Origin of the sequence: Pseudoalteromonas sp. CO348, from assembly GCF_004208845.1 — a bacterium.
Classification (GTDB): Bacteria; Pseudomonadota; Gammaproteobacteria; order Enterobacterales; family Alteromonadaceae; genus Pseudoalteromonas; species Pseudoalteromonas maricaloris.
The window spans coordinates 1-57,671 of record NZ_SGPI01000035.1; the positions used below are offsets into that span (position 1 = coordinate 1).

Here is a 57,671-nt window from a genome sequence, read left to right on the forward strand (position 1 = left end):
GGCTAGACAAGGAAAAAACTAAGTTGTGCTTTAGCAACAATGAGTTGGAACATTCCTTATCCAAACCTCAGGTTAAATAGCAAAATTTTCGTCTGGTTATCGACAAGATTTTCTCGCCTCAGAATAGATCACTTAATTAAGCGAATTGGTATTAGTCATTTTTAGTATTCATACGGTAGTGTTAAAAAGTGAGATCAAAAAAGCCCCATAGCAAGTGCTGTAGGGGCTTTAGAAAGGAAATAGGGCAGGTTATGCTGATGGAATGAGTGCATACCCTCCTTTTAAATGTCCGATATTATGAAAGCCGAGTCGTGCTAGTGCTTGTGCGGCAACTTGTGAACGGCTGCCGCTGCGGCACACCAACACCAACTCTTTCGACTTGTCTTGACTATGTTTGCAAATAAAGTCAGTAAGGCGGGTGAGGGGCACATTTTGATCAAATGCTCTGTCGTGGTTTAGGGCATATTCATGCGGTTCACGTATATCAATTAACAGCACACCTTCGTTGTTAGCGATGTGAGCATTGAGCTCTTTTGTAGTGTACTCGTGCAATTCAAATTGGTTTTTATTGCAAATCGCTGCGCCACACATGATCTCACTGCCAGCCTCATCAACAATGTTTTTGTCTATTTGTGCCTTTTTCTCGACAAATACATCAACTGCAACGTCATGTTGAAGCACACTGTTTAATAGCAAATTGCGATTACACTCTGCCGCTAGGGTAGTTGCAAACTCATTGTTGTAGTCGTGGCTTGGACATAACAAAGTATCGGTTTCGATAAGTTGAGCAAGTAGCTGAATACTGTGCAGCATCGCTTGTGATGAGCTGGTGGAGAAGTTGGTTCTACCTAGTGCTCCCATCAGGATTAGGTCACCACAAAAAACGTATCTAATGGTGTACTCACTTTGCTGTTGCTCCAATAGCATAAAGGTGACGCTATCTTCCGTATGTCCTGGGGTGGCTAGTTTTGCAAGACGGAAATGACCAATAGCTAGCGCTTCAAGTGACTGGCCTTTAAATTCAATTTGTGTAGCTTGAGTAGGCCAGCCTAAATGGTTACATGCTTGCTTTGGTAAATTCAGTGCGGTTCGACTCGATTCGTGATCAGCGTGCCCATGAGTATCAAGTGCGGCGAGCAGTGTCAGCTGCTGGCATTCCAGTATCGTATTAAGACGTTCTACCAGCTCAGGAAGTGGATCGATAATAATCGCCGTTTTTGACTGCTTATCTGCAAACAGCCAACAGCATGCACCACCCACTTTAAATTGTACTAGGCCGTCAAGTGCTTCTTTATTGTTAACGCCATTCGCCGCTTGCATGAGACAGCTGTGACCGAGTGCCTGAGCACAATGGAGAATGCGCTCACACGCCGCGTCTATTTCAGTTTGGGTTGTGGCAGGGCCAAAAGACAGTCGAATAGCCGATTCGCTTTGCCATACAGGGAGTCCCATGGCATCTAGCACAAAACTGCGCGTTACCTTTGAACTGCACGCTGAACCCGAGCTGACACGGATGTTTGCTGCGTCGAACAAATCCATGATTTCTTTTGAGCTAAATCCCGGAATTGCAAAGTTTAGTGTAGTTGGAACGCTATTACTGAATTGATTATTAAATACAATTGTCGGGAACGCATCTTTAAGTGTTTGCGCCAGCTGATTGCGAAAATCGTGTAGCTTATCTACGCTTGCAAATTGGCTGTCATTTTCTTTTAGCAGTTCGTCAAAAATCACATTCAGTGCGGCAAGGCCTGGTAAGTTTTCTGTTCCTGAGCGTAAACCGCTCTCTTGACCGCCTCCTGCAATAAATGGCGTAAACGGCGCGGTTTCTCGAATATAAACAAAACCGATGCCTTTTGGTGCATATAGCTTATGGCCGCTAAAAGGTGCATAGTCAATTGTTGTTCTTGCTAGGTTTAAGCTGCGTTTTCCTAGGGCTTGTACACAGTCAACCATCCAAAAAATATCTGAATTATGCTTTCTTATTACTTCTTCTAATTTGTTCAGGTCTTGATATACACCGGTTTCATTATTAACAGCCATAGTGCAAATCATTAGCGCATTAGGCACTTCACTGGCGATAAACGCTAAATCCAGATTACCTGCACCATCAACCGGGATGGCTTTGACATCGGCATTAATTTCTAAAATTTGATTCCAATGTTTGAGTGATTCAGGCACTGCTTTGTGTTCAGTAGCCCCGTAAAGTAGCGTATATTTTTTGTTTGGCTGTATCTTCTTTTTTGCTTCACAAAGGGCTGATAGTATGCCGGTCTGGATGCCCTCGGTTGCGCCGCTGGTGAAGATCACTCGACCATGACCAGAACCTAAAACAGCACGTGCTTTTTGGCGAGTGTGCTCCATCAGTTGCTTCGCTTGAAGGCCTGTAATATGGCTGCTGCTGGGGTTGCCAAACATGGTTTTCATGGTAACCAATGCTGCGTCTGCTGCTTGCTCTAATACAGGGGTTGTTGCATTAGCATCTAGATATATTTGAGGTAACACCGTTTCTACTGTCATGACTGAGCCTTTAGGTATAAGCAAATTACCGATATAACAAAAAGTAATAAGTAATTATTTATAGTTATAATAAGGGAGATAGGCGTACGTTTCAACTATTGAGGATGTGTTTCTTGCAGACTAGATAGAGTGATGTTTAATGTAAAATTAATTTGAAAAAAATGTGCTCATCATGTTTAATTGCGTTCGCTCAAAGGCAATGCGAGCAAGGTAACTGTAATGGTAAGGAAAGGCTCTTAGAGTAATGGATGAATGATGTTGCAACGAATAACAAAACCGACAATGTGGCCGTTATTTTTTACACTGGGTGTGTACGCTACGTTGATCTGGGTACAAGGCTTTTATCAGGCACTTGGCCAAATTATCAGTGAATCCCATATTGCGCTTACCATGGCGTTGGGATCGTTTGTGGCTGGTGGAACGGCATTAGGTGGTGGCGCCGTTGCGTTTCCTGTGATGACTAAATTATTAGACATAGACCCCGCTACTGCCAAGGTATTTTCTCTCGCGATACAAAGCTTTGGTATGACGGCCGCGACCATTACTATTTTCTGTCGCCGTATTCCAGTATATAAAAACGTTATTTTAATGGCGTTGCCAATGGCTGCGCTTGGTGTAACGCTCAGCCTATTGTATATCGCGCCTCTGGCACCAAGGCTTCTCGTTAAGTCTATTTTTAGTTTTTTGTTGCTCTGCTTTGCACTAACACTGATTTTGAGATGGTGGCGTAAGGCACATCACCAACCAAGCAGTGAGTTTATCCAGCCTAAAATGCTACGCTTTATGGCCGTAGCGTTAATCGGAGGTATCGCGAGTGGATTAGTAGGGTCGGGTGCAGATATTGCACTCTTTGCCTTGTTGGTGATCGCTTATAATGCAGATGTGAAAAAGGCGACTGCAACCTCTGTCGTGGTGATGACGTTTACCTCATTGATCGGAAGTAGCATCAATGCGTGGCACCTCAATACGATCACCAGTGAAATAAACGGCTATTTGCTAGCGGCAATACCGATTGTAGTCGTTGGTGCTCCGTTAGGGGCTTATGTTTGTTCAAAAGTAAAAGTAGGGCATCTGGTCAGTTTTCTTTTAGTCTTGATTGGGCTTGAAGTGAGCTTCACCTGTTATGAGTTATATCCGACGCTGCTAGGATTGTTTTAATCTAATGCGGTTTACAAAATTGGGTAAGCCGCGAAGCGAGGAAATAACGAAGTTAGATTACTCTCGCTAAATAAAAATATCCATCCGTTACACTTTATTATCATCTTTGCGTGTATTGCAAAAAACATTACAAATTTAAAATGTAAATGATAGTTGTTATCATTACTATTGTTTTGCTAAACTTCGCCCCCTCTCTGATAAATTATTTTCTGAAATAGGTATTCGTGGCTATTTCAGAAAGATCCAATTGCGTAGTTTGGAGTTAAAAAATGCAATACTCTCGCTCTTCTGTTCTTTCCGCCTCATGCGTTGCGGTTAAGTTGGCTTTACTTGGTGCAAGCACAACGGCTTTCGCTTCTGAAGACATAGAAAAAATCAGTGTCTATGGCAAACATAATAAAATTATTTTGCAATCTGGAACTGCAACTAAGTCTAATTTGGATCTTATGCAGACCCCCGCAGCGGTTGTTGTTGTTGACAAAGAGCTACTAGATTCGCAAAGCGCAGCGACTTTACAAGAAGCACTACGCAACGTAAGTGGTTTATCTCAGGCAGGTAATAACTACGGCATTGGTGATTCGCTAATGGTTCGTGGTCTAGGCGTAAACTATACCTATGATGGTATGTATGGTGGTGCTGACTTAGGGAACAGCTTTAACCCAACACGCTCCTTAACCAACATCGAAAGTATTGAAGTGTTAAAAGGTCCTGCTACTGGCCTTTATGGTATTGGTGCAGCAGGTGGTGTAGTCAACTTAGTCGAGAAAAAGCCGCAATTTGAACAGGCGCTCTCAATTAACGGTAAAGTGGGTGCATGGAATACTTATGGCTTGGGCGTTGATTTTACAGATGCAATTACTGACCAGCTTGCCTACCGTGTTGTTGCAAACCATGAGCGTAGCGACGGCTATCGAGATCTAGAATCAAATAGAGACGAAATTTATGCAAGCTTACGTTTCGACCCAAGCAGCGAGCACTCATTTTTACTTTCAACGGCTTATATTGATGACTCACAACAAGTAGATTCAATTGGCGATCCGGTACGGATTATTAACTGGGATAGCATTACTGGGCAACCAGGACTAGTTACAGCTGATCGCTTGCCAAATGACCCACAATATGATGCTGAGAAAGGTAAGTGGTTAGGTGTACAACTGAATGATGAACAGCGCGCGCAACTTGCTGAGTCAATCCGTATTGGCGATGGCTTAAAGCCTTTCAATCTTGGCGATGGGAATCTTATTTCTCCTTTATCTCGTCCTAATGAAGGTGAAGAGTTACGGATAAAGCTTCGTCACGATTGGTACTTAAATCGCAGCTCAAAGCTAACCCAGCAGATATTATGGCGTAGTTACGATTCGGATTTTGTTCGCCAAACAGGTGCTTATAATTATGTTTATTGGGAGCGCAATGGTGTGATCAATGCAAACCCAAGAGCCCCGCTTGTGATTGATGATGTGCTATATCCTTATGCAGCTCGCCGTCAAGAGTATCGCCGTCAAGTTGCCAGCGAAAAAACTTGGCAGTACTTTGCCGATTTACAGTTAACTTGGGATATGGGTTCTTTGAGCGGTGAGCACTTAGTTAGCGTTAACTATGAAAATCGTGATATGCGCTTAAAAAGTTGGTCTGCATATGATGCCGATGGCAAAGGCTCAATTCCATTTATCTTAGATATTCGCGAGCCAAACTGGCCGACAGGCGAATTCGAGGATTATAACCCATCGCTACGTAGTAACTACGATAAAACACTTACGGCGTATGGCATTAGTGCACAAGAAGTGGTGTATATCACTGATGCACTAACTGCTCGTGCTGGCCTTGCATATACTAGCGTTGAACAAAAATATCAGCATTTAGGCACTGACCGTTCACCTGAAGAGAGTGAAGAGCTGGACACTGATGATGCTGGTATGACGTATAATATTGGCTTGAATTATCAAGTGACTTCTCAGCTTTCTGTTTTTGTAAATATGGCAAAGGGTCGTACTGCATACAGTGTACTGGGTAGCCTAGAAAATGAAGCTGATGCGAACCGTAAAAACAGACCTGACTCGGAATCTGAAACGTTAGATATTGGTGTGCGTTTTACTGCGTTTGACGAAGATTTATTGGGGTCATTAGTGTGGTTTGAAACTAAACGCACAAACCTAATGTATAACAATCCTGAGTATAACGAGCAGCCTGGTGAAGACTACAATGTGAGTGTTCCACGCTATTTCTTCGATGATGAAGATGAGTCAAAAGGTGTAGAACTTGACTTAAATTTAGCATTGAACGACCAAATCAGTGTGAACATGAACGCAACCTATCAAGATGCGGTTGAGATCCGTTCGAATGAACGCTCAGGCCAAATGAAAGGAGTGCCGAAAAAGTTTGCCAGCACGTGGGTTAAATATACTCAACCCGTAGATTGGTTTGAGGGGGCGCTAGAGTACAGTCTTGGCATTAACTATGAGAGTGAACGAACAATTAACTCTGTTTCTTTCGGTCTGCCTACGGCAACCATTGATGGTTATACCCGCTGGGATGCTGCAATTAAGTTCGATGCTGAACAGTTCGATATTCAGCTAAACCTTGAAAACCTAACTGATGAGCGCTATTACAGCAAAGCATTGTTCCTAGGTGGCATGCCTGGCAACGAGCGTAATGCTAAGTTGAGCTTTAACTATAGGTTCTAATTGGTTCACAAAGAAAAAGGAGGGAAGTCCCTCCTTTTTCTTTCTAAGCAGTCGATGCTTTGTCACGTTTAGATTAGTTATTCCTGAACAGGATAAAAAATCAGTTATTTAATGTAACAAGTGATACGAGTAAGAAGCTCGTGTGGTGGTGTATCTCTGACATCATTTAAGTACTCTTCGATAACAGGCACATCGGCAGGTTCAAACTCACTGTTAGGTAACCATTGTCCAAACAGATACTCGTAAGGCGTTTCAAGAGAAGCATAGTCACCTTGGTAAAGTAGGCTAGCGGTTTTGCCCGATGGAATGGCGAATTCACAAAGCCCCTCTGGGAGAGATGTTGTTGTCTTTGGCACTAAAATTGTTGCCATTGATTTCAGTTTGCTTTCCTCGACGGTTTTTGGGTCGTCAAAATACACACCAAAGAAACGCGTATCTTCACCTAATAAGCCTTGTTGTTGCGCCAGTACGTTTAACTTCTCAAATGCTTGACCGATTTGCATGTAATCGCCATGGTGCTCAAGTCCGATTAACATCATTTGCTCATTACTGCCTATTTCTACATTAAACATATTCGAATCCTCATCTACCTTAATGATATAAAACTCGGCCGCACAGCCTTTTGCCTTGGCCTGTTCTTGTTGGCGAAATAGGCTAGGTGGTTGCTTATATCGTTGAGAAAATGCTCGGCTAAATGCTTCAATACTTGCGTAGCCGGTTTGCTCAGCCACCTTTGCAATGGAGTCTTGGGTGCGAATTAACATACCTGCGGCAACATGCAGTCGCATTCTTCTCACGGTTGCATTGATGGTTTCCCCTGCGATTGAGCGATAAACACGGTGAAAGTGATAAGTCGACATATGGCATTGATCAGCAAGCGTGATCACATCAAGTTCGCAATTAATATTGTTATAGATGTAATCAATAACAATATTTAAGCGAGTAGTGTAATGGCTCTGGGTCGTTGCTTTTCTAGTCATCGTTCACTTCGTTGTTGGTTTATGCGGCCAATTACAACTCCGAAACTTACGTCAGAGCTGATATGGCTTATCATGGCAGAACTCGATTTGATAATGTTTGCTGATTTGTACTTTACGCAACTTATTGGTTTTCCGTAAGTGCTTTTTCCACAGCTTTTAAAATAGATGATTTGGTAGACGGTTTGGTGATGTACCCTGTGAGCCCCAAAGACGCCCACTTTCTGATTATATCTTTGTTTTTATTGCTAGTTAGCGCAATGATAGGAAGTTTTTTACAATGTGGAATATTGCGAATATTTTTGGTTGTATTGTAGCCATCAAGCTCTGGCATAAATAAATCCATAAATACCATGGTGAATTTATGCTTTCTCAATGTTTTTATAGCGCCTAACCCACTGGTTTCACAGTCTACTTTATACCCCTCATCACGTAGGATCTTGGCTATCATTTCACGGTAGATTTCGTTGTCTTCTACCACCATTATTTTTACTTCTTCTTGCTTGGTTTCAAGTGCTTGTGGTTCGCTGACATCGACTTCACCCGTATCACCTACTGGCAATACATTTTGCGCTAATTGCGCGCACTTAGAGTTGTCTTTTTCGCTCAGCAATGCAGTAAGCTCAGCGATAGAGAATTGTTTGTCTTTTAATCGCTTCGTTAATTCATGAACACTCTCAGCAAGCTGATGTTCTAATTCATCCAACAGTGGTGATAAATGTTTTTGTTTTAATTCATTTAGCAAGTCATCTTGAACTTTATTAATCCCTTTCTCATTGTCGAGATTACGTCTTACTGTTTGTAGCGTCTCATCCGCTTTTTGGTGGTACAAGGCTGCATCATCAATCAATTGCTTTAGCTTGTCATCTATGCGACCAAAATGTTCCTCTCTGATTTTGGCAACTTCAGATGTACCTTCCGTGCGAACCAAGGCATTATGTAGGATCATACGAAATCGGTAGTTCTCATACATAGGTTTGTAGACAAAGTAATCGGTAAAAATACCTTTCATACAACACCGAAAGGCCACGCCTGATTCTTTATTTTCACACAGTAAAATATTCTCATGAGCATAGTTAAGTAAGCCGTGCTTAGCGAGCAAGCTATAGATTTCGACACTTTTTGCTACCGTTTTTCGAGCAATAACGATGACATCAGGTGGAGACTCAGTTAGCACTTCTGCTACTTCTTTATGACTAGTGAGAGTACGGTATTCATTGACTTGAGAAGCGACAATATCGACAACGCCAGTCATTTCTGCAGGATCGTCGCAAATAATAATCACTTTTGGATGTCGTTGTGCGTGTTCAACGTCTTTTTTATGCATAGATTCCCTCTGACTATGAGAGTACAACAAAGCCCATTAGTTTTAATTATTTACTAGAATGAGACTTTTGCAATGCGGATTCTGAGACAGTTTGCAAAAACTCCGATGGCGTACAAGGTGGGTAGTAATAGTAGCCTTGAACCGATTCTACTTCGTAGCTCTGTACAACGACGAGGTCCTCAACCTCTTCGACACCCTCAGCGACGACTTCTAGTCCAAGTTGGTGAGCCATCTCACAGGTGCTCGCGATAATGACGCGTTTGTTGGGTTGCGTTGAACAGCCATCAACGAAGCATCTATCGATTTTGAGTTCATCAAACGGCAGCTCGTTAAGTTGCTTAATAGAAGAATATCCAGTACCAAAGTCGTCAATAGACAGCTTAAAGCCTTTAAGTTTTAAACGCAGCAACACATCAAGCGCGCGCTTGATGTTATCTAACAAGTGACTTTCAGTTAACTCTAAAGTGATTTGAGAGGTAGGTGTGCAATACTCTTCGCAAATGGACTCGAGTTTTTCTGGGAGTTTTATATCTTCAAGCTCTTTAACGCTCAAATTAATACTGAATTGAAGCGATTTAAGAATATCTCGATTATAGCTAAGCAAGGACAAAGTCTGTTTTAATAAACTATATGAAAGCAAATGAATAAGATTATGCTCTTCCATTGTCGCGATAAACTGTGAAGGTGGCACAGTGCCATCGGTATTATGATGCCATCTCGCAAGTACTTCTGCGCCAATAATTGCACCGGATGGACTTGCGACTTTTGGTTGGAAATAAGCACAAAACTCTTCTCGCAATAACCCCTCATAGATCTCATCTTTACTATAGTTTTGTAGTGCGTGTTGGGACTTGGTGGATGTATTTTGAGACTGGAGCTGACTGTAAAGTTCTTTAAGTTTGGTTGCAGAGAGTGGCTTTTCTAAACTAGATATAATGGTGAGGCCATGAAGCTCAGCCAGCGCAGCGGTATTTTTGATAAATAGGCCTTTTTCGCCACTTAGTAATGCGATAGGTGCTTGGATGCTTAGTTCGGCAAATTTCCGCAATATCTCTACACCATCCATTTGCGGCATGTTGATATCAAGCAAAATAAGGGAAGCTTGATGGAGCTCTTGACTTTCTAATGCAGATAGGCCGCTATTAAACCCTTTAAAAGTGCATGGTGTCTGGTTAGAAATCAACAATTGCAATTGCGTAAGAATAAGCTCGCTATCATCAATCGCAATAATAAGGTGCTTTTCATTTATCATACATACTAGACCTGAATTTTTAGCACGTGTTAAGTTAGATCTTCCACATTAAGTATAGAAGCGATTTCAGCTTGTGCATTATCAAAAAGCATCAAACATTGATTCAATAAATTTTCAATTTTTATCTGCTTACCCTCACTTGCAGCATGCTCAAGTTCTGCCATTTTTTCAGAGAGTTGTGTTGCGCCGACTGCTTTTGCCGAGGTTTTTCCTTGATGTGCAATATTCTTGACACTTTCAGGATGTTCTAGGTCTACCCCTTGTAACAGTTTTTTTGTGTCGTCAACAAAGCTTCTTAAGAAAATACTCTGTAACTCTTTATCTGTACCTACATATTCACTGAGTATCACCAAGTCGATATGTCTGGTTGGCGCATCTAGCTCCTCCATCAGTGAGGGAGCATTCTCCGCTTCTTGGTTGCATGTTGGAATGTTGCTCGAAAACCATTTTTTTAGCTTTTTGTTTAATTTTTGCAAGACAATGGGCTTTGCAATGTAATCGTCCATCCCGGCGTTAAAGCAAATATCTTTCTCACCGTCTAACGCATTAGCCGTTGCTGCAATGATAGGAATGTGCTCTAGATTGCGTTCACGTTCATGCTCGCGACGCTGTTTCGTGAATTCATAGCCATCCATCACTGGCATATGGCAATCCGAAATAATAAGCGAAAAGTGATACTGTTCGAGCAGCTGTAAGGCAACTTTACCATTGTCGGCGATAATGCATTGATAGCCTAGCAGTGCCAGTTGTCTTTTGAATAAATCCTGATTATAAACATTGTCCTCAACGACTAAGATTAGTTTGTTAAGTGCTTGGGCATCACTAATTGTAGGCAATGTCTTAAATTTAGTATCGCTGTCGTCATTTGTTGATTCACTGTCGATTAGCCCTTCTAAGGTGGCGATGTGTGAAACGACTTTATAAGCGTAATAAGGATATAGCGCGAGGTTTGAGACGTTGATATTATTTGCATGCGGAAGCTTATCCTGATTATTGTCTAGCAAAATATACTTGCACTCGCTTTCCGCGATGAAAACTTCTTTTCCTTCTGTAGTGAGTTGTTGGAAGGCTTCTGCAGTGATAACGAGATAATCAAATTGTTGACTATCAATTAGTTGCGCATTAAACAGTTCTCGAGGGAATATTTCACATTGGGCTTCATAGATGCGAAGTTGATTTTGCAGGTCTTTTTCAAATTTGTCCTCGTCGCCCACTACGGCAATTTTTAGTCTGTCTAAGGTTAAGCTAATAGCGCTGGTTTGTTTTGGCACTTCACAGTATGGCAGAGTAACAATAAAGTTGCTGCCAAAACCCTCTAGGCTTCTACAGTCAATTTCCCCCTCCATCATGGAAACAAGTTTGTGGGTAATGGAAAGGCCCAGTCCGGTACCGCCATATTGGCGTTGAATACTGCTATCTGCTTGAACAAATGGCTTAAAAAGGTTTTCGACTTGTTCTTCGGACATACCTTTACCATTGTCTTTCACGCTAATTTCCATATAACCATCATCGGGAGAGCGCCCAATAGTCACTTCTACAAAGCCGGAGGCTGTGGCGGTAGTTTTGGTGAATTTCAACGCGTTACCGATTAGATTTAATAAAATTTGGCGTAGTCTGACCGGATCTCCTAATTGCCAATTCGGTAACTGTGGCGAAAGATAAAAGGCAAGCTTGAGCTTTTTAGAGTCCGCTTGATATGCAAGGAGCTCCGCGAGTTCTTTAATAATTTCTTGCCAGCTAAATGGTGTTGATTCAAGTTGCATTTTTCCAGCTTCGATTTTTGAAAAGTCTAATATGTCGTTAATTATTCGAAGTAGCACCAATGCTGAACTTTTTGCGACTTTGGTGAGGTGAGATTGCTCATGATCAAGGTTAGATTGGGCAAGAATATCCAGCATGCCTACCACGCCGTTCATCGGCGTTCTTATCTCGTGGCTCATTGTTGCTAGGAAACGAGACTTTGCTTCACTTGCTTGCTCTGCTTTTATGCGAGCTTGCTCAAGCTCTGCAGAAAAGTTGATACTTTTAGTGATATCATTCTGGTAGATGAGAGTGTATTTCCCTGAATCTGTGGTGATGTTTTTCACTAACACGTTGAACCAGTGCAGGATATCTTCACTGACATACTGGCACGTCGTTAGTGCTTGATATTGTTCTTTGTCTTTTGCCTCTTCTAACATGGACAATAATTCGCTATTGTCTGTCATTGGAAGCTGGGTAATAAATGCTATAACGTCAGAGCCTTTGTTGAGAGAGCTTCCCATGAATTGGTATTCGTTGTGATCAGTTCTTTTGATGTGTTCGTTAAACTGATTCAGCATAGCTATATGCTGGTCTTCATCAATTAGCAGGATAAATGCTGGAAATGAATCAATGGCTTCTTGAAGCAGCTTTTCTGTCGACTTTTGGACTTTAAGTAAATGCTGCGCTGACATTCTTTCCACATCAGCTTCATGCATTTTTTCTAGGGCCTCTTTTCTCGCGGCGACGAGTTCCTTTTGTATTCTCTTTTGGCGATTGCTTTCATTAACTTGATTCGTTACATCTTTTACAACCCCGACAACAAACTGCGAATTTTCACTTGAGTAGTATTTTAAATTGAGAATTACATTTAGATATCTAGTTGAAGACTCGTCGCTTATTGTCAATTGAAGTTCACTAGATTGATCGTGAGTTAAGGAACGTAAGTTTGATTGCAACTTCTTCCTATTGTCACTATCGAGCAATTTTATAATTGGTTTTAAATTATGGTACTCAAGTTCGGGAGTTAAGTTAAACAGCGTCCTAAAGCCTTCAGAGGTATGTGCTAGTTGTTGCCCAACAGCCACCTCAAAACTGCCGATGGCGGCAAGCTTTTCAGATGAATTCAATAAAGTTTGGCGCTTTTGGATAGCGTCTTTTGCAGCTTGCTTGTCTAATTTTGCTTTTTGTTGGGCGCGATAGCTAATTGCTAAACCAAATAAGCAAAATGCAACTAATGACAATACCTGCCAGATAAACTTAATTTCTATAGTGTAGAAGAGATCTTGATTAAATGCTTCACGTGAATAGGCATAGGTACCCACTTGAAGCTCCTGATCCCAGATTTTTGCACTTAGAAAGTCGGTTTGGTCAAGATTATTAGTAAGCAGTAATTGGCTTAATGGAGTATGTGTGCCGCTAATTTTAATCGCGTCGACTTCCTGCTTAGTGTAGTAACCTGATGCGTTTTCTAGGCGAGTATCAAGGCTGAGTTCTAGGCTGCTAAGTAACACATCTAGTTGAGCTTCGTACCAATACAGTGTTTGCGTCAGCCCCTTATCGGATAGCCCAAGACCCGTCATAATCAATATACGGTGACCATCATTACCCCTTATGATTTGTGTAACTACCCCTCCACGGTGCAAACTTTCTTGATATTGAGAATAAAACGACGCGATCTGGCTTTTGTCTACATACGGAGTGTTATTAAGATTATTAACGTCTAGCGTTTGCAACTGAGATGGTTTAGCGAGATCGGCATTGGTGCTAATACTGGCATATCTAAGGCTTTCTATATGTGGCTTATACCATAGCGTTTTAAGGTGGTTGATACGCTCTAATGAATGGTTGTTTAGCTGCCTAAGAGTTTGCACTTCAGAGAGATATAATAGCTGCTTTTGACTTGCAAAATGTTCCACAAATAGCACGGCAAGTACTGACGAAAATATCACAATGAGCTGTGCAGTTTGTGTTCTAAGCGGTGCCGTTTTATATATTTTTAATTCGGTAAACGCTTTAATCAATAGGCAAATTAAAATGATATAAAGCAGTGCAATAGTTAAAGAGATAATGAGTGAGGTTTGAGCTCGCTCTTGTGACTTTTGCATAGATGCAGCAGCTGAGTCCTTCATATATTTAAGTAAATTCAAGCTACCACTAGCGAGCAGGTTCAAATAGGCAGTACTGTTATCCCACCACACATAGTGTGGTAAGTTGGCTTCAGCTCCACGGCTAAAGCGGTTTAGGGCTGAGGTGACATAGTCATACTCTCTAGACGCCGTAGCAGCATTGTATAGCTGTACGGTATTTTGATTATCTTTGAGGCTGTCCATCAGTGTGACATGAGTGGCGTAGTATTGTAGCGCGCTTCTCATTGCACTTAATCTCGTGGCCTCTTCATCTGCCGTTAGGTATCGGCTGATCTTAGCTCTGAGTCTGCCCCCTAACTCTATCGCTCTGATAAGTGTGTGAATATTCTGATACTGTGTTTTGTCCTCGTTGCTACCAAAATTATGGATGAAGGACTGCTCAGTTTGTATGGTTCGGACTGTATCGATTAAGTGATTTATCAAAATTGTGTAGCGAAGAAATAGTTGCTCGTGATTGATATTTGCTTGTCTATTGAGCTTTCTCAGTGTTTGTATATCGTCTTTTATGGTCAATTGAAACTGATCGAAGTTATTAATGCTTGTGAGTTTTTCAGCTGTGAGTCTTATTATTTTTTCGTCCGTTTCCTGATAATATGCAAGTAGCCGCGCGTCGTGTTCTTCCTCGGACTTAAATCCCGTGGACATGCCGCGTTCACGCTGCAGACTAAAGATCACTTCAATCGCTCTATCTAGGGCGGAAAGGTTGTTGTAGTATAAAGTCAGACTCTGGTGAACCACACGATTTTTATTAAACTCGTTAATTTCAAGGTAAAAACCACTCAAGCAGACTAGGGAAAAAAGGGTTAGGGAGATTATTTTAAAATACTTGCTCACATTTGCCACCTGCGTTATCTCACAAAACAAACTATAGTAGAAATATAAACACTGTCTAATTAAGTAGATTATGAAAATCCCTGAGTTACCTGAAAACGAACATGCCAGATTACATGCGCTTAGGGAGCTTGCGATACTCGATACAAAACCAACACTTGAATTGGACCGAATTACTCAATTTACTGCCCATGTTTTTGATGCTCCAATTGCATTGGTGAGTCTTGTAGACAAGGACAGACAGTGGTTTAAATCCCGCTTTGGATTAGATGCTGAGCAAACGTCTCGTGACGTTTCATTTTGCGGCCATGCAATATTAGAAGACACGGTATTCGTAGTTTCCGATACGCTCGAAGATCCTCGCTTTATGGACAACCCTTTGGTGTTAAATGCCCCTAATATTCGATTTTATGCGGGTGCGCCTATCATATTGTCCAGCGGTTTTCGCGTTGGAACCGTGTGTGTTATCGACATAGAGCCCCGAGAGTTGAGTGAAGCTGACTGTGAAATACTGAGGCAAATCGCAAACGACGTTGTGACTCAACTGGAGAAAATCTAATTGTACTTTTCCGCAAGTAAAAGCGATAAGCGCTAAAATTCCATCAAGTCGGCCGTTACAGCCGCAAATGTTAGTGCATTTAACTCGTGGAAACGTTACAATTGAGACTGTATATCATTGCCATTTAGGGCAATGTTTAAACGATAACTAACCTGAGGTTTGGATAAGGAATGAGTTAACTCATTGTTTCTAAAGTAACATTAAATTACTTGTTTATCTAGCCGGAGAGTTTTGGTGATAACTAGGTGAATTTGCGCACCAATAGCTGGCTATTGGAAGTGAATTCAACGCAGTTAGCGCTAAAACTGGCTGATAGAAAGGCATTAATTACCCTAAGCTCAGGTTAACTACGTATATTTCTAGATTTATTTCTGTATTTTTGAATCACAGCTTTTTCCTACACGGTATAAAAAGATAAGGTGAGGTGCATTTAGTCAAGTGGCTCCATCTTATGCTGTGGTTGTACGTAGCATCTTATATTAAATTAGGTACACGACTCATTTCATGACAGATATCACTACGCACCAAGCTTCTCGCCGAAGACTACTGATTGCGCTTGCAATCACTTGCTCTTTTATGATCATTCAAGTTATTGGTGCTTATTACGCTAATTCTCTCGCAGTATTGGCTGATGCTGGACACTTGTTTGTTCACAATAGTTCTTTGTTTATCGCATTGATAGCGTCAAGTGTGGCTGTTTATCTTGCTAAAACATATAACGATGGTTACAAGCGAGCTGAATATACTGGCGGGCTTATTAATGGCATCCTCTACCTTTCAATTGCGGTAATTATTTTACTCGAAGGGAGTGAGCGGTTGTCTCATCATGCGGGTGGTCATGACCTAGAGGTGAACAGCTATTTAATGTCTATGATTGCTGCAATTGGGTTTTTATTTCACGGCGCTTCCGCTTGGGTGTTGTACAAAGGCCGTAAAGACAGTATTAACGTCTACGCTGTTTTCTTGCACTCATTTTTTGATTTACTGTCCACCATATCGACATTTATCGCAGGTGTGATCATACACCTCACAGGCTGGGAGGTGGTTGATATTCTCTCGAGCATGCTGATTTCCGTCTTTGTATTATTTACAGGTATTAAGGTGATAATTGCTTGTCTTAAAGGGCTTGCTACACCTCCAGAAGTTTTGCCGACGGTTCAAGAAGTTGAGAAAACGATTGTGTCTACCGAGCATGTTGAAAGCGCCCATAATATTACGGTTAGCAAAATTGATGGGGCGGTTGTCGTTGGTGCACATGTGGTATTAAAGCATCACTGTACTATCGAATCTCATGATTCAGCGTGTCGTGTAGAAGTGGAAGAAGCGTTGAAAAAGTCCTTTAATGTACTGAGTAGTGTGCTACAAATAGAGAGCCATGATTGCCCTCATCATTAGGGTAAACATATCCTAATGTGTGATATATTTTTTAGTTATTTGTTACACTACCTTGGCAGGTTTTAAAATATTTTTTATTGTTATACATAGGCAGTATCACAAACCGGTGGTGTAACATTTGAATCAAAAGCAAGCGCTCATCATAACTTTAGTCTTAGGTGTATTAGGCGGGCTGGCCAATCTGTTGCCAATTTGGTTTTTGGATAGCTCTGAGTTTCTTTTTGGCCAGCTGTTTGTACTATTTATCCTGCTACTATGCGGATGGCGCTATGCCATTATTGCTGTGATTATTGGTGCCGGCTTTATTTGGTATCGATGGGAGCATGCTTGGCCCTCTGTGGTTTTTTTCTTCGAAGTGTTGTGGCTTCACTTTGTTTGTGTCCGGTTCGCCAAGCCATTTTTTGTTCGGGGTATCGTTTATTGGATTTTGTTGGGTTTGCCTGCATTATTTATTTTCGGCTATTTTGCCCTCGAATTGCCTTTACTCGTTATATTTACTGCACTGGCTAAGTACCTAATCAATGCAGGTATTTGTCTCGCTGTGGTCGACTTGCTGAGCTTTTTCTTTACTCGCAGCAAGTGGCAAGGGATGCCGCTCAATCAAATTCTTAATTCTACCGTCAACCTTGTTATCGTTTTGGTTGTATTGATGACAACCGTTGTATTGACAAACAATTACTACAAAAGAATTGAAGCTGAGATAAAAACACAGCTTGAAGAAGCCTCTGGTTCTATTGTCGCTCAAATTGATGACTACCTTGATGCATATCGTCGCGCGATGGTGATATCCGCAACAGATGTATCCTTAGGGATTGATGCCGACTATGTTATCGAGCGTTTGCTAAAAACTCATGCAAACTTTAGAACCGCTATTGTTGCGGACAAAGATGCTAATGTTACTCACCTTTATCCGCAGCATTTTGCTGATACGATGAAGGGAACAAATGCCAATGTATCTGATAGAGATTATTTTATTAAAGCATCTGAATACCCAGAAGGATTTGTTTCAGGCATATTTCAAGGACGTGGTTTTGATGAAGCACCTATCGTAGCAATTTCAGCACCAATCTTTATCGCTGAAGAGTTTAAGGGGATTGTGGAAGGGTCTTTAATATTTGGCTCGTTTGAACGCTTTATTCCAAAAATTCTTGCTGAAGATGCTAATTTGATTGTGTTGGATAAACACAAAAGGGTCGTTTATAGTTCGTTAAAGACCGAGTTTAAAACCCTAGATATGCCAAGTGATGTGGTGTTGCAAGCCTTATTTGATAAGGAATCCTCAACTTTTGAAGATTCTACCGAGCAAATCTTATTTAAACAGGCTGCGGTATCTAAACAATATGAATGGTCAGTTATCACTATGCTCGACCGTAAATATCTTAACTTAGTTGCTGCTGAAGCTTGGTCAGATGCATTGGGACTTGCGCTTGCGATTATTGTATTGAGCTCTATTTTTGTCCGTCAGCTCACGCGATTGTTGGTGCGTCCAATTGTGGCGCTCAGTCATGATATTCGTGCTTACGAACCTTCAACTTTAATCGAAAATTCGGCTAATGCAGACAGCAGCTTTCTAGAAATAATTGAGTTGCAGCAACAGTTCAATCAGTTGGCGTTTAAGCTAACACTGAGTTTTACAAAACAAAACCAAGCAAGCTTGGAAAACGAAAGACTTAACCGCAAGCTTACCGACTTCAATCGTGAGTTAGAGCAGCAAGTCGCTGAGAAAACGGAAGAGCTAACTAAAGCCGTTGAAGCCGCTAATGCCGCCAACCATTCCAAGAGCCGATTCCTCGCCAATATGAGCCATGAAATTAGAACGCCGTTAAATGGAATTATCGGTATGTCGGATAGCTTGATCAGAGAGCAAAGCCTTAGCAATGAGATGGCAGACCAAATAACAATTATACGGCAATCGGCAAAGAATCTAATGCTTATCCTCAATGATATTTTGGATTATTCTAAAATCGAGGCGGGGGCTTTAAAAATAGAACGTCGAGTTGTGAACTTGCAAGAAATGCTCGACAGTTTGGTCAGCATTTTTAAAATTTCCAATGTCAGATATGGCGTTGAGTTTAAGTACGAAAAGGGTAGTGAACTACCTACATACCTTGAGTTAGATGAACTACGTGTATCACAAGTGGTAAATAATTTACTCAGCAATGCTGGAAAGTTTACCAACAAAGGCCAGATCACATTCTCCGTCCATTATGATAGTGGGATATTAAAGTTTACCGTTGCTGACACTGGGATCGGCATTTCAAAAGCGCAGCAGGAAACGTTATTTCATGAGTTTACTCAAGCAGATCTTTCAACCACAAGAAAGTTTGGTGGTACTGGACTTGGCTTAGCCATTTCTAAAAAACTAGTTGAAGCGATGCATGGTGAGATAAGGATTCACAGTGAGCTTGGGCTTGGAAGTCAATTCTATGTAGATATTCCGGCCTCAAAAGGGCAGGGGGTCAAGAGAGAGCAACAAGAAGTTGGGGCACCTGATTTCAACGGCCTTGATATTCTATTGGTAGAGGACAATAAAATTAACCAAGTGGTTGTTGGTAAGTTGCTCGAGAAAACCCATTGCTTGTTAGACAAAGTGGACGACGGAGTCGAAGCCTTAGTAGCGATGAAGGCGAAGAACTATGCCTTGGTTTTAATGGATTGCCAAATGCCGAATATGGATGGTTTTGCTTGTACCAAAGCAATCAGAAACGAGCCAAATATTTATGGCAATCCACATATTATTGCGATAACAGCCAACGCCTACGAGGAAGATAAACAAAAATGTATCCAGGCGGGCATGGATGATTTTATTGCAAAACCCATTGATATTAATGAACTCTATCAAAAACTTAGTGAATGGCAGCGCTCAGAACTGCCTGATAGTGAAACGCTAGATAAGGGCTAACGCTTGTTAGCCCGCAGTCACTACATTAAAGTATTGAGCCCGAGGTCAAGCTCTTGAGCGTTCATGCTGTTCGTAAAATGCCAGTAAATCGTCAATCGCCATAGGCTTTGCGAAGTGATAGCCTTGCATATATTCACAGCCTACGTCTCTTAGGTAATTAAGCTGAGATTCTGTCTCTACACCTTCTGCAATACACTTCATGTTTAAGCTTTGTGCCAGTAAATAAATGGTTCTAATGATAGATTTATTCGCGGGTTTTGCGCTCATGTTACGTACAAATCCTTGATCAATTTTTATGATATCAAGAGGGAACTCATTCAGGTACGTAAGTGACGAAAAGCCGGTGCCGAAGTCATCGAGTAGTAATACAAAGTCAGCCCGTTTCATTTCGTTGATAGTTGCCCGAGCCTTAACCATATCAGACATAAAGATTGACTCGGTGATTTCAAGTCTTAAACACCGGTTAGTGAGACCATGCGCTTTTAAAATCTCAGTGAATTGGTGGGCAATGTCTGAGCGTAAAATATGAACTGCGCTTAAATTAAGAGATAAATAAAAGTCGGGTTCTTGTGTAAACAATGGACGCAATTCTATCAAGGCTCTGATAAGCGCTTGTTCAGTCAAGGTTTCAATCAAACCGCTTTCTTCTGCTATTGGAATAAAATCGCATGGAGGAATTAGCATGTCATTATTGCGCCAGCGCATAAGTAATTCGACGCCTGCAAGCTGACCTGTAGTGGTATTGATGATCGGCTGATAGTGATTGAAAAACTCACCGTCTTTAACCGCCGTTTTCATTGCGGTTTCTAACCGAAGCTTTTTACTGATCTCTTCATTCATTGACTCAGTAAAGAACTTGAATGCATTTCTTCCCGACTGCTTTGCATGGATCATGGCGATATCCGCATTACGGATCAAGGATTCTGAATCCGGTGCATCGAATGGATAAACCGCAACGCCAATACTGGCAGATACACTCATGGTGATCCCATCAATTTCAATACGTTCGGGTATGTGCTTCACTAAGCGAGTAACTACTTCACTCACATATTCGATACTAGGGAAGGACTTAATTAGCACGAGAAACTCATCGCCGCTCTGTCTTGCTAAGATACAGTTATTATTTATTTGCTCTTTGATCCGTTTGGTTATCGCGACCAGTAATTTATCGCCGATATGGTGTCCGTAGGCATCATTGATTGGTTTAAATTTATCTAAATCAATAAAGAGTAGGGCGCAGCTTTGCTGTGTGTTGTTTGCGTTAAACAGTGCAAATTCAATATGCTGTAGCATCAAGCTGCGATTTGGTAGCTCCGTCAAAGCGTCGAAATTGGCGAGATATCTAAGTTCATTCTCGGCTTTCTTTTGCTCTGTCAGATCGGTAACAACGACCACGAAGTATTGGAGGTTCACATTGTCCTTGGAAACCGCGCTAATACTAAGTTGAACCGGGTGCACTTTATCCCAGCCGTCTGTAACTTGAACTTCCTGTCTTAGATATTGATTCGGTCCAAGAGATTTTAAATTTGCAATTAAACCGTGGAACTTCTTTTGCCCGATAGCATTAACAAAACGCTCGGTCGTTAAGTCGTTTAACGCTTCGTTTTCCTGCAGTTGAAACGCTCTACAGAAGCTACTATTGACTGAAATGGGTTGTAAATTAGGGTCTAAAATCAAAATCCAATCGTTCACTTGGCTGAAGGCCTCGCCCAGCATATTTGCGCGCATCTGGTTCGCTTTTTGCGTGGTTACATTGGTATAAATGCCGTGCAGTTCAGTGGCTTTACCTTGTGAGTCAAATTCTGCGACTTGGCCAAAGTCATGAAACCAATGCCAATTATTGTCTGCGCAGCGCAGTCGATAAGATAGAGAGAGCTGCTCTTTAGTGGGGTTAGAAATAAATTTCTTCCAAGCACGTTCGACGAGTTCTCTATCATCTGGGTGAATGGCGTTATAGTGCTCTTGCAGCGTCATCGTATCGCTCTCAAAGCCCAGCGCTTCGGCCCGCTGTTGTGTGATCTGGCGTGCAGCGAGATCCGCCGACCACACACCGCTTTTAGTTGATTTCAACGCCAGTTTTGTCTGTCTTCCCGCATGCGTTACGGCTCTAAGTGCCGTTTCAAGCTGACGTTGTTTTTGTTTGTGCTTGATAATGATGAGCAATATTAGCGCGAATGCACTTAGACTGTATAAGCTTAATGCAAAAGGCGAGCGCCAAGGAGAGTGGGCAACATTAAAGCGCAAGTTGAGTGCGTTGCTCAGGTCTTCGCTGTCAAGTGAACGCGGTGCAATGACTAACTGATAATCACCAGGAAGTAATTGATTTAGAAATACTTTATTTCGTTTTAAGCTTGAAAACGTCAGTGCACTTGGGCCATGCAAAGAAGCTTGGTATTGAATGTGATGATCGGCATTGAAGTCAAAGTCAGAAAACTGTAGTTCTATGCCCATGTCGTCAAACTTAAAATCAAGTGCTTGCAAAATTGCGTCAGGGGCTAAGTAGGTTTGATCTCTGCTTAAGATATCCATTTGGGTGATCAGTAGTGGGCGGCGCTTAACAGCACTATCTGAAAACTGTTCCGGATCGAAAGTGATAGAGCCGTTTACTGTGCCGAACATCAGCTTGCCAGATTCAAGTGCTGCTGCAGCGCCGCCGTTAAACTCAAGCGTCGGCAGACCTTGATTCGTTCCGAAGGTTTCCAAGACTTTATTTATTGGGTCAAATTTAAACATGCCGCGTTGACTGCTGGCCCAAATCATTCCATCTCTGTCCAACAGGAGGTTGTAGATAGCATTACTCATCAAACCTTGTTCAGTCGTTAGCTTGTATTCTTCGGCGTAAGTATCTTTATTGATCCCGACAAGACCTTCGGTTGAGGTTGCCAACCATAGCGTTCCAGCTCTATCTACTACCCAACTATTAACGGCTGAGACCAAGTGTTTATCCAATTTGTTGTAAATCGTTGTTAGGGTATCTGTTGACTCATTATATTTGACCAAACTGATGTCCGTACTTATCCAATATTCATCATCGGTCGCATCCAAAGGCGGCAGGATCAAAAAGCTTTGTGATGCTGCCAGCTGTTTTGATAATCCCTCTAAAGCGCGTACCGTATTGGTGACTGCATCATATTCGTAAAATCCATTGCTATTGATAAATGGAAACTTGCTTTCTGAGTACTTAGCGATACCCCAACTATATGGCTCAAGTTTGTCACCACTTTCAAGCGTAATTGGGCTTAGCTGTTTGGTGTCGATGTTAAATAGCGCGGTCTCTTGAGTTGTTTGGATTAGAAAGGTATTTTCGTCGAAATGTGAAGAATTAAAAATAGAGAATACGGCATCTGCTCCGTATAGTGCTTTTGCATCTCTATTTTGCAAATAGCTAGATTTCAATTGGCGGGTGCTTAAATCAAACTCGTTAATGCCGTTATCTGTACCAAGGAGCACCGTATTTTTGCTGGTAGGATGAATTGACCAGATATTGTTATTGGCAAATCTGTCTTGAGTACTGATGAATGTGGTAAAACGTAGGGAGCTGGAAGGCCATAAATATGCGCCATCATTATATGTACCCATCCATAGGTTGTTGTTTCTATCTGCGTAAAGCTTAGTGATACTGGGATTAGTGAGGCGATATTGTCCCTCGGTTAAGGATAGGACTTTTGAGCTGGTTTTTTTTCTTCTATCAATAAGAAACAATCCATGCTCCGTAGCAATAAACTCGCCATAGGGAGTGATTTGGTGTCCCCAAATATTTTTCTCAGGAACAAGCTCATAGCTTTTTGAAGCAACCAGTGTTTGGTTACTGACTGGGATGACATATAAACCTTCTACAGTACCAACAAGGAGTCCCAACGATGGGTCGCGTTTGAGTAATTTAACATCATGACGGAGTTCTGATTTTGAATCAGTGTAACTTATTTGCTCTACGTTACCGGTTGCAAGAGAATAAGTGAACAGGCCTTCTGTTGTACCAATAATCACAAAGTTACCGATAATGTTTATGGCGCGAATGTAACTACTTGGTTTGAAGTGAGTGAGTAATTCAGATTTTAACGTATTGCTGTCTAATGTGTAGAGGTCGCTTTCAATGGAAAAGATGATATTTTCTCGATGACCAACAGCTGTGGCGATGGGTTTTGGAACTGCGTTATTGTCTTGGCGTTTACCGTCGTAGATTTGTTGAATTGTGTAGTCATCTACATTTAGTAAAAACGCGCCGCTGGCACCTGTAGAGATCAAAAGCTCATCATTCGATATATTGAATAACCCAACTATTTCTTGTTCATCAAGACCCTTAGAAGCGGCAATATTAATGAGTTGATTGCCGTCATAACGGTTTAACCCTTGCAGAGTACCTATCCAAATGAAGCCATGTTTGTCTTGTGTTATGTCAGTGATTGCAGATTGGCTTAAGCCTTCTTCGACAGAGAAGCGAGAAGTATATTGGCCGAAGTTATGGGCGTGGCTAGGCGCGACTATGCAACACAAAGAAAATAATATAAAAAAACACAATAGCGCTTGCTTCATTAAAAGACCTTTCTCTATCCAATCTCATTTAGTCCTTTAACAACATGTTACCAAATCAAACTAAGCTGATCCGCGCTAATAAAACTGTTAGCGGTGACGCGCAGTCTAGCGGAAATACTAGATTGAAATCAACTTAAACCTTGGTTTTTATGCAATATATTTAACAATTTATACATGTTTAAGGTTTGTCATTTGTAGCAAATAAAACAATCTACTTGGATGCAAGAGCACCCTTACTCTTATGTGTAAAGTAACGCTTATCAAGTTAATTTAAGCGTAGCAGTTTTATTGGATTTTTCTTAATTTTATAGAAATAACCATCGGCTAGAGAAAGGTGTTTTGCTGAGCATGAATCACTAAGTCTTTGCAGCAGCTTACAAAGAAAAATAATTCGCATTTATAGCTAAGGTATGTGTTGATAATTGTTATCGTTTAGATTAAACTTGTTTTCAGTTAATGAGTTTGAGATTGGTTTTCATTTATGTACGTATGCATTTGTCATGGTGTTACAGATAAAAAGATTGCAGAGACGATAGACAATGGTGCTCGTTCGATGCGTGATCTTAGCCAGACATTATCTGTTGGTAAGCAGTGTGGAAAATGCTGTAACTGTGCGAAGAAAATTTTAAATGAAAAGCTGATTGCTATTGTTGATGTCACTGATCAGGTTGCGTAACGACACATTATCACGCAACCTCAATTAAATACTTATAGTTGAGACTGTAAGTAGTTTTCTATTCCCATCACCTTAATTAGGTGCTGCTGAGTTTCAAGCCAGTCAATTTGCTCTTCTTGCTCGTTTTGAATTTTGTCTAGCGCTTCACGGCTAATGTAATCTTGCTTTTCTTCACACAACTTAATTGCTGCTTGCAGATCAACCAAAGATGCTTGCTCAAATGCCATATTGCAATCAATCATCTCAGCGCTGTTTTCACCAATCTTTAAACGACCTAAATCTTGTAAATTAGGCAGGCCTTCTAAGAACAAAATTCGCTCGATAAGGCGGTCAGCGTTTTTCATTTTTTGGATTGAAACTTTATAATCCGCTTTATCTAACTGGCTAAAACCAAAGTCTTTAAACATACGTGCGTGCAAAAAGTATTGATTGATACCCACCAATTCATTGGCCAATACTTTATTAAGCGCTACGATTACTTCTCTATCACCTTTCATTTGTAGAGTCCTTAATTAAAGCTGAGATTGGATATAATTAGGAGCACCGATAAGATCAATCAGGCGAATTTGCTGCTCTAGCCAGTAAACATGATCTTCTTCTGTATCAAACAACAGCTTTTCAAGCGTTTCTCGAGATTGGTAATCTTGTTCTTCTTCACAGATTTTGATTGCTTCTTTAACGCATTCGACGACTTCAAGCTCTAGTTTTAAGTCGTTTTCCATCATAGACTTAACATCTTGGCCGATGAGTAGATCACGACGTTTTGTCATGTTAGGTACCCCTTCCAAGAAAAGAATGCGTTTGATCAACCAATCCGCATGCGTGGTTTCTTCTTCACGTTCGTGCTCAAGGCGTTGGTATAGTTTGCTCAAACCCCAATCTTCGTACATACGTGAATGGATGAAATATTGATCGATAGCTGCAAGCTCATTGGCTAATAGCTTATTGAATGCGTCGATGACTTTTTGTTTACCTTGCATGCTGTTACCTCAAACTGTGAATATGCGGCTAGTCTAACGGATTTATGTGATGTGTCAATGAAAAATCTTTATAAAACAGTGTGTTATATATTGATTATAATTCGCATTTAAGTTGATGTTTTGGCCTAACAATGCAAATTATTGTTATTTCATTTTGAGTAGGATCAGTAATGACAGCAAAAAAATAAGACTTAAAGCTTAGCGCTACTATTGACAGAACAAGTGCAGGTGGTAAATTGACATCGATCTTTTGTGTTAAAGAGAAGTGTAGATTTGAATAAGCTAATCCTGATTTTTGTGATGCTTCTACTTGCGGTGCAATCCGTAAGTGTATTTGCGTCTGAATCTAGCTTCCATCAAATCGAAGTGTCTCACCTCCAACATACTCACGACCATGCTGAAGATGTGCAAGCAGACTCCAGCGGACATCATACAAAAGATTGCCACCACTGTGGTCATTGCAGTGGGACGCATTTGAATTTAGTGATTTTAAAATCTTTTATCCCCTTTGAAATGCGACCAAATAGCGAAATTTATCCTCAATCAGATACCAAAGTGCGTGCTTTTGTAGAGCAAGCACATCGTCCACCGATCGCTTAAGTAGCGGTTATCATTGAAGGCGTGAACTCAATTTAACTTCACTAACCTGTGTTTAGGTTAATGCGTAAATTGATAAACCCAACTTAGCGCAAATTCGTGTTTGTGAGTAAACAACTAGGCCTGTTTTCTATGCTTATGAGTTTTGCTTTCAGTGATACTGCCCACTCCGTTTATACCAATTGTATTAAGTAAATGAGCTACTTTAACACCGGTTGGTATTACTCCTTCTTAGCTGATGACGTTGATTACAGATAAATCACGTCTGCTTGAGAAGTGCATTCTTGTTCGCAAATTGGCACTGTAACAGCAATGCTTGGTGCAATTCGTTAAACAAGCTAACGGTTTTGAACGTCAACTTACGTTCTTGAGTAAAAGAGTATCGAATGACAAACTTTAAAATTTTCTCCATCTATTTCGCGGTGAACGCGCTTTTTAGCTCGCTTGCATATGCCGGCGACGGTCATGAAGAACATGAAGAGGAAGAAAATGCCATCGTACTAACGCAACAGCAGATGCGTTTTGCCGGAATTCAGACCAAGGAAGTCAAGCTGGAAAGCCATGAGCGTTTTTATTTTGCACCTGGGGAAGTAAAAGCCAATGGCTATACCAGCTATTTAGTATCGCCAAGAGCCGATTCAATCGTGTTAAAGCGACACACTACGCTTGGTTCTATGGTTAATGTTAACGACCCACTTATCACCTTATTCTCGGAGGCAATGGCGCAGGCCCAAGCGCAGTATTTGGTCGCTTCAACAGAGTGGGATAGAGTTAAACGCTTAAGAAAAGAAACCATCAGTGAGCGTGAACGCGTTCAAGCAAGTGCCGATTTTAGTTCGGCTTATTCAAAGTTGTTGGCACTTGGAGTAACAGAAAAGGAGATTAAAGAAATAGCCACTAAGCCCGCCAGTGAACTTGGCCAATATACGCTCGTTGCTGAGCGCGAGGGGGTGGTAACTCAAGATGCCTTTACGCAGGGCCAGCATGTTGCTTCTGGCACAACTTTAATGGCAATCACTGATGAAAGCGAGCTATGGGTGGAAGCCCGTTTACAACCGAACTCTCAACTTTCGTTAGCGGTTAACTCTAAAGCATTGATTGGCATAGAAGATCAGCAATATGCGGCTCGTGTTATCCAAGAAGCGCATACTATCGACCCCATTACTCGAACCAGACAGATCCGCCTATTGGTTGAAAATAGTGACGACAAGCTACACGCAGGGATGTTTGTAAACGTCAACTTTATCATACCTTCAAAGGAATCAATCATTGCGCTACCTGCAGACGCGTTAAGTCGCGGTCCTGACGGTGATTGGGTGGTGTACATCGAAGAAGCGCCCGGCGAGTTCCATCCTAAAGAAGTGACTTTAGGTGAAGACTTTGGCGCTCAGGTTGAAGTTATCGGTTTGGCTGTGGGTGAGCGCGTGGCCGTAACCGGAGCGTTCTTTATTGCCTCAGAACAAGCCAAATCAGGCTTCGACCCGCATAACCATTAAGGGGAGCCTCATCATGTTTAATCGAATTATCGATTGGTCTGTAAACAATCGGCTTCTAATTATTCTTTTTTTACTCGTTATCACAGCAACTGCTAGCGTGACTATTCCAAAACTCAACTTAGATGCGTTTCCCGATGTAACGAATGTGCAGGTTGCGGTGAATACTGAAGCGCCGGGACTGGCAGCGGAAGAGGTTGAGCAGTTAATCACCTATCCAATTGAGGCTGTAATGTATGCCTTGCCTGATGTGCAGCAAGTGCGTTCAATTTCTAAAACAGGTCTATCTGGCGTTACGGTGGTATTTAAGGAAGGCACCGATATCTATTTTGCCAGACAGTTGGTATTTGAGCGCCTCCAAGCTGCAAAGGAGTTGATCCCAAGCGGTGTGGGTACGCCAGAAATGGGGCCAAATACGTCAGGGCTTGGTCAAGTATTTCAATATATGCTGATGAGCGAGCCGAACTCTGAATATGATGCAATGGCCTTACGTAGTCTCAATGACTGGGTGGTCAAGCTGTTAATTATGCCAATTGACGGAGTAACTGATGTATTGGCCTTTGGCGGCGATGTGCGCCAGTATCAAGTCAATATCGACCCAAATAAGCTATTGGCTTATGCACTCACTCAGCAAGATGTGGTGAGTGCCATCGAGCGTAATAACCAAAATGTCGGCGGCTGGTATTTAGAGCGCGGTCAAGAGCAGTTGGTGATCCGCGGAACTGGCTGGTTTCAAAGTGGGGAGAAGGGGATCCAGGAGATTGCCAACGTGCCCGTCAAAACCATTGATGGCACGGTCGTGACTGTGGCTCAGGTTGCCACTGTATCGATTGGTGGAGAAATCCGTCAAGGCGCGGTGACGATGTCTAGAAAAAGCGCCTCTGGTGAAGTGGAACAGCTCGGTGAAGTCGTAACAGGTATAGTGCTTAAGCGAATGGGAGCAAACACCAAAGCAACCATTGATAGCATTAACAACCGCGTAGAACTTATTAATAAAGCATTACCTGAAGGGGTAAGGTTTGAGCCTTTTTACGACCAGTCTGATTTAATCAGCAAAGCAGTACAAACAGTCGTTGAAGCCTTGGCACTGGCATTTATTTTTATCGTTGTGGTGCTCGCGCTGTTTTTAATGAACCTGAGAGCGACTTTTCTGGTGCTCATTTCAATTCCTATTTCAATTGCCATTGCACTTGTGGTTATGGCGTGGCTTGGCGTATCGGCCAACTTAATGTCGCTAGGCGGTATCGCAGTCGCGATAGGGATGTTAGTTGACGGCTCAGTGGTGATGGTAGAAAACATCTTTAAACACCTAACAAGGCAAAAGGAAAGCGATGACTTCTCTGTAGGACTCATTGTTGAGCTCGCAGGAAAGGAAGTGGCGAGGCCAATCTTTTTTGCTGCCAGTATTATCTTAGTGGTGTTCACTCCTTTATTTAGTTTTGAAGGGGTTGAAGCTAAACTATTTCAACCTATGGCAATCAGTATTATTTTGGCTGTTATTGCGGCGATATTTGTTGCCCTTATCATTGTCCCAGCACTTGCGACCTACTTATTTAAACATGGTGTTAAAGCGCGAGAGAGTATTATTCTCGTCGTGCTAGAAAAAGGCTACCGCTGGACGTTAAATCGAGTGTTGCATAGGCAAAAGTTGTTGATGGCAATGGTCATATTATTGATGGCGGCGGCCGGTTTTACGTTCACTAAAATTGGTACCGAGTTTGTCCCAGAACTTGAAGAAGGCACCATCAACTTAAGGGTAACGCTGGCACCTTCCGCCAGTCTTGAAACCGCGCTGAATGTTGCGCCTGAGCTGGAAAAAATGTTGCTCACTTTTCCTGAAGTAAACTACGCGCTGAGCAGAATTGGTCGAGCGGAGATAGGAGGCGATCCTGAACCGGTAAATAACATTGAAATCTATATTGGCCTTGCGCCAGTAGCACAGTGGCAAAGCGCAAATAATCGCTACGAATTACAAGCTTTGATGGAACAAAAGCTATCGGCTTACCCCGGCTTACTGTTTAATTTTTCACAGCCTATTGCGACGCGTGTCGATGAATTACTCTCAGGTGTTAAAGCGCAGTTGGCGATTAAGTTGTTTGGCCCAGACCTAGCTGTGCTTGCAAAAAAAGGCAAGGAAATTGAGGCTGCCGTGGCGCAAGTTGAAGGAACAGAGGGCGTACAACTTGAGCAAATAGCTGGTGAGTCACAGCTGATCATCACCCCAAAACGTCAAGCCTTATCGCGCTACGGTTTAGCTGTTGGCGATGTTATGGCTTTAGTGCAAGATGGCATTGGCGGCAGTAAAGCGGGGCAGGTTATCAACGGTAATGAGCGCTATGATATTTACGTCCGCTTGGCACCTAAGTACCGTCAAAGCAAACAGACCATTGAAGAAATACGTTTACAATCAAGTTCAGGTGCGTGGATCCGGTTGGCTGATGTTGCGAATGTTGAATATCAATCTGGTCCACCGCAAGTAAGGCGAGATGACGTTCAACGTCGAGTGGTGATCCAAGCTAATGTGCAAGGTCGGGATATGGGCAGTGTAGTAAGTGATATTCGCGCGGCTATTGATAGTAAAGTTGACTTACCAACAGGTTATGGTGTTGAAATCGGTGGTCAATTTGAAAACCAGCAACGAGCACAAAAACGCTTGGCAATCGTGGTGCCGCTATCTTTGGCGCTAATAGCACTCCTACTTTACTTTGCATTTGGTTCAATGGCTCAGGCTGCGCTTATTTTAGTGAATGTGCCGCTGGCAGTTATTGGCGGGGTATTTTCTTTATATATCTCAGGACAATATCTATCGGTCCCAAGCTCGGTTGGGTTTATCACCTTATTCGGTGTCGCGGTACTCAATGGTGTGGTCATGGTTGAGAGCATAAACCAGCGATTGGCTGCGGGAGAATCGCTTCATTCAGGTGTCTTTGAGGGAGCAATTTCAAGGCTTAGACCCGTGCTTATGACTGCGATAACCTCAGCACTTGGACTTATTCCCATGCTGTTATCGACAGGAGTGGGCGCTGAAATTCAAAGGCCGCTTGCCAGTGTAATTGTTGGTGGATTATTAACGTCAACCTTGCTGACCTTGTTTGTATTGCCAGCACTTTATCCACTATTCTCAAAGCAAATTAAAAATTCGTAATGCCCGTGGGGGCCATTGAAAGTGGCCCCTTCTTCGGATCAATAAATAGGATTGAGTATGTCTCACGCACATCATCACCATCATGGAAACAAGCTCGGTTGGGCCGTATTTGTTAATATTCTACTGAGTGTCGCGCAGGTCGTTGGTGGCATTCTCTCTGGCAGTCTCTCTTTGGTTGCTGATGCGCTACATAATTTAAGTGACGCTGGTGCGCTTATTATCGCGTTAGTCGCGCAAAAAGTTGCAAGAAAGCCGGCCTCACTTGAACTCACTTATGGCTATCAACGTGCTGAAATAATTGGGGCGTTAATTAATAGCGCGACACTCATCGTTGTTGGGGTTTATCTGTTATTCGAGGCGATTTCTCGATTTTTAAATCCAGAGCCAATTGACGGCTGGATAGTGGTGTGGCTCGCGGCCTTGGCGTTAGTTATCGATGTTATCACAGCGCTTATTACTTATTCTGCAGGTGCAAAAACCAGCCTAAATATTCGTGCGGCATTTATTCATAATGTTTCTGATGCTGCGGCTTCCGTTGCGGTGATCGTGGCTGGAACATTAATCATCTTATATCAATGGTATGTGGTGGATCTTATCGCCACTGTGTTGATCTCCGCGTACGTGATTTATCATGGCGTAGAACTGAGTAAAAGTAGTATTAGAATTCTCATGCAGGCGACGCCAGATAATATGAATATTCAGGAGGTTAAGAAATACCTTGAGACACAAGAGAATGTTAAAACAGTAAGCCATATCCATGTTTGGCAGCTCAATGAGCATGAATATATTTTAGAGGCGCAAGTTGTCATTACGTCCTTGAGCGACCAAAGCACGCTAGCGCGGTTAAAAGAGGGGTTACAGTCGCGGTTTGGATTGTCGCACACCACACTTGAATTAACCGAGGACTCTTTGGTAACACACCAGTGTGTAGAAATTGAATAAATGCAAATGAAAATGGTTTGCATTAATGTTTATGTGATCGTATAGTGCCCCAATAGCTCATACAGGTTTGCTTGCACAAGTAAGCTAGTTCGGTAATAGGGTAGAATATGAAAAATCGCATGGACCTTAGTGCAAATCGCTTAGCCAGCGGAGCTTGCGCGTTATCTTCAGTGCTGTCACCTTGGCAAGCTAAAATACTCTCTGGTAATCAAGCATATCAAGCGCAAATATTTCTGCGTGCCCGTGACGAATATCAGGTTGCATTGACACTCGCAACAGGTATTTTAGATGAATTTTTATTATGCCAAAAAGACAATGTCGTGATGAGTGCCATAGCGCATAGTCTACCTGCCGTCGTGGTATCCGCGCATAATCTAGCTGACACTTTTATTGCGCTAGAACAGCCAAATAGAGCGTGCCAGCAACTTATCTCAATCCATCTGAAAATACATGCAACTTACCTAGAATATGCCAACGAACTTGCACCTATTGTCTTGCATCATTTGCATAAAACTCGACAAGAGTTGATCCACTTTGCAAAACGCTACCCTCACTTACCTGAGCTGATTCATCAAATTAACGAAGCGATGCTGGTAACGCACCTGCATGCTCGCGTTTTACATTAACATTTGGAGGTCGAATGGCTTATACCTTACCTGAGTTACCGTACGCATATGATGCACTGGAACCACATATCGACGCGAAAACGATGGAGATCCATCATACTTTGCATCATCAGACATATATAAACAAAGCAAACGCCGCGTTAGAGGGGACAGAGTTCGCAGGTAAAGACACCGAAACGTTACTGAGAAATATTAAAACGTTACCTGAAAACTTACAAAAAGCAGTGCAAGAACATGTCGGCGGGCACAATAACCATAGTTTGTTCTGGCAAATTATGACTCCAAATTATGCGCCTCTATGTGACGGGCCGTTAAAACAAGCGATAGAAAGTGAGCTCAGTGGTTTTGATAGCTTTAAAACTGAATTTACAAACGCTGCTGTCAGTCGATTTGGTAGTGGCTGGGCATGGTTAGTTGTAGATGAAAATGGCAAGTTAGCGGTGACGAGTAGTCTTAACCAAGACAGCCCCTACATGGAGCAGCACACCCCAATATTGGGTTTAGATGTGTGGGAACATGCTTATTACCTCAAATATCAGAATCGTCGACCAGAATACATCGCGGCTTTTTACAACGTCATTAATTGGTCTGAAGTCGAGCGCAGATATAACCAAGCAGTAGGTTAGTACTTTTCTTATTTCCTCAGTTAGTTAAGCCCTTAGCGGGCTTTTTTCATGAATACTCCAAACATGGTTGAGTACCAAAAATGGCTAGTTTGCTATAGTGATAGCTATTAGACTGAGTGAAAACGAAGTACGAGCGAAAGTCATGTATACACCAGAAGTTTGTTCTCAAGCTAGAAATAGTCGCGATGCTAGATTTGATGGGTTGTTTTTTGTTGCGGTCAAGAGCACCGGCATTTATTGTCGGCCAATATGCCCAGCACCTGCTGCAAAAGAAAAGAATGTAGAGTATTTTCAATTTGCCCACAATGCTGCGCAAGCAGGCTTTAGGCCTTGTATTCGCTGCCGTCCCGATAGTGCACCGGGTAGTTATGCATGGCTTGGCACGGAAACAACCGCAGTTAGAGCCAAAAAGTTAATCGATGAGGGAGCCTTAATACGTCATTCGACAGAAGACTTAGCCGATAGGTTAGGCATTTCGGTCCGTTACTTAAATAAAGTATTCAATCAATACGTTGGCACCAGCCCCAAACAATATGCACTTTATAAGCAATGTGACTTAGCTAAGCAGCTTTTACAGCAAAGTGACCTTCCTGTTACGCAAGTCGCGTTTGCCGCCGGCTTTAACTCATTGCGACGCTTTAATGATGCATTCCAAAAGCTGTATCAGTTATCACCAAGTCAACTCAGAAAAGACGCCGGTAGTGGCTCTACCATTGCAATTTACTTGTCCTATCGACCACCATACAACTGGGATAAAATGCAGCAGTTTTTAGCAATGAGAATTGTGCCAGGTATCGAGTGGTTAACAGAAAACAGTTATGGGCGAACCGTGATGATACAAGGTGAAATAGGGCGTTTCACCGCGACTATCGAACCTGAAAAACATCGTTTTAAAGTGGCTATCGCGCTCTGTGATTTATCCTTGTTAGTTCCGATGATTGCGCAGATCAGGCGTGTGTTAGATTTAGATGCGGACACCTGTTTTATTGAGTCTCACCTTCATGAAGCCGCACCTGATTTGCCGCTACAAGAGGGACTCAGATTACCCGGGATTTGGAGTGAGTTTGAAGCGGGCATGAGAGCTATTTTGGGTCAACAAATCAGTGTTCAAGCGGCGAGAAGCTTACTCGCTTTATTGGTCGAAACGCTCGGTGAGGTGGCTGAAGATGGCATGCGTTATTTCCCTAAGCCTAAGGCCGTATTTGATAGTGATCTTGCCTTTTTCAAAATGCCTGAGCGACGAAAGGCGGCTATTAAAGCTTTTGCTGAGCAATACGTTGGTTCGGAGCATGTTGAACTTGATGACTGGTTAAAGATTAAAGGTATAGGCCCTTGGACTGTCGATTATGCAAAAATGCGCGGATTGAGTCACCCAGACATTTACTTGGGTGGTGATTTGGGGGTTAAAAAGGCAATGGAAAAATCCTTAAAAACAATAGATATCGAAAAGTGTGCTCCTTTTCGTTCTTATTTAACTTTTCAACTATGGCAACAATTATGATTGAAACTACATTAACCTCGCCCACTGGAGAGTGGATAATACAAGCATCTAGTATTGGTTTACGATATGTCGGTTTTTTTCCAAAAACGCGCTATGAGCAAGGGGAAAATCGGCATACAGAAATGGCAAAAAAACAGTTAACAGAATACTTTGCTGGCAAACGCCAACGCTTTGATGTGGTACTTGATGTGGATGGTACGCACTTTCAAAAGCAAGTCTGGCAGGTGTTGGCACAAGTACCATTTGGTGAAACGCATAGTTATGGTTGGATAGCTGAGCGCTTAGGAAACAAAAATGCTGTCCGTGCTGTTGGCGCTGCTAACGGCAAAAATCCAATTAGTATCATCGTGCCTTGTCATCGCATTATTGGTGCAAATGGCAAACTAACAGGATATGCTGGCGGACTTGAAGCGAAAGAGTGGTTGTTACAACATGAGGGAGTGAGCTTCAAAAAATAGAGTATACTAGTGGTTAATCGTTGTTATTTCGATTGACTATATGTTTGGAGTGAATGTTGAGACTGCTATTTATTGTTTTTTGCGTTTTTACTTCGTGGGCCTGTATGGCAACAGAGGTTCGCTTTTGTTATGAAGATAAACATGCTCCACCCTTTATCCATGGTGCAGGACAAACTGTGCCATCGGCAAATCCAGGCGTCACGATCCAGATAGTACAACAGCTTGACGAGCACGTAAAAGAGGTGAGCTTCACCTACACTCGAAAGCCATGGAGCCGTTGTTTGCATGAGCTGGAAAATGGTAAAGTTGATGCCGTGGTGGCAAGCCATCGAGCGTCTAGAGAAGGGCTAATGGCATATCCAAAGAACCCCGATGGCACTGTTGCACAGCAATATGCAATTAATCGGATCAGCACTTGTTTACTCAAAAGCAAAACCAATAAAGCACCATTAAATCTGGGCAAAGAAATAGAACTCGCAGTCCCTCGTGGCTATGCTATTCGAGAAAGTATGCCAAAGCATTTTTCCATATTTGAAACCGACTCGTTGGAGCATGCTATTGCCTTGGTTGAAAATGAATTACTTGATGCGACCATAGGTCTTTGCCAAATCGGTAATATGCCAATCACATTATCACCCCCCTTTAACCACTTAGAAGCGGTTTTTCCACCGTTAGAAACGTCGTTTGGTTTTATGGCATTTTCTGAGCAGTTTTATCAGCAGCACCCTGAGTTAAGCTGGAAAGTGTGGCGTGCAAGTCAGCTTATTAACCTCGACACCTTATATAGTGAGTATTTACGTTCACAAACCACCCAAATGGATAAGCAATAGATCTTTTAATCGTTAGTCAGTAAACTAGCGCGAATTTTTATTTCGAAATATCTATTATGGCTCAGCTTTATTTTTACTATTCGGCAATGAATGCCGGTAAATCTACGACTTTATTGCAGTCGGCATTTAACTACCGAGAGCGAGGCATGCGCCCGTTTATTATCACAGCTGCAATTGATAACCGTGCTGGTGTGGGCAAAGTAGCGTCGCGTATCGGTTTAGAGGCTGAGGCGCAAGTTTTTGAAAGCCAAACAGATGTGAAAGCACTACTGATGTCTGCTCATACCGAGAATAAAATAGACTGTGTATTGGTAGATGAGTGCCAGTTTCTAACAAAAGCTCAAGTCGCAGAGCTGACGGATATCGTCGATGAACTGCGGATCCCGGTATTATGCTATGGTCTTAGAACGGACTTTCGTGGTGAGCTGTTTGAAGGCTCGCAATATTTGCTGGCATGGGCAGATAAATTGATTGAGCTAAAAACCATCTGTCACTGCGGTCGCAAAGCAAACCGAGTGCTTCGCACCGATGAGCACGGCAAAGCTATTGCGGATGGCGATCAAGTTGTGATTGGTGGTAACGATAGGTATGTTTCTCTTTGTAGAAAACACTATAAGGATGCCCTAAGCGCATAAGTATATTCAAACCTGATGTACTGTGAAGAGTGGCTTCTTTACAGTACAGATCCCGTTCTATAGTCACTCAGTATTTCTTCCTACCATAGTGCTAAATATATACCATTTTCTGGTTCGAATAATTTGGTAAACCTGCGGATTTGTACCATCCTTAAGAAATAGGAGTAAGGGTGTCATTTTAATGAGTCAGCAGCAGCCATTATCTTTCTTAAACGTTTCAGAACCTGATGAACAAAGCCTAGACGAGTGTGCATCTCCTTGGGTCGTGTTGATTGTCGATGATGAACCTGAAGTGCATGATGTGACTAAACTTGTGTTAACGGCTTATCGGTTTGAATTAAAACCGCTCGAGTTACTTCATGCCTATAGCAAAAAAGAAGCGATTGATATTTTAAGCAATCGAGATGATGTTGCATTGATTTTACTCGACGTCATTATGGAAAGTGAAGAAGCGGGTTTAGAATGTGCGCAATACATACGTGAAGAGCTTGGCTATCATAACGTGAGAATAGTACTGCGCACCGGTCAGCCTGGCAGTGTACCGGAACATGAAGTCATGCTGCGTTATGATATCAATGACTATAAAAATAAAACTGACCTCACAAAATCTCGTCTATTCACTATGTTAACCAGCTCGCTGCGCTCTTATCGAGATTTAAATCGACTTGAGTTGTTGACCGATGAACTAACCAAACTTAACGAAGGATTGGAAGAAAAGGTCAAGCAGCGCACCCATGAACTTGAGTCGTCAAATGATGCCTTAAGAGAGGCATATAACCGTATTGCTGAGCAGCAGCAAGCGTTGATCCAATCAGAAAAGCTCGCTTCAGTAGGACAGTTTGCTGCGGGTGTAGCCCATGAGATAAATAATCCGCTTGCGTACTTAAAAAGTAACTTAGAGTTTGTACAAAGTTCGTTGGTTAAGTTGTATCGAGCTTGGCAATTTTTGGCAAATAATTCGCAACTCTCTCCTGAATGTGCAAAATCACTGAGTGAATTGGAGAAAGAGTATCAACTAAACTGGGCTTTGAGTGAAAGTGATGATGTGATGGCTGAAATGCACTCGGGACTCGACAGAATTCAACTGATTGTTAAAGAACTGAGTGTGTTTTTTGAGAGTAATCAAACTCAGTTTCAGCAAGTAGAATTCTATTCTCAAATTATGGATTCTGTGATGATTAATTTGGAGTTGGATGGTACAAACTTGAGCTTGATTGAATTTGAAAAAGGAGAGCGGTTTGAGTTGCACTGTGCCCCAGCACTCCTAGAACACAGTATTTACTGCCTCATAAAGAACGCTTTAGAAAGTACGGGTAGAATGCGAAAGGCCATTAAAATCAACACGAAAGTTGAGGATCAAACACTCTCTATCGATATCTTCGATTGTGGTGAGGGGATTGCGGATAAGCTGGTACATCGAGTATTTGATCCGTTTTATACCACTAAAGCTTCAGAAAAGCATGTGGGACTTGGGTTAACTATCGCATCTAATATCATCAAATCTCACGGTGGTGAACTGATCATAAAATCTACTATCGGTAAAGGCACCAGAGCGACTATAAATTTGCCACTAATTTGATTCAACTCTGGTTAATGCACTCTCCAATTATTAAATCTGAACTTAAAGAAATCAGTTAGTTTGCTATCTATCCAATCCTCAAGTTATCTCTTCAGTCGATATATTAAGATGCAGAAATGTGGCGACTGACACCTATAGCGCTATAACTTTAGGTGAAGAAGTGTCCGCTGCGGACACTTTTTCCGTCCGCGGACACATTTTATCCTCTTCCAAAATAAAATAAATCTATAATATCAACACCTTAAGTTTTGGCATGAAGTTCGCCTCACTTTCTGCATACAAACTAATAAAGAAGATACGTTATGTGGTTAAGTACTGCTTTTTTAATTTCACCCTTGATGATGTTGGCTGTAGCAACGGTTGTGGCGGTATTTGACTCGTTAATTCGAGGAGAATCATTATGATTAAAGACACAAGCGGACAAGACGAAGTGCTCCAAACTGGTAAATCTAAAAAGAAGCTTGGTCTTGTAATTGCGGGTGTTGTCATTATTGCAGCGCTTAGCGCACAAGTCGTGTTTGGTGGACCCAAGGCTAGTAGCTCCGTGGCCAAAGATAGAGTACAAATTGCAGCCGTGACTTTCGGCGAGTTTACCCGTGATATTGCCGCCACAGGTTTTGTCGTTGCTGCAAATGCACCACAAATTTACAGTCCGGAGCAGGGTTATGTCTCTTTACAGGTTAAAGCGGGTGATAGCGTGACTCAAGGTGAAGTACTAGCCACGGTCAAAAGTCCAACTTTAACCAACCGGCTCCAACAAGAAGAAGCGGAGCTGCAAAGACTGAGTGGTGAGCTTGAAGGGAAGAAGTTGGATGTCAGACGTCAAAACTTGGCGTTAAATCGCTCCTTAGATCTCGCTCGAGTCGAACTATTAGCGGCAGATAGAGAGGACCGACGAGCTCAGTTATCTATCCAAAAAAACCTCATCAGCCAAATTGATTTAGAAGAAGCGCAAGACGACCTAGCGCGGGCAAAATTAAACTTCAATCATGCAGAACAAGAAGTTGCGCTAGGCAAAGATACCTTGGCCTTTGAACTTAAATCTGTTGAGAATCAGCTTGAGAGGCAACGTTTAATTGTTGAAGAATTAAAACGTCAAGTTGCAAGTTTAGATGTGATTGCGCCGGTTTCAGGCATAGTCGGTAATTTATTAGTTGATCAAAATGCGCTTGTTAATGCCAATCAGGGGTTGATGAAACTCGTTGACTTAAGTGCTTATGAAGCCGAGCTGCAGGTTCCTGAAAGTTATGCGGCAGAGCTTGGGCTCGGGATGGCTGTCGAACTTAGGATTGGCAACCAAAATATTTCTGGCGTGTTATCTGCGATTTCTCCAGAAGTAAATAACCGTGAAGTCACCACTAGAGTACGCTTTTCGGACGAGAACATTGATGGCATTAGACAAAACCAACGTTTGTCTGCTCGGATTTTACTAGAGCACAAAGAAAACACCTTAATGGTCAAACGTGGTGCTTTTATGAGTGAAGGTGGACACATTGCTTACAAACTAAGTGGTGATATCGCTGAGCGAATTGAGATCACCACCGGTACCTCAAGCATCAGTGAAGTTGAAGTGCTTAATGGCTTACAGCAAGGCGATCAAATCATCATCAGTAGTTACGACGCATTCGAACGTGCGCCCAGCATCTTATTAAGATAAGAAGGAAAATAATAATGTTAGTTATGAATAATATCGGCAAAGTATACCAAACTGATATGGTGCAAACACACGCACTCAGAGATTTTAACCTGCAAGTAAATGAAGGAGAGTTTATCGCGGTAACGGGCCCTTCAGGCTCAGGTAAAACGACCTTCTTAAATATTGCTGGGATGCTAGAAGGGTACTCTAGTGGTCAATATATGTTAGATGGAATTGATGTTGGTAAGCTCAATGACAATCAAAGAGCTGATCTGCGAAACCAAAAAATCGGTTTTATTTTTCAAGGCTTTAACCTTATCCCAGATTTAAACTTGTACGAAAATGTTGAAGTGCCATTACGCTATCGTGGTATCAAGGCGGCTGAGCGCAAGCGCAGAATTGAAAGCTGCCTCGAGCAAGTTGGCCTTGCTGGCCGAGCAAAACATTTGCCACAACAGTTGTCCGGCGGACAGCAGCAGCGTGTGGCTATTGCAAGAGCGCTTGCTGGTGAGCCACGCTTTTTACTAGCCGATGAACCAACGGGGAATTTAGATAGTTTAATGGCGCGTCAGGTGATGGAATTACTAGAACAAATTAACCGTGACGGCGCAACGATAGTAATGGTTACCCATGATCCTGAGCTTGCAAGGCGTACACCAAGAAACATCCAGATTGTAGATGGACAGGTTGCGGATTTTACTTTGTATCAAGGTAAAGGTGCGGCTTCACAAGCGTTGAAATCTCAGGTGGGAGCGTAAGTTATGTTTGCCCATTACCTTGATTTAGCCTGGCGTAGCCTAAAAGCCACGCCGCTTGCGACTAGCCTAATGGCGCTGGCCATTGCCATTGGCATTGGCGTCACTATGGTGAGTTTGTCTGTGTATCACATGATGTCCGCCGATCCAATTCCAAGCAAAAGTAGTAAACTCTATGCTGTACAGCTACAAGTGATGGATGAGGGACAAACCTATCATTCAGCTGATGATATTCCCTTTCAGCTGACATTTTTAGATGCGAAAAACCTTTATCAAACGCTAAACATCGACAAAAAAGTCGCGATGTTTAAATCTGGTTTTGCAGTTCATGTAAACAATCCTGAAGTGAGCCCCATGTTGCAAACGACACGGCTAATAACCCGAGAGTTTTTCGCCATGTTTGAGTTGAATTTTTTGTATGGTGGAGTGTGGAGTCAAAGCCAAGCAGACAATGCTGCACCAGTTACTGTTATTGACGAAACTATCGCACAAAAGTTATTTGGCCGCAGTGATGTGGTGGGAGAAAGTATTTATTTAGCGCAGCGAAGATATCAAGTAGTAGGGGTAACTAAGGAGTGGCAGCCAAACGTCAAAATGTATGACTTAAACAATGGCGCGTTTGCTGATGCAGAGCGTATCTTCATTCCCTTCAGTCATGCGGCAGCTTATGAGATTGATACTTGGGGAAATACAAATGGTTGGAAGCGCGAAGAGATTAACAACTTCACGGACAAAATGAATTCAGAAATGCTTTGGACTCAGTTTTGGGTTGAATTAGAGAATGAAAAAGAACAACAAGCGTTAGCAACACAACTAGATAACTACATCCAAACCCAACAAGATTTGGGAAGGTTTAACCGTAAAACACGAGAATTTTCACTTCGAAATGTCACTGAGTGGCTTGAGTACAATAATGTAGTCAGTGAAGATAACAAAGTCATGATTGGTTTAAGTTTTATGTTCCTTGCCGTTTGCTTAGCCAATATTCTTGGGTTGTTACTTGCGAAATTTCTTAAACGTGCCCCTGATGTTGGTGTAAGAAGAGCACTTGGCGCAAGTAAAACGCAAGTGTTTTACCAACACTTGGTTGAAGTGGCGTTGCTTGGTTTTATGGGGGGAGTGATAGGGATAGTTTTTGCTCAGCTTGGCTTATGGGGGATCCGTAAAACTAGCCATGTCTACGAAAGTCTTGCAACGATGGATGTCTCTATGCTGTTAGCAGCGCCGAGCATCGCTATTGTGACTTGTATTCTTGCAGGGCTTTACCCAGCTTGGATAGTGTGTAAAACATCACCTGCTACTTATTTAAAAGTGCAATAAGGCAATAAGGAGAGTCCCATGTTGGAATTAAAACCCATTATCAATGCGTTATTGCGCTCTAAAGTCGGTGCTGTACTTGCTATCCTACAACTTGCCTTGACGTTGGCAATTGTCAGCAATTCGCTGTCCATTATTAGTGAGCGCGTCAGCTATCTCAATAAGCCAACTGGCTACCCTGAAGAGTCGATAATCACCTTCAGTGTCATGTCGTTTGACGACAAGATAGATGCAAATCAGCAGCTTATCGTTGATGAGAGAATACTAAAAAGTATCCCTGGAGTTATAGAAGCCGTGGGAGTGAGCTCGGTTCCGCTTTCAGGAGGAGGCAGCAATTCGGGATTCAGCTTAACCCCAGAAGACGATGGTAAACATACAAACTCGGGGCATTTATACGCCAATGAACAAGTGATCCGTACCTTGGGCGTAAAATTGATAGAAGGCCGTGATTTCACATCTGGAGATGTCTTGATCTCAAGTGAATACGCTAAGCAACCAGATGTTGTTATTGCCAGTAAGGCTTTTACGGACGAGATATTTGGTGAGGGTAAAGGATTGGGCGAAACGATTTATTATGGTGGTGGCCCGTTAAAAGTCGTGGGGATTGTTGAGCGTATGACTAATGCTTGGCCGCGTTTTAGAAATGCTGATCGCTTAATTATTTTTCCTATGGTGAATGCGAATGGATTTCAAGATTTCTTAGTTCGCACCGATCCGAGTTTGCGTGGCGAAGTAATGAAAAAAATAGAGTCGGCGCTGCTTCAAGAAAATCCTAGTCGTGTGATCACAGGCATTAAAGGGCTTGATGAGGTGAAAGGAAAGTACAATTCTAAAGACTTATTGATGCTAAGAATGTTGCTAGTGCTCATCACCGCATTAGTCGTCGTGACGGCGCTGGGAATATTTGGTCTTACTCAGTTTAATATCAGCAAACGTACTAAACAGATAGGTACTCGCAGAGCTTTGGGGGCGCGCAAGTCTGCAATTGTTCGTTACTTTGTGGTAGAAAACCTCATTGTTTGTGCAATTGGCTTAGTACTTGGCACAGTGGCTACGGTTTTTCTAGGACAAAAGCTAATGTCTTTGTATTCAGTGCCACCGCTAGAAGTAAGCTATATTTTTATAACGGCGCTTGGGCTTATCGTGCTTTGTATCGCGTCAGTTATTTTTCCTGCTAAGAAGGCGGCGAACATTTCACCGAGTATCGCGACAAGAAGTGTATAACCCTTATGCTAATCAGGTTGTGTGAGTAGCCTGATTAGCATTACTCTAACTTGCCTTGTATTAGTTGTGCTAATATAGGTAAGTGGCAACATGTAATAACAAGAATAAAATCATATGGATAAAATCTTAATTGTGGATGATAACCCCGCAGTACTTGATGCACTGTCATTGTTACTAGAGCTGCATGATTATCAAGTGGTTACCGCGTGCTCACCGTTAGAAGCAATTAAAGTGGTGTCGTTTCAGCAAATAGCACTAGTTATCCAAGATATGAACTTTAGTGCAGACACCACTTCAGGAGAGGAGGGGGCTGCGCTTTTTCACCAATTGAAAGCACTAAATGCAAAACTCCCTATTATCTTATTAACGGCTTGGACTGAGCTCACCACGGCGGTTGAGCTGGTAAAAGCCGGAGCGGCAGACTATCTAGCGAAGCCGTGGGACGATCAAAAGTTACTCACCACTATTGCAAACCTCGTAGCGCTTGGTGAGGCACATAAGCAAGTTGCAAACTTTGAACGGGCTGAACAAGAACGCCAGCAGTTTAATCAAGGCGCGGATTTATGCGGGTTTGTGTATAAATCGGTGGCCATGCAGCGAGTCATAGATATGGCGCTGCAAGTCGCCAAATCTGATGTATCAGTGTTAATAACCGGTCCAAATGGTAGCGGTAAAGAAAAAATCGCGGAGATCATTCAAGCGAATTCACCACTAAAAAATCAACCGTTTGTCAAAGTGAATGCAGGCGCGCTCCCAAGTGACTTAATCGAAGCTGAGTTATTTGGTGCTGAGAGTGGTGCATATACCGGTGCGAATAAGCAGCGTATTGGTCGCTTTGAAGCCGCAGATAAAGGCACGTTATTTTTGGATGAGATTGGTAATTTACCTCTTCCAGGGCAAACAAAATTGCTACGTGTTTTGCAAAGTGGCGAGTTTGAGAGGCTAGGTTCAGTCGAGACAAAAAAAGTCTCTGTTCGTGTCATCTCAGCAACGAACGCGGATCTGCTAGCGGATATTCGAGGGGGGAAATTTCGTGAGGATCTATATTATCGCTTAAATGTCATCGAGCTAAACTTACCCGCGTTGTCACAGCGAGTGGATGATATTTTACCTTTGGTCGCGCATTTTTTACCAGCAAGAGGGCTTACTTCGGATGCCCAGCAAGCATTATGTGAACACCCTTGGCCTGGTAACGTACGAGAGCTTGAAAATGCCTGTAAACGGGCGGCAGTATTGAATCCAGGTGGCGAGCTCAGTGCGAAGGATTTTGGTCTTGGTGTGCAGGCAAATACAGCACAAGTTAACGTATCGCAAACCATACGAGAACCCAGTAAAGAAGAATTGGAGCAGGCGCTCAAGACTCACCTTGGCGTGATTGCGAAAGTAGCACGACATTTCAACATGAGTAGACAAGCCCTTTATCGTCGCTTGCAAAAGTTTGGCATTGAATATTAAGGACAATAATGACGACCTCGCAGCAACATATATTGATCATTGCCATCAGTATTATGATTGGCCTTATTCCTTTATGGTTCTTACTCGATGACCACAGCGGTTTCATTGTAATAGTACTAGGCTCCGTCAGTGTTGCGCTTGTGCTGTATAAACTATTAATGCGTGAAAACAAAGCGGGGTGGGAGGCGCTAGAAGTCGGCTTGATGAACTTTAAGGATGGCGAATTTTCTACGTCCATTACCTATAACGCTAACAATGAACTCGGTAGACTGTGTCAGTTATTCAATGAAACAGCAAAGCAGTTAAGAGATGAAAAACAATGGATTTATCAGCGTGAGCTGATGCTTGATAAAGTGCTTGAGTCGTCACCTCAGGTACTCGTCCTCGTCGACTCACAAGATGTGGTGGTATTTGCCAACAATAGTGCAAAAACGTTTTTTAACTGTGAGCATCGCCTTGAAGGTGAGCGTTTTAGTAAGTTGTTATCCGAAGTTCCGGATGAACTTCATCAAGCTGCAAATAACCAACTTGATGGCTTGTTTTCAATACAAAACAGCAGTGGTGAGTCGCAAATGTGGCATCTCGCCAACGGTGAGTTATTACTCAACAACCACTTTCACAAATTATATATTTTTAAGCAATTCACTCGAGAGTTGAGCCGCCAAGAAGTGCAAGTTTGGAAGAAAGTGATCCGCATCATTAGCCATGAGTTAAACAACTCATTAGGGCCTATTTCATCTATGCTGCACAGCGGACAGATCTTGGCTGAACGCGTGGATGAACCTAGGCTAAGTCGAGTCTTTGCGACGATAGAAGAGCGCATTGTGCACCTTAGCGAGTTTGTTCAGGGCTATGGTAAGTTCGCCAAACTTCCTTTGCCAAACATTGAATCTGTGGATTTGCAGGTTTTGTGTGAGCGGCTGCAAAGCCATTGGTCATTCCAGTATCAGCTTAATCAAACGCAATTACAGGCGGACACGACACAGTTAGAACAGTTACTTATTAATTTGATAAAGAATGCTACTGAGTCTGGCTCAGAGATAGAGGAAATCTGTGTTCAATCAGAGCAGCGCAGCGACGAAGCTTATATATGGGTGCTCGATAGAGGCGAAGGCATGAGTGACACCGTGATGGCGAATGCCTTAATTCCATTTTACTCTACCAAAGCGTCAGGAACAGGGCTTGGTTTAGCGCTGTGCAGAGAAATTGTGGAAGCACACAACGGTAAGATCAGCCTCTATAATCGCGAAGGTAAAGGTTTGTGCGTCGAAATTCGGTTACCGAACAAATTATCCTGAGTTTAACTCAGGATAATAAACTTAAGACTGAGCTCATCAATTATTTTGGTGGATCAATCGAATGGTTAATGCTGGCGTTAACCCTAAACCACCCTGCAATTGAATAGCGCTTTTCGTTGGCAACCAGTACTTCATGAGGAAATTCATCACTTAAAAAGGTAACCAGTGTGCCGTAACTTGGCAGTACCGTTGTGAGTATCTCGTCGTGATTATCGGGATTGTAAACGACAAGTTCGCCGCCATTGTCTGACGCCCAAGACTGATTTAAGTACAATACCGTGGTCAAAATTCGGTTGGTCTTTCCCTTAAAGGCGTCCATATGCTTTTTGTAAAACGCCCCAGGAGGATAAATGGCAAAATGGCTTTCATAACTAAAGAGTCCCATAAACAGTCGTCTGTTTAAATAGGCCTTTAGCTCGCCCATGTAGTTGAGCCAAACAGATTCCAACTCATTGCTGGTATCTAACCAGTGAATTTTATCTCTGCGAATTTTCTTATTTTGCTCGTGAGAGGCTAAACGACCAATCCCAGCTTGCTTAAAGTCGTCACTGCTGAGTTCTGCTATTCTCAATTCTAACTTGGATAAAATGTCGGGACTGACGAAATTTGGCAAAATACTAATGCCTGTGGTTTGTAAGTCCTGAGCTAATTTCTCGAACGGAAATTCTAAGTCTAAATCTAACAATAGCGATGCCTCTGAAAAAGGTCTTTTTACCGCTTTGTTTGGTACCGATCCAGCGAGTTAATTTCACCTTGTCGATAAGCGAATTTTGTTAATGATGTTTTCACTGGCGGCTTCGATTAAATCAAGCACATGTTCAAAGCCACGTTCACCACCATAATAAGGATCAGGCACTTCATGCTCAGTCATGTCACCAAACGCTAAAAACAGCTGAACTTTATGCGCTAAGTCGTTAGGACAAATGGAGAGTAGATCGCGGTAATTAGCGTTGTCTGCACACAAAACTAAGTCGTAATCTTCAAAATCGTTGGGTTTTACTTGCTGCGCTGATATGCCTGAAAAGTCATACCCTCTTGCGCTGCCTGCCGCGACACTTCGTGGATCTGGAGGGTTACCTTGATGATAGCCAATGGTGCCAGCGGAATCGATACGGATTGTTAACTCTGTTGCTGCGAGTTTGTGCTTTAATACCGCCTCCATAGTTGGAGAGCGGCAGATATTACCCATGCAGACGACTAAGATACTAGAAATTGCGCTCATATTGTTGTCCTTCAAGTACGCTTTTATACCAATAGTATTCATTCTCCAAGTCTACCGACTTTTTAATTCAGAGCAAAATATAAGGCGCCGGCTAATACCAACAGTATTAGGGCGCCAAATTTAACTCGTTAGTTTGGAAGGGTTTCGTGAGGACCGAATACCTCATAAAATATTTGCTCAGCTTGTACACCGGCATTCATCAGTTGGGTTTTGATAAAGCGCATAAAGGCAACCGGACCGCATAGGTAGAACTCTCCATCTGTGAGCGGCAAAGTATCTTTGATTGCGTTGATATCCATCAGTCCGGAATGCGTACCGTCGGCTTCTGACTCCAACCAAGTAACCACATTAAAATCTCGGATATTGCTACCAAGCTCATTGATTTCTTGGTTGAAACCTAAGTCACTGTGAGTTTTATTCGCGTGTAAAAAGTGTGCTTCGACTTCAGGTGAATGTTGGCTATGAACACCAAGCATGCAAAGCATAGGGGTTATTCCAACCCCAGCGCTAATGTATACCTTTGGACTGGCTGTGTGTTGTCTGACAAAGTCTCCAGCTGGTGGAGTGAGCTTGAGGGTGTCGCCCGCCTTAAGTGTATGAAGATATTGCGATACTACACCGTCGTGTTTAGTAGAGATCCTAAGGTACGAACCATTGGGGGCAACAGACAAAGAGTATTGGCGGATCTGCTGAAACCCAGCCACTTCTTTTGGTACAAAGACAGAAACAAATTGCCCTGCTTGGTAATGAGGTAAGGCTTTACCGTCGACAGGCTTGAGATAGAAGCTTTTAATATTTTCAGTATTGCTTATCACCTTTTCAATTGTAAATTCACGAGTTCCTTGCCACCCACCTCGCTGCTCAAGCGCGGTTTGATACAGGCCATGCTCTGCGGTGATAAATAAATCGGCTAAAAACTGGTAGGCACTAAGCCAAGCTTGCTCTATTTCGTCTGTGAATTGCTCGCTGAACTCGGCTTTGAGCGTTGCAATTAAATGCCGGCCAACAATAGCGTATTGCTCAGGTAAAATCCCAAGGCTAACGTGCTTATGGTTGATACGTAAAATGGCGTCACTGAGCACTTCTGGTTGATCAATGTAATTGGCATAGGCCGCTAATGCTGCAAATAGTGCCAACGGCTGTTTTCCCGAAGCCTGATGGGATTGGTTGAATACCCCTTTTAACTCAGGGTGTTGATTGAACATGCTATGATAAAACTTGGCGGTGATCTCGGGACCAACCTGGGCCAATAGCGGTGCACTTTGTTTTACCAACTCAATCGTATTGTGTGTAAGCATTAATATCTCCAGTTTGAGAGTAGAGTTAACCTATTCGCCCATCGACGCGTTTTTGTATCAGCATGGGCGCGAAGGTAATGGAAAAAAGCATAAAACCAAAAACCCAAGCCACGGCACTTAACAGCCATGCATTGTGCGGGTTTATAAAATGAATAAGGAATGCGCGGATAAGACCTGATACCGCGATACAGATAAATGCCAGGGTAGTTGTCGCGCTTACCTGTAATAGTCGACCAGTGTGGCCCAAGGTAACGCGAGTCATCATGGCTAAGATCATTAATCCCATGCCATTAATTGCCACTAAGTGAAGGTGGCTACGTAAATGCTCTGGTGCAAAGGTATTGTTGTATGCGCTAATTATTAAACCCACTGCGATTGCACAATATGACAGGTACAGTGACCAAAGCAGCGGTACGTTAAATAATTTACCGTTAAACCAATAAATTGCTCTTATCGAGTGCAGTAGCCCAAGGAGCAGAAGTGCAGCACTCAAATAGTGAGTATTGGGTATTGTAAACTGCAGGATATAGGTGAAAACGCAGATGATGGCGAGGTAAAAGATCGCCCTGTCTAATCTTGGAGTATGTGGTTTTTGTGCTTGCTGCAATCCTCGGGCAATAAAAAACGGAATAACGCGGCCACCCACCACACCAATCAACAGCATGTAAGCAATAAGTGTTGCTTGGCTTGCAGCGCTTAGCAATGAGAAGTGCTGGTTGTGAAGTAAGATCAAAAATATGATGTTGCAGCCACACAACATGCTTACAGCAAAAATAAAAACACGATTGTTTTTGGATTTTGCATCAACAATTACGCTCGTTAAATTGAATAGTATAATGAGCCAAAAACTCAGTTGTAGTAGCAAGGTGATGATGATTGATGGAGTTGTCACAAAAAAGCTCAGCCTAGCGGCACACCAAATAATACAGAGTGACAGCAGTGCGCCACCATGTAATGTCTGTCTTTGCGTCCAATTTTTTGCTGCGGTTAGCAAAAATCCGGCGACGACAGCACCGCCAAAGCCAAACAGCATCTCGTGGGCGTGCCAATAGGTCGCTGGGTAGTCATTACGCCAAACAACATTGCCATTGAGCAATAAAGCCCATACAGAAATGCTCACGACAGCGAATAACCCCGCGAGTAAAAATAGCGCTCTAAAGCCGAGCATCAACACGGGCCAAGTAGATGGTAAATACCAACACACTGCTTTTGGACTGGGCTCTTCTAGTTGGATTAAGCTCATTTATTTAACCTCCAAACCTAGGTGGTATAGACAAACAAGGCGGATGACGTAGGCGAGCTTAATCAAGGCGGCCAATACGATAGTACTAATATGTGCTGCAATTTGTGAGAAGAGGCTGAAGCTTTCAACGCTAAAAAAACTCACTTGCAGTGACAGCATAAACGCTGCGAGAGAAGTGAAAATGGCGATGTTGCTATATCTTAAAAGTTGGTATGCACGGCTCATCGTTAACTCTGCGAATGTTGATATATAGACTGCACATTGCAGGTGTCACGCCAACTTTAAAATGCTATATAAATCATTGTATTAGTATTCTATTATTGATATTTGAGTCAAATTGACCTATCTTAATTAGTGTTTATTTGAATAAATTGAGTCTTTTTGACATGAATTCGTTAGCACTCTCCAAATTGCTTGAGCTTAGTATGTCGTTATCACGACTTTCGTTGGCGCAAGAGGGCCGCGAGGTTAAGCAATACGCTAAGTCCTTGCTTTCAGCATTGAGTCAATCTGTTACCGCTGATGCCATCGCCATTCTTTATGGCGATCAGCATGCATTAACTATCCTAGCTTGCAATGGGTTGAGTGCGGACGCTGTTGGGCGGCAATTTTTGCTTACAGAGCAACCTAGATTGATGTCCATTTTCGAGTCTGACGAACTAGTTAGTTTTCCTGCCAATAGCGACCTACCTGACCCTTACGATGGTCTGTTGCTCGCCGAAGAAAGTCGCTTACCAGTGCATGCCTGCATGGGATTTAAGGTCGCGCTGCAAAGTAGTACCTTATTGGTGACGTTTGATTGCCTTAAACCGGATAGCTTTGAGCACTTGCCTGAGGTTTATTTGAAAACCCTACAAGCAATTGTCTCAAGTAGTGCATTACGTATGTTTGAGGCTGAGCGCCTCTATGAGCAAGCACGTGCATCTACACTTACCCAATCTCAAAAGTCCGTTAAAAAGCAAATTTTAGTAGGAGAGAGTGCGGTGATGCACTCGCTTAAATCAGAAATTGAACTGGTTGCTGGTTCTGAATTTAATGTGCTTATTCAAGGCGATACGGGAACGGGTAAAGAGTTGGTAGCAAAACACGTACATTTTAATTCCCAACGAAATGACAAACCGTTTATACAAATTAACTGTGCGGCGCTTCCTGACTCGATAGCAGAAAGTGAACTCTTTGGTCACAAAAAAGGGGCGTTTACTGGGGCCGATAAAGACCGATTAGGAAAATTTGCAGCCGCGGACGGCGGCACGCTGTTTTTAGATGAAGTTGGTGAGTTGAGTTTGACTTTACAGAGCAAACTATTACGTGTGCTGCAAAGCGGTGAGGTGCAAGCGGTAGGTGCTGACCACATTCATATTGTCGATGTTAGAGTGGTTGCTGCCACTAATCGTGATTTAAAAGAAGAGGTGAGACGCGGAAAATTTAGGGCTGATCTTTATCATCGTTTAAGTGTGTATCCATTATTTGTTCCTCCACTGAGCGAAAGGCTAGATGACATCCCGCTACTGGTAGGGTTCTTTTTAGAGCAGCTAAGAGGTACGCTCAACGCAAAACAAGTAGTGATGGATAGGCAAGCACTCAGTCGGTTAATGCATTACGATTGGCCGGGTAATGTCAGAGAGCTTGAACATTGTGTCAGTCGTGCAGCGTTAAAAGCTAAGCATCAACAGTGGCAGGCTAATATCATTGAGATCCATGACATAGATATCGCGCCAAAACACCATCAACAAATTCAGCAGGCTGAGTGCATGACCACGCAAGAGAAAGCACCTCCTGTCGCCATGAAATTCGCCGTCGAGCTACTACAAAAAGACATGATAGTTAACGCGATGGAACGTCATGGGTTTAATTGGTCGGCAGCTGCGAGAGAGCTGGAAATGGATAGAGCAAATTTGGTTCGACTAGCAAAGCGTTTAGGGTTGGATGTTAAAAAGCAGATGAGTTGAGTAACCGGAGCTGCTTTTATGAGTTTCAATAACTTAGCAATTTTTTTATTCTGAGTTTTGATTGAACACAAGCTGTTCAAAAAATGAAACCCTAAATGTAATGAAAATTGTTATTAATACTCTTATAAGTTGTTTATTTTAAAAGGGTATATTAAGAAAACTGTTATTTTTATTTAATCTTGCGAAGAATAAATATTGAACTAGGGTTATAGGGCGTCACTCGACATTATTAGGGGGCCCTATGCAGGGTAATAAGCAAGTCATAACAGCGCTAAATCAAGTGCTTACGCTAGAGTTAACATCGATAAACCAGTTTTTTCTACACGCAAGAATGTTCAAAAATTGGGGTCTGGAAGAGCTAAACGAGAAAGCGTATAAAAAATCTATCAAGGACATGAAGCAAGCTGATGACCTTATCGAGCGTATATTATTCCTTGAAGGGTTACCAAACCTCCAACATTTAGAAAAGCTACGAATAGGTGAGCATACCGAAGAGATGATGGCGTGCGACTTAGCGTTTCAACTCGATCAGCTTCCGACACTGCGCGATGCAATTGCGCTGTGTGAACATGAACAGGATTATGTTAGTCGAGAGCTACTTGAAGATATTCTTGAATATGAAGAGGGCTATGTGGATTGGCTCGAAACGCAACACTTCTTAATCAAAAATACTGGCATTGAAAACTATCTGCAATCGCAGATTGAGGGGTAAGTTATGCAAGGAAATTCTACCGTTATCGACTTACTCAACAAACAACTTACGCTTGAGCTTTCTTCTATGGATCAATATTTGGCTCATGCCAAAATGTATGAAGATTGGGGACTGGAGAAGCTACACCATAAGTTATCTCACGAATATGAAGAAGAGCTTGATCACGCTAAGCGGATCACGGAGCGCATTTTGTTCTTGGAAGGCACGCCAGATACCGCTTCTCGTGCGCCGATCCACGTCGGTACCGACGTGAAAGAAATGCTAGAAAATGATTTGGCTGCGGAAATTCTGGTAAAAGATCACTTGAAAAAGGTGATAGCAGTGTGTGAGCAAGCGCAAGATTATGTTACCCGTGAAATGCTCGAAACCCTGTTAGATGACACCGAAATGGATCACATTTATTGGCTTGAACAGCATATCAATTTAATCAAACTAATTGGTTTACCAAACTACATTCAGAGCCAACTTGCTAATAGCCCTGAATGATCCCAACCACCGCGCCTACCTTTGGGTGCGGTTTCTTTGTGCGCCATGCATTGTCTGGCTGATTTATAACGAGCAAGGTATTCGCTATAAAATTAAGCAATCACAATGATTTGAACTAAAGTTTAGTTATGTGTTGAGTAATTAGTAATACGATGAAAATATTATTACTGTTTTTCTGCTTCCTGAGCTCGGTTTGTCTTTCAGCAAACTCCAAGCAAGTGTTTCGTATTTATCATGACGCTGATTATTCTAATTTAAATGAGTCAGCCGAAGCGATAAAAATGGGATTTCTAACCGCATTAGATGAAGTAGATAATCAAATCCAAGGTTATAAGGTTGAATTGGTGGCCAAAGACCATCGTGGTAATAGTAATCGTAGTTTGCTTCACTTTAAGCAATTTTTAAAAGACCCGAATGCCTTACTCGTGCTTGGTGGTGTTCATTCTCCTCCTTATATTAAATTTCGTAAATTTATCAATGAGAGTGAAGCGCTGCTGTTGGTTCCTTGGGCCGCTGGTGGGCCAATTACAAGATACCCGAGTAAGGATAATTGGATTTTTAGGCTTTCTGTGGATGACACCAAAGCGGGTAAAGTACTCATCAATTATGCAAAGCAACAAGGTTGTGTTGCACCTCATTTACTCCTTGAGGATACCGCATGGGGGCGCTCTAATTACGACACATTGCTAGAGGAATATAAAACGGCCAAGCCTAACAACGCGCTGCCTGTATCTTGGTTTAACTGGGCAACACAAGAGAATGAAGCACGGATCATGGTCCATAGTATTATTGAAAGTGAGCCGCAATGTATCATTTTTGTTGGTAATGCGATTGAGGGCGCAGAGTTTGTAAAAGCCATGGCAAGTATTGACGAGGCGCAGCGCCTGCCCATTGTTAGTCATTGGGGGATAACTGCGGGTAACTTTTTTAAAGTGGTTGGGGATAAGCTATCTGCAGATGTCTCATTGGCGGTCCTACAAAGCTGTTTTTCTTTTGAGAATAAACCATTAAGTGCGTTTTCGGCACGAGTATTTAATCGTGCAAAACAGCTTTTCCCGACCGAGTTTGCCAAGCATGGATTTGTTCAAGCAGCTCCCGGATTTATCCATGGCTATGACATTGCCAAGCTTCTTATTGCGGCAGCGGAGCAGATAAAACTGACAGATTCAGTCGCCACCAACAGAGCCTTATTAAAAAGCGCATTTGAGGATTTGCAATCGCCGGTCAGCGGCCTAGTAAAAACGTATCAACGGCCTTTTAGTGTCTGGAGTGATAAAAATGATTCAGCCCATGAAGCGCTAACCGTGCAAGACTTGTGTATGGGGCAATACCAGTCTAATGGCAGCATTAAACTAGTTTATAGTTACCCGGGGTCGCATTGAAAACTAAACTTACCTTAACGAGTAATCGCGCTTTTTACACCTTTTTAGGACTAACGGCTATCGTTTCACTTTTGCTCAGTGCACTTTTTGTTGGGCTGAGAGCAAACGTCATTGTCGAAGACTTAGTGAAAGAAACGAATGAAACCCAAGCTCAACTCGCAGTTAACAATTTAACTCAGTATCTTGAGAGCCGTAAACAAATACTATTCGATCTGTCTACACACCCTATTATTGTGAATGGTGCGATGGGTACGGGACTCTCCGCAGCGAAGTTACGAGATTTTTTGCGCAGCTTTCAAATTATAGGCAAAGAAGAAAAGCTGATGGTAATCAATATTCTCGGAGATGTGGTGTATGCAAACTTTGACTCCCATGAAGTGTTAGATCAAGAACCAAAATGGCTAGAGAAAGTGATTAACGCTGAAGTGGGTAATGTGATTGATTTAACTACAGTCACCAATGAGCACTTTTTTACTGTCGCGGTACCTATTTATTATAATGGTTTTGCTGAGGGGGCATTGATTGGTGAGTTTTCGACCAGTCTTGAAACGTTATTGGCAACCTCGTTAGAACACCAACTTCATAGTATTTCGTTAAAAGGCCAGTGGCTTGAGTTCTCTGATGTTGAACGCGTAGAAGATTACTTTAGTATTAAGTCATTAGCTATCGGGACTACCGGACTCCAGTTAGACTATCGCTTGCGAAAAAGCTTGGTCACTGACGAAGTGAAAAGGTTTGTGTGGGATCTTATTGGTGCTATTGCTTTTGGACTATTCCTATCATTTGGCTTGCTCTATTTGTTTGGTAAGCAACTTCTGTTAAACCCATTCAAAAAACTTGAAGAATCAAGAACAACACTCAAACGCAGCGAAGAGCGATTTAAACTCGCAATATTTGGTAGCGATGACGGTCTTTGGGACTGGGACCTTGAGCGAAATGCGGTGTTTTATTCAGACAGATTCAAATCTTTACTAGGCTTTTCGCAAGAGACACAAGCCTTATTCTCTGCGCATATTTCTAGTTTATTTGACCGAGTTCACCCAGAAGATCTCCCCAATTTAGAAAACTCAATTAAGTTTCATATGACGGAAGAAGAGCCTTTTGGTGTCGAGTGCCGAATAAAAACGAGGCAAAACAGCTATCGCTATTTTTGGCTGAAAGGTGCGGCGGCACTTAAAGATGGACAAGCGAAGCGGATAGTTGGCTCACTTTCGGATATTACTGATCAAAAGCTTCATCAAGAAGCACTGAAAAAGGCAAAGGAACAAAATGATTTACTCGCTCAAGCAATAGAGTGCGCAAATGTCGGCATAACGATTGTTGACGCGACTAAACCTGAATTGCCAATCGTATTTGCGAATAAAACATTTCAACAAATCACCGAATATGGTGATGAAGTACTGGGTAAAAACTGTCGCTTTTTGCAAGGTGAACATACCCAACAGCAAGCGTTAGACCAAATCAGGGAAGCAATAATAGCTCACGAATTCGTCAAAGTTGAATTGATCAATTACACCAAGTCTGGAAAGGCATTTTGGAATAGTTTACAGATCTCTCCGGTGTTCAACGAACAAAATCAATTAACGGCATTCGTCGGTATCCAGCAAGATATTACCGCTGCTGTCGAAGCGAAAAAGGAGCTAGAACAAGCGAAGCAAGCGGCGGAGCAGGGCGCGCAAGCTAAAAGCGAGTTTTTAGCGTCAATGAGCCATGAGATCCGCACGCCAATGAATGGTGTAATAGGCATGTTAAGTCTGCTAGAAGATGAGCACCTTACTCAAACTCAATTACATAAAGTGAGTCTAGCAATGGGCAGCGCCAAATCGTTATTAAATCTCATCAACGATATCTTAGATTTTTCTAAAATTGAGGCGGGTAAGCTTGAGCTTGAGTCACTAGATTTCGATGTTAGGGCATTGCTTGGCGAATTGGTTGAATCCGTTGCGTTGCAAGCGCAGAAAAAGGGACTTGAACTTATTCTAGATGTTACCCAACTTGAAAAGCCATTGGTGCAGGGGGACCCGAGCCGCATTCGACAAATAATCACCAACCTAATTAGTAATGCAATCAAGTTTACCGAGCAAGGCGAGATCATCATCCGAGCTTGGTTTAGTGAAGTGGATAATAAACTGAGATTTCATTGTTCAGTTGAAGATACCGGCATAGGGATACCAGAGGACAAAGCGGATAGGCTTTTTGCTAAATTCTCTCAAGTTGATGCCTCTACTACTAGAAAGTACGGAGGGACTGGACTGGGGCTTGCCATTGTCAGACAACTCTGTGAATTAATGGATGGCGATATCGCCGTTAGTAGTCGGTTTGGACATGGTAGCCAATTTGAATTTTTCGTAACTTTGATCCATGGCGATAATACTCAATTCGAAGCTGCAAAAGTTGATTTACAAGGGAGCAAAATACTCCTAGTTGACGATAACCTCTCAGCCTTGACGAGTTTGGAATCTCAATTGCGGCACTGGGGGGCGGATGTGTATAAAGCCAGCTCTGGAATACAAGCACTATCTCTATGTGAAGCTGAATACCAACGTGATAAAAATGTGTTTGATATCGCCTTATTGGATATGACGCTTAGAGGTATGTCGGGTGAGCAGCTCGGTGCTGCACTAAAAAATGATAAGCGATTCAAAGCAATAAAGCTTATCATGATGACGCAAATGGGTACTAAGGGGGATGGCCAGTTTTACGCGGATCGTGGCTATTCAGGCTATTTTCCAAAGCCCGTGACAACCAAAGACCTTTTTGATGCGTTAACCATTTTAGCTGAAGATGGCAAGGCGCTGGCGAATGCGAAACCACTGGTTACGAGTCACTATCTAAAGCTGGTAAGAAAGGCGAACGAAGCCGAATTTACGTGGCCAAAACCTTGTCGTATTCTACTGGTTGAGGATAACAAGGTGAACCAAGTTGTCGCATTAAGTATGCTCAAAAAATTGGGGATAACCCATATTGAAGTTGCCGAAAACGGACTGCTTGCCATTGAACTGCTCAAGTCACATCAAGATGAATGTCAATTTGAGCTAATTTTAATGGATTGTCAGATGCCAGAAATGGATGGCTACCGGACTACCGAATTAATCCGAGACGGAGCCGCAGGTGAAAGTTATCAAGGAGTAAAAATATTAGCCATGACAGCCAATGCAATGTCCGGTGATAGGGAAAAGTGTTTAAATGCAGGCATGAACGATTACCTCACAAAACCCATTTCGGAAGAGCCTCTGAGCGAGAAACTACAATATTGGCTATACAAAAGCGAATACGCTTCCACAGACGATACAGAAGAAACGACTTAAGGGGGTAACTGAAGCAAATTGGCAATATTTCCTATCTATGATAGTCTTTACTGTATATAAAAACAGTTGTCTAGATTTGTGTTGAGAAAACAATTACCCGCCAAATATTACTTAAGCCACTTTAGTGAGCTTAGCAATTATTTACTTAAAGTATGTCAACCGCTATTAAGCAGTGCTCAGCGTGAGCTGCTGGCTGAGCTACACCGCTTGCCTGAAGATGAATTGTGTTTGTTAGTGCGGTTTATTTCCCGCAAAACTCCTTTTCTGGATATCAAT

The 57,671-nt window shown here is 42.4% G+C and carries 42 protein-coding genes (1 of these 42 running past the window's edge); 29 read left to right on the forward strand and 13 right to left on the reverse strand.

Features of this window, described 5'->3' with window-relative positions; genetic code table 11:
- Positions 1–249: 249 nt before the first annotated feature.
- Entirely contained in the window at positions 250–2,517 is a 2,268-nt protein-coding gene (locus EXT48_RS18380) for an aminotransferase class V-fold PLP-dependent enzyme (RefSeq protein ID WP_130165308.1), read from the reverse strand.
- A 252-nt stretch (positions 2,518–2,769) separates the two neighbouring features.
- On the opposite strand from EXT48_RS18380, the gene EXT48_RS18385 reads away from it, so the two are divergent.
- Both EXT48_RS18385 and EXT48_RS18390 read left to right on the forward strand, forming a co-directional pair.
- Positions 2,770–3,675, forward strand: coding sequence for a sulfite exporter TauE/SafE family protein (locus tag EXT48_RS18385; protein WP_239360048.1), 906 nt, complete (start codon positions 2,770–2,772; stop codon positions 3,673–3,675).
- 269 nt (positions 3,676–3,944) lie between these two features.
- Positions 3,945–6,356: a TonB-dependent siderophore receptor gene (locus EXT48_RS18390; protein WP_130165309.1), complete on the forward strand. Its 2,412-nt coding sequence runs from the start codon at positions 3,945–3,947 to the stop codon at positions 6,354–6,356.
- 104 nt (positions 6,357–6,460) lie between these two features.
- Here EXT48_RS18390 and EXT48_RS18395 read toward each other — a convergent pair whose 3' ends face one another.
- The 4 genes from EXT48_RS18395 to EXT48_RS18410 all read right to left on the reverse strand — a co-directional run bounded on the left by EXT48_RS18395 (position 6,461) and on the right by EXT48_RS18410 (position 14,636).
- Positions 6,461–7,336: a GyrI-like domain-containing protein gene (locus tag EXT48_RS18395; protein ID WP_130165310.1), complete on the reverse strand. Its 876-nt coding sequence runs from the start codon at positions 7,334–7,336 to the stop codon at positions 6,461–6,463.
- Between the two features lie 121 nt (positions 7,337–7,457).
- Complete coding sequence (locus tag EXT48_RS18400) at positions 7,458–8,660, reverse strand: response regulator (protein WP_039491679.1); 1,203 nt, start codon at positions 8,658–8,660, stop codon at positions 7,458–7,460.
- Positions 8,661–8,706: 46 nt separating this feature from the next.
- Complete coding sequence (locus EXT48_RS18405; protein WP_130165311.1) at positions 8,707–9,912, reverse strand: EAL domain-containing protein; 1,206 nt, start codon at positions 9,910–9,912, stop codon at positions 8,707–8,709.
- A 29-nt stretch (positions 9,913–9,941) separates the two neighbouring features.
- Positions 9,942–14,636, reverse strand: a complete 4,695-nt coding sequence (locus EXT48_RS18410) for an ATP-binding protein (RefSeq protein ID WP_130165312.1) — start codon at positions 14,634–14,636, stop codon at positions 9,942–9,944.
- 70 nt (positions 14,637–14,706) lie between these two features.
- Here EXT48_RS18410 and EXT48_RS18415 point away from each other — a divergent pair, with 70 nt between their 5' ends.
- From EXT48_RS18415 to EXT48_RS18425, 3 genes are all read left to right on the forward strand, one after another.
- The gene (locus EXT48_RS18415) at positions 14,707–15,192 is read left to right on the forward strand and encodes a GAF domain-containing protein (RefSeq protein ID WP_130165313.1); all 486 of its coding nucleotides are present in this window, start codon (positions 14,707–14,709) and stop codon (positions 15,190–15,192) included.
- Between the two features lie 504 nt (positions 15,193–15,696).
- On the forward strand, positions 15,697–16,587 hold the full coding sequence (locus EXT48_RS18420) for a cation diffusion facilitator family transporter (protein ID WP_039491675.1): 891 nt from the start codon (positions 15,697–15,699) through the stop codon (positions 16,585–16,587).
- 118 nt (positions 16,588–16,705) lie between these two features.
- Complete coding sequence (locus EXT48_RS18425) at positions 16,706–19,489, forward strand: hybrid sensor histidine kinase/response regulator (RefSeq protein ID WP_130165314.1); 2,784 nt, start codon at positions 16,706–16,708, stop codon at positions 19,487–19,489.
- A 45-nt stretch (positions 19,490–19,534) separates the two neighbouring features.
- On the opposite strand, the gene EXT48_RS18430 is transcribed toward EXT48_RS18425, so the two are convergent.
- Positions 19,535–24,022 carry an EAL domain-containing protein gene (locus EXT48_RS18430; RefSeq protein WP_130165315.1) on the reverse strand — a complete coding sequence of 1,496 codons (4,488 nt, stop codon included), beginning with the start codon at positions 24,020–24,022 and terminating at the stop codon, positions 19,535–19,537.
- Between the two features lie 481 nt (positions 24,023–24,503).
- Here EXT48_RS18430 and EXT48_RS18435 point away from each other — a divergent pair, with 481 nt between their 5' ends.
- Positions 24,504–24,698 (forward strand): (2Fe-2S)-binding protein, encoded by a 195-nt coding sequence (locus EXT48_RS18435; protein ID WP_010375238.1) that lies wholly within the window; start codon positions 24,504–24,506, stop codon positions 24,696–24,698.
- A gap of 32 nt (positions 24,699–24,730) precedes the next feature.
- Here the strand turns inward: EXT48_RS18435 and bfr (EXT48_RS18440) are convergent, their stop codons facing one another.
- Both bfr (EXT48_RS18440) and bfr (EXT48_RS18445) read right to left on the reverse strand, forming a co-directional pair.
- Positions 24,731–25,195: a bacterioferritin gene (gene bfr / locus EXT48_RS18440; RefSeq protein WP_010375235.1), complete on the reverse strand. Its 465-nt coding sequence runs from the start codon at positions 25,193–25,195 to the stop codon at positions 24,731–24,733.
- Between the two features lie 15 nt (positions 25,196–25,210).
- Positions 25,211–25,678: a bacterioferritin gene (bfr, locus tag EXT48_RS18445; protein WP_010607507.1), complete on the reverse strand. Its 468-nt coding sequence runs from the start codon at positions 25,676–25,678 to the stop codon at positions 25,211–25,213.
- Between the two features lie 273 nt (positions 25,679–25,951).
- Here bfr (EXT48_RS18445) and EXT48_RS18450 point away from each other — a divergent pair, with 273 nt between their 5' ends.
- From EXT48_RS18450 to EXT48_RS18530, 17 genes are all read left to right on the forward strand, one after another.
- Positions 25,952–26,278: a DUF2946 family protein gene (locus EXT48_RS18450; protein WP_045987649.1), complete on the forward strand. Its 327-nt coding sequence runs from the start codon at positions 25,952–25,954 to the stop codon at positions 26,276–26,278.
- A 383-nt stretch (positions 26,279–26,661) separates the two neighbouring features.
- Entirely contained in the window at positions 26,662–27,771 is a 1,110-nt protein-coding gene (locus tag EXT48_RS18455; RefSeq protein WP_130165316.1) for an efflux RND transporter periplasmic adaptor subunit, read from the forward strand.
- A 13-nt stretch (positions 27,772–27,784) separates the two neighbouring features.
- On the forward strand, positions 27,785–30,913 hold the full coding sequence (locus tag EXT48_RS18460) for an efflux RND transporter permease subunit (protein WP_130165317.1): 3,129 nt from the start codon (positions 27,785–27,787) through the stop codon (positions 30,911–30,913).
- Between the two features lie 57 nt (positions 30,914–30,970).
- A complete protein-coding gene (locus EXT48_RS18465; protein ID WP_130165318.1) occupies positions 30,971–31,855 on the forward strand; it encodes a cation diffusion facilitator family transporter in 885 nt (294 codons plus the stop codon).
- A gap of 107 nt (positions 31,856–31,962) precedes the next feature.
- Positions 31,963–32,481: a hypothetical protein gene (locus tag EXT48_RS18470; protein WP_130165319.1), complete on the forward strand. Its 519-nt coding sequence runs from the start codon at positions 31,963–31,965 to the stop codon at positions 32,479–32,481.
- Between the two features lie 14 nt (positions 32,482–32,495).
- Complete coding sequence (locus EXT48_RS18475) at positions 32,496–33,107, forward strand: superoxide dismutase (protein WP_069023160.1); 612 nt, start codon at positions 32,496–32,498, stop codon at positions 33,105–33,107.
- Between the two features lie 142 nt (positions 33,108–33,249).
- Positions 33,250–34,608 carry an AlkA N-terminal domain-containing protein gene (locus EXT48_RS18480; protein ID WP_130165320.1) on the forward strand — a complete coding sequence of 453 codons (1,359 nt, stop codon included), beginning with the start codon at positions 33,250–33,252 and terminating at the stop codon, positions 34,606–34,608.
- Positions 34,605–35,066, forward strand: coding sequence for a methylated-DNA--[protein]-cysteine S-methyltransferase (locus tag EXT48_RS18485; RefSeq protein WP_130165321.1), 462 nt, complete (start codon positions 34,605–34,607; stop codon positions 35,064–35,066). The genes EXT48_RS18480 and EXT48_RS18485 overlap by 4 nt, the downstream gene beginning before the upstream one ends.
- Before the next feature lie 104 nt (positions 35,067–35,170).
- On the forward strand, positions 35,171–35,896 hold the full coding sequence (locus tag EXT48_RS18490; RefSeq protein WP_239360025.1) for an amino acid ABC transporter substrate-binding protein: 726 nt from the start codon (positions 35,171–35,173) through the stop codon (positions 35,894–35,896).
- Between the two features lie 56 nt (positions 35,897–35,952).
- Positions 35,953–36,531, forward strand: a complete 579-nt coding sequence (locus EXT48_RS18495) for a thymidine kinase (RefSeq protein ID WP_010374832.1) — start codon at positions 35,953–35,955, stop codon at positions 36,529–36,531.
- Between the two features lie 181 nt (positions 36,532–36,712).
- On the forward strand, positions 36,713–38,110 hold the full coding sequence (locus EXT48_RS18500; protein ID WP_069023152.1) for an ATP-binding protein: 1,398 nt from the start codon (positions 36,713–36,715) through the stop codon (positions 38,108–38,110).
- 400 nt (positions 38,111–38,510) lie between these two features.
- Positions 38,511–39,767 (forward strand): efflux RND transporter periplasmic adaptor subunit, encoded by a 1,257-nt coding sequence (locus tag EXT48_RS18505; protein WP_130165323.1) that lies wholly within the window; start codon positions 38,511–38,513, stop codon positions 39,765–39,767.
- Positions 39,768–39,781: 14 nt separating this feature from the next.
- Positions 39,782–40,504 carry an ABC transporter ATP-binding protein gene (locus EXT48_RS18510; protein ID WP_130165324.1) on the forward strand — a complete coding sequence of 241 codons (723 nt, stop codon included), beginning with the start codon at positions 39,782–39,784 and terminating at the stop codon, positions 40,502–40,504.
- Between the two features lie 3 nt (positions 40,505–40,507).
- On the forward strand, positions 40,508–41,821 hold the full coding sequence (locus EXT48_RS18515) for an ABC transporter permease (RefSeq protein WP_130165325.1): 1,314 nt from the start codon (positions 40,508–40,510) through the stop codon (positions 41,819–41,821).
- 18 nt (positions 41,822–41,839) lie between these two features.
- On the forward strand, positions 41,840–43,042 hold the full coding sequence (locus EXT48_RS18520) for an ABC transporter permease (RefSeq protein WP_130165326.1): 1,203 nt from the start codon (positions 41,840–41,842) through the stop codon (positions 43,040–43,042).
- Positions 43,043–43,156: 114 nt separating this feature from the next.
- Complete coding sequence (locus tag EXT48_RS18525) at positions 43,157–44,497, forward strand: sigma-54 dependent transcriptional regulator (protein ID WP_130165327.1); 1,341 nt, start codon at positions 43,157–43,159, stop codon at positions 44,495–44,497.
- Positions 44,498–44,505: 8 nt separating this feature from the next.
- Positions 44,506–45,795, forward strand: coding sequence for a PAS domain-containing sensor histidine kinase (locus tag EXT48_RS18530; protein ID WP_130165328.1), 1,290 nt, complete (start codon positions 44,506–44,508; stop codon positions 45,793–45,795).
- Positions 45,796–45,835: 40 nt separating this feature from the next.
- On the opposite strand, the gene EXT48_RS18535 is transcribed toward EXT48_RS18530, so the two are convergent.
- The 5 genes from EXT48_RS18535 to EXT48_RS18555 all read right to left on the reverse strand — a co-directional run bounded on the left by EXT48_RS18535 (position 45,836) and on the right by EXT48_RS18555 (position 49,783).
- On the reverse strand, positions 45,836–46,480 hold the full coding sequence (locus EXT48_RS18535; RefSeq protein WP_039491627.1) for a 2OG-Fe(II) oxygenase: 645 nt from the start codon (positions 46,478–46,480) through the stop codon (positions 45,836–45,838).
- Positions 46,481–46,543: 63 nt separating this feature from the next.
- A complete protein-coding gene (locus EXT48_RS18540; RefSeq protein WP_130165329.1) occupies positions 46,544–47,017 on the reverse strand; it encodes a low molecular weight protein-tyrosine-phosphatase in 474 nt (157 codons plus the stop codon).
- Positions 47,018–47,145: 128 nt separating this feature from the next.
- Positions 47,146–48,315: an NO-inducible flavohemoprotein gene (hmpA, locus tag EXT48_RS18545; RefSeq protein WP_130165330.1), complete on the reverse strand. Its 1,170-nt coding sequence runs from the start codon at positions 48,313–48,315 to the stop codon at positions 47,146–47,148.
- Positions 48,316–48,340: 25 nt separating this feature from the next.
- Positions 48,341–49,558 carry an NnrS family protein gene (locus tag EXT48_RS18550; RefSeq protein WP_130165331.1) on the reverse strand — a complete coding sequence of 406 codons (1,218 nt, stop codon included), beginning with the start codon at positions 49,556–49,558 and terminating at the stop codon, positions 48,341–48,343.
- Positions 49,559–49,783 carry a hypothetical protein gene (locus EXT48_RS18555; protein WP_010374807.1) on the reverse strand — a complete coding sequence of 75 codons (225 nt, stop codon included), beginning with the start codon at positions 49,781–49,783 and terminating at the stop codon, positions 49,559–49,561.
- Positions 49,784–49,944: 161 nt separating this feature from the next.
- On the opposite strand from EXT48_RS18555, the gene norR reads away from it, so the two are divergent.
- The 6 genes from norR to EXT48_RS18585 all read left to right on the forward strand — a co-directional run.
- A complete protein-coding gene (gene norR / locus EXT48_RS18560; protein ID WP_130165332.1) occupies positions 49,945–51,507 on the forward strand; it encodes a nitric oxide reductase transcriptional regulator NorR in 1,563 nt (520 codons plus the stop codon).
- Between the two features lie 241 nt (positions 51,508–51,748).
- Positions 51,749–52,219, forward strand: a complete 471-nt coding sequence (gene bfr, locus EXT48_RS18565; RefSeq protein ID WP_130165333.1) for a bacterioferritin — start codon at positions 51,749–51,751, stop codon at positions 52,217–52,219.
- Between the two features lie 3 nt (positions 52,220–52,222).
- Entirely contained in the window at positions 52,223–52,705 is a 483-nt protein-coding gene (gene bfr, locus EXT48_RS18570; RefSeq protein ID WP_039491612.1) for a bacterioferritin, read from the forward strand.
- A 152-nt stretch (positions 52,706–52,857) separates the two neighbouring features.
- Entirely contained in the window at positions 52,858–54,087 is a 1,230-nt protein-coding gene (locus EXT48_RS18575; RefSeq protein ID WP_130165334.1) for an ABC transporter substrate-binding protein, read from the forward strand.
- The gene (locus tag EXT48_RS18580; RefSeq protein WP_130165335.1) at positions 54,084–57,395 is read left to right on the forward strand and encodes a response regulator; all 3,312 of its coding nucleotides are present in this window, start codon (positions 54,084–54,086) and stop codon (positions 57,393–57,395) included. The genes EXT48_RS18575 and EXT48_RS18580 overlap by 4 nt, the downstream gene beginning before the upstream one ends.
- Before the next feature lie 78 nt (positions 57,396–57,473).
- Positions 57,474–57,671, forward strand: the 5' end (the start) of a protein-coding gene (locus EXT48_RS18585) for an exonuclease domain-containing protein (protein ID WP_130165336.1). It continues 1,956 nt past the right edge of the window; 198 of the gene's 2,154 nt are visible here — the first part of the coding sequence; the start codon lies at positions 57,474–57,476; the stop codon falls past the right edge of the window.

Excerpts from the sequence above, each read along its gene's own strand:
- EXT48_RS18405 (WP_130165311.1), bottom strand. The coding sequence starts at position 9,912 with ATGATAAATGAAAAGCACCTTATTATTGCGATTGATGATAGCGAGCTT.
- EXT48_RS18555 (WP_010374807.1), bottom strand. The coding sequence starts at position 49,783 with ATGAGCCGTGCATACCAACTTTTAAGATATAGCAACATCGCCATTTTC.
- EXT48_RS18420 (WP_039491675.1), top strand. The coding sequence starts at position 15,697 with ATGACAGATATCACTACGCACCAAGCTTCTCGCCGAAGACTACTGATT.
- EXT48_RS18480 (WP_130165320.1), top strand. The coding sequence starts at position 33,250 with ATGTATACACCAGAAGTTTGTTCTCAAGCTAGAAATAGTCGCGATGCT.
- EXT48_RS18380 (WP_130165308.1), bottom strand. The coding sequence starts at position 2,517 with ATGACAGTAGAAACGGTGTTACCTCAAATATATCTAGATGCTAATGCA.
- EXT48_RS18435 (WP_010375238.1), top strand. The coding sequence starts at position 24,504 with ATGTACGTATGCATTTGTCATGGTGTTACAGATAAAAAGATTGCAGAG.
- EXT48_RS18540 (WP_130165329.1), bottom strand. The coding sequence starts at position 47,017 with ATGAGCGCAATTTCTAGTATCTTAGTCGTCTGCATGGGTAATATCTGC.
- EXT48_RS18430 (WP_130165315.1), bottom strand. The coding sequence starts at position 24,022 with ATGAAGCAAGCGCTATTGTGTTTTTTTATATTATTTTCTTTGTGTTGC.
- hmpA (WP_130165330.1), bottom strand. The coding sequence starts at position 48,315 with ATGCTTACACACAATACGATTGAGTTGGTAAAACAAAGTGCACCGCTA.
- bfr (WP_010375235.1), bottom strand. The coding sequence starts at position 25,195 with ATGAAAGGTGATAGAGAAGTAATCGTAGCGCTTAATAAAGTATTGGCC.
- EXT48_RS18475 (WP_069023160.1), top strand. The coding sequence starts at position 32,496 with ATGGCTTATACCTTACCTGAGTTACCGTACGCATATGATGCACTGGAA.
- EXT48_RS18395 (WP_130165310.1), bottom strand. The coding sequence starts at position 7,336 with ATGACTAGAAAAGCAACGACCCAGAGCCATTACACTACTCGCTTAAAT.
- EXT48_RS18465 (WP_130165318.1), top strand. The coding sequence starts at position 30,971 with ATGTCTCACGCACATCATCACCATCATGGAAACAAGCTCGGTTGGGCC.
- EXT48_RS18515 (WP_130165325.1), top strand. The coding sequence starts at position 40,508 with ATGTTTGCCCATTACCTTGATTTAGCCTGGCGTAGCCTAAAAGCCACG.
- EXT48_RS18470 (WP_130165319.1), top strand. The coding sequence starts at position 31,963 with ATGAAAAATCGCATGGACCTTAGTGCAAATCGCTTAGCCAGCGGAGCT.
- EXT48_RS18510 (WP_130165324.1), top strand. The coding sequence starts at position 39,782 with ATGTTAGTTATGAATAATATCGGCAAAGTATACCAAACTGATATGGTG.
- EXT48_RS18460 (WP_130165317.1), top strand. The coding sequence starts at position 27,785 with ATGTTTAATCGAATTATCGATTGGTCTGTAAACAATCGGCTTCTAATT.
- bfr (WP_010607507.1), bottom strand. The coding sequence starts at position 25,678 with ATGCAAGGTAAACAAAAAGTCATCGACGCATTCAATAAGCTATTAGCC.
- EXT48_RS18550 (WP_130165331.1), bottom strand. The coding sequence starts at position 49,558 with ATGAGCTTAATCCAACTAGAAGAGCCCAGTCCAAAAGCAGTGTGTTGG.
- bfr (WP_039491612.1), top strand. The coding sequence starts at position 52,223 with ATGCAAGGAAATTCTACCGTTATCGACTTACTCAACAAACAACTTACG.
- EXT48_RS18500 (WP_069023152.1), top strand. The coding sequence starts at position 36,713 with ATGAGTCAGCAGCAGCCATTATCTTTCTTAAACGTTTCAGAACCTGAT.
- EXT48_RS18390 (WP_130165309.1), top strand. The coding sequence starts at position 3,945 with ATGCAATACTCTCGCTCTTCTGTTCTTTCCGCCTCATGCGTTGCGGTT.
- bfr (WP_130165333.1), top strand. The coding sequence starts at position 51,749 with ATGCAGGGTAATAAGCAAGTCATAACAGCGCTAAATCAAGTGCTTACG.
- EXT48_RS18490 (WP_239360025.1), top strand. The coding sequence starts at position 35,171 with ATGGCAACAGAGGTTCGCTTTTGTTATGAAGATAAACATGCTCCACCC.
- norR (WP_130165332.1), top strand. The coding sequence starts at position 49,945 with ATGAATTCGTTAGCACTCTCCAAATTGCTTGAGCTTAGTATGTCGTTA.
- EXT48_RS18455 (WP_130165316.1), top strand. The coding sequence starts at position 26,662 with ATGACAAACTTTAAAATTTTCTCCATCTATTTCGCGGTGAACGCGCTT.
- EXT48_RS18525 (WP_130165327.1), top strand. The coding sequence starts at position 43,157 with ATGGATAAAATCTTAATTGTGGATGATAACCCCGCAGTACTTGATGCA.
- EXT48_RS18505 (WP_130165323.1), top strand. The coding sequence starts at position 38,511 with ATGATTAAAGACACAAGCGGACAAGACGAAGTGCTCCAAACTGGTAAA.
- EXT48_RS18385 (WP_239360048.1), top strand. The coding sequence starts at position 2,770 with ATGATGTTGCAACGAATAACAAAACCGACAATGTGGCCGTTATTTTTT.
- EXT48_RS18495 (WP_010374832.1), top strand. The coding sequence starts at position 35,953 with ATGGCTCAGCTTTATTTTTACTATTCGGCAATGAATGCCGGTAAATCT.
- EXT48_RS18485 (WP_130165321.1), top strand. The coding sequence starts at position 34,605 with ATGATTGAAACTACATTAACCTCGCCCACTGGAGAGTGGATAATACAA.
- EXT48_RS18530 (WP_130165328.1), top strand. The coding sequence starts at position 44,506 with ATGACGACCTCGCAGCAACATATATTGATCATTGCCATCAGTATTATG.
- EXT48_RS18400 (WP_039491679.1), bottom strand. The coding sequence starts at position 8,660 with ATGCATAAAAAAGACGTTGAACACGCACAACGACATCCAAAAGTGATT.
- EXT48_RS18415 (WP_130165313.1), top strand. The coding sequence starts at position 14,707 with ATGAAAATCCCTGAGTTACCTGAAAACGAACATGCCAGATTACATGCG.
- EXT48_RS18575 (WP_130165334.1), top strand. The coding sequence starts at position 52,858 with ATGAAAATATTATTACTGTTTTTCTGCTTCCTGAGCTCGGTTTGTCTT.
- EXT48_RS18520 (WP_130165326.1), top strand. The coding sequence starts at position 41,840 with ATGTTGGAATTAAAACCCATTATCAATGCGTTATTGCGCTCTAAAGTC.